We start from the raw sequence: 41421 nt of genomic DNA on the forward strand, positions 1-41421 counted from the left end.
CCTGGTGGTCTCGGGCCTTCCCACCCACCGCTTCACCTTTGAGGGCTTCCTGCCCAAGGGGGGGAAGGAGCGGAGGGCCCGCCTCGAGGCCCTGGCCCGGGAGGGGCGGACCGCGGTGCTCTACGAAAGCCCCCACCGCCTGCGAAAGACCCTGGAGGACCTCCTCGCGGTCTACAGCCCCCATCACCCCGTGGCCGTGGCCCGGGAGCTTACGAAGCTCCACGAGGAGGTCTACCGGGGCACCCTGGAGGGGGCCTTGGCCCATTTCCAAAAGCCCAAGGGGGAGTTCGTCCTGGTCCTGGCCCCCAAGGAGGAGGCGCCCCCGGAGGGGCGGGCCCTCCTGGAGGCCCTAAGGAGGGAGGGGCTTGAGGGGAAGGCGCTGGTGAAGGCTTTGGTGGAGCGGGGCCTTTCCCGGAACGAGGCTTACCGAATGGCCATGGAGGAGGAATGAAGCGAATCGGCGTGTTCACAAGCGGCGGGGATGCCCCGGGGATGAACGCGGCCATCCGGGCTGTGGTGCGCCAGGCCTACGCCTTGGGCGTGGAGGTCATCGGCATCCGGCGGGGCTACGCAGGGATGATCCTGGGGGAGATGCTCCCCTTGGGCGTGCGGGACGTGGCCAACATCCTCCAGCGGGGGGGGACCATCCTCCTCACCGCGAGGAGCCAGGAGTTCATGACGGAGGAGGGCCGGGCCAAGGCGGCAGAGAAGCTGAGGGCCGCGGGGATAGAGGGCCTGGTGGCCATCGGGGGGGACGGGACCTTCCGGGGGGCCATGCGCCTTTTGGAGGAGCACCGCATCCCCGTGGTGGGGGTGCCGGGCACCATAGACAACGATCTCTACGGTACGGACTACACCATCGGCTTTGACACCGCGGTGAACACCGCCCTCGAGGCCATAGACCGCATCCGCGACACCGCAGCAAGCCACGAGCGGGTCTTCTTCATAGAGGTCATGGGGCGCCACGCGGGCTTCATCGCCCTGGAGGTGGGCCTGGCGGGGGGGGCGGAGGTCATCGCCCTGCCTGAGGAGCCCCTGGACCCCAAGACCGTGGCCGAAACCCTGGCCGCCTCCCAGGCCCGGGGCAAGACCAGCTCCATCGTGGTGGTGGCGGAAGGGGCCTACCCTGAAGGGGCTTTGGGGCTTCTAAAGGCCATCCAGGCCCACATGGCCCTGGAGGCCCGGGTCACGGTCCTGGGCCACATCCAACGAGGGGGCTCCCCAACGGCCAAGGACCGGGTGCTGGCGAGCTGCTTGGGGGCCGCGGCGGTGGAGGCCCTCACGGGAGGGGCCAGCGGGGTCATGGTGGGGGAGGTGGAGGGGGAGGTGGAGATCACCCCCCTCAAGGAGGCGGTGGAGCGGAGGAAGGACATCCGCCGGGATCTTCTCGCCCTTTCCCGCGTCCTGGCCCTTTAGGGGTGGCGGTCAAGCCCCAAGGCCTTCCGCGCCCAAGGGGTCTCCCAGGCCCAGCGGAAGGCGGCCCGGGCAAAGGGGCTCTGCCCCACCCCCTCGTACACCGGGGTGGGGAGGCGGAGGCTTGGGTAGCGCACCCCCGCCCCAGGCAGGACCTCAAAGGGGAAGGCGGTCCAGAGCACCAGGGCCAGGAAGAGGCCCAGCACCCCTCCGCCCAGCCCCCCAAGGACCCGCTCCCAGAGAGGGCTTAGGGGGGGAAGGGGGAGGCTTTTGGAAAGCGCCCCCAAGAGGAGGCCAAGCCCCAGGGCCCACCCCCACCCCCCAAGCCCCGCCGTGGCCAGGAGGAGGTAGAGCAAGACCCCAAGCCCCGCCCCCAGGAAGGGGAGGCCAACCCGGACCCCGAGGGCCAGGCCCAGGCTCAGGCTCAGGAGGGCCAGGAGGTCCACCCAGGTGAGCATGCCCTCAGTTTACCCCCGGATGTCCAGTCCCCGGGCCCTTAGGGCGGCTAGGATCCGCCCCATGGCCTCCTCCACCTCCTCGTCCTTCAGGGTGCGCTCGGGGTGGCGGAAGCGGAGGTGGAAGGCCAGGCTCTTGGTGCCCTCCTTGAGGGGCGGGCCCTGGTAGAGGTCAAAGAGGGAAAGCTCTTCCAGGTAGGGCCCCGCGGCCTCCAACAGGATCTTTTCCACCTCGCCGTAGGGGGTCTCCTCCGGGGCCACCACCGCCAGGTCCCGAAAGGCAGGGGGATGGCGGGAGGGGTCTTGGAAGCGGAAGGCCTTTTCGGGAAGGGGGAGGGTGAGCTCAAAAAGGTGCACCGGGGGAAGCTCCAAGGCCTTCTGGATGGCGGGGTGGAGGGTTCCCATGAACCCTACCCCTTGGCCCTCCACCAAGACCCGCCCCGAAACCCCGGGGTGGAGGAAGGGGAAGGGGTGGGGCTCCACCGCAAGCCCCAGGCCCATCCGGGCCAGGAGGGCCTCGAGGTACCCCTTAAGGAGGTAGTACCCCCCAAGGGCCTCCCCCTTCCAGGGAAGCCCCACCCCCTCCCCCAGGAGGAGGCCCGCCAGGTGGGTCCTCTCCTCCTCCTGGAAGACCCGCCCCAGCTCAAAGACCAGCGCCCTCTCCAACCGGTCCAGGTCCAGGTTGGCCTTCAGGGCCCGCACGAGCCCAGGGAAGAGGTGGGTGCGGAGGGCGGCCTTCTCCGGGGCCAGGGGGTTTTTGAGGTGCAAGGGGGGCGGGGGGAGGCGGAAGAGGAGGGCGTCCTTTGGGTCCATGAAGCTATAGGTGTAGACCTCCTGGAAGCCCAGGCCCGCAAGGAGGTCCCTTAGGGCCTCCTCCTTCTGGTAAGGCCTTTCGGCCCCCCGGTTGTCCGGGGCGGGGAAGAAGGCGGGGAGGTCCATTGGGATGGTCTCGTACCCCTGGAGCCGGGCCACCTCCTCTATGAGGTCCTCCTCCCCCCTAAGGTCCAGCCGCCAGCTTGGGGGGGTGACCCTATAGGGGCCTTCCCCTTCCACGAGGCAGCCCAGGCGCCTTAGGGCCTCCAGCTGCTCCCTTTCTGGGTAGGTCGTGCCCAGAAGGCGGTTCGCCCGCTCGGGGCTAAAGGGAATGGGGCCAGGGGCCTCGTCCTCCCCCGCCTCCAGCACCCTTTCCGCCACCCGGGCCCCCGTGAGGGCCTGGAGGAGGGCCAGGGCCCGCCGCTGCGCCGGGATCTGGCCCATGGGGTCCACCCCCCGCTCAAAGCGGTGGCTGGCCTCTGTGCGCAGGCCGTGCCGGCGGGCGGTCTTGCGGATGAAGAGGGGGTGGAAGCGGGCCACCTCCAGGGCGATGGCCTCCGTGTCCGGCCGCACTTCGCTCTCCTCCCCGCCCATGACCCCCGCAAGGCCCACCGGCCAGCTCTCCTCCCCCCGGTAGGCGGCGATGACCAGATCCTCGGGGTGGAGGGTCCGCTCCACCCCGTCCAGGGTCCTTAGCCTTTCCCCCGGCCGGGCCCGCCGCACCAGGATCCCCTCCCCAATGAAGCGCAGGTCAAAGGCGTGCATGGGCTGGGCGAGCTCCAGCATCGCGTAGTTGGTCACGTCCACCGCGTTCAGGAGGGGGCGCATCCCCGCGGCGAAGAGGCGGCGCTGGAGCCAAAGGGGGCTTGGGCCTAGCCTTAGGCCGAAAGCGTAGCCCAAGGTGAAGCGGGGGGCCCCCTCGGGGTCCTCCACCCTTAGGCCGAAGGGAGGGGGGACAGGCTCGGTCTTTAGGGGGAACTCGGGAATGTGGAGGGCGTAGCCTAAGGCGTGGAGGTCCCGGGCGAGGCCGAGAAGCCCTAGGGCATCCGGGCGGTTCGGGGTGACCTCAATCTCCAAAACGGTCTCCTCGGGCCAGGCCTCGGCCAGGGGGGTCCCTGGGGGGAGGGCGTCCGGAGGGAGTTCCAGAAGCCCCCCGCCGTACTCCCCCACCCCAAGCTCCTTGGGGGAGAGGGCCATGCCGTGGGAGCGCACCCCTTGGATGACCCGCTCCCCGATCCGCATCCCCCCCACCTCCGTCCCCGGGAGGACCAGGGCCACCCCTATCCCTTCCCGGGCGTTTTCCGCCCCCGAGACCACCTCCACCGCACGCCCCGCGTCCAGGAGGAGGCGCTTTAGGTGGGTGCCGGGGATGGGGTGGGCCTCGAGGACCCGGGCGAAAACCACCCCGGCCGGCAGGGCGAAGGTCCTTTCCATCCGGTCCGTCTCAAACCCCAAGCCCGCAAGGCGTTCCTCCAAGACCTCGGGGCTTTCCAGCTCGGGCAGATATTCCTTAAGCCAGGAGAAGGGCACCCTCATGAGGGGGGGGGGAAGGCTTCCAGAAACTTAAGCCGGCCCCCGAAGAAGTAGCGGATGTCGGGGATGCCATAGCGGAGCATGGCGAGCCTTTCCACCCCAAGCCCGAAGGCGAAGCCCGTGACCCCCTGGTAGGCGGGGGGAAGGCCCAGCCTTTGCCGGTAGGCGTCCACCGCCTGGAAGACCTTGGGGTGGACCATCCCCGCGCCCCCAAGCTCCAGCCACTTCCCCCCCTCGGGCCACCAGAGGGCGAACTGGGCCCCCGGTTCCACGAAGGGGAAATAGATGGGCTGGAAGCGCACCCGGGACTTTGGGCCATAGAGGGCCTGGGCCAGCTCGTAGATGGCCCCCTTGAGGTGGGCCATGGTGATCCCCTCCCCCACCACCAAGCCTTCCAGCTGGTGGAAGACCGCCTCGTGGGTGGCGTCCGTCTGCTCAAAGCGGAAGACCCGCCCCGGCACCACGATGCGAAAAGGGGGGGTGTGGGCCACCATGTAGCGCACCTGCATGGGGGAGGTGTGGGTGCGAAGGAGAAGCCTCCCTTCCGCTTTCTCCCCCCAGGGGCCCCTTAGGGTGAAGGCCTCCGAGGGCTCCAGCCAGAAGGTGTCCCACATGTCCCGGGCGGGGTGGTGCTCGGGGATGTTCAGGGCATCAAAGTTGAAGAACTCGCTCTCCACCTCGGGGCCTTCCACCGCCTGGTACCCCAGGGCGCGGAAGACGCCAAGGAGCTCCCGGGTGATGAGGGTGATGGGATGGAGCCCCCCCACGAAGAGGCGCGCCCCGGGGAGGGTCACGTCCAGGCGCTCCCCTTTAAGGGCCTCCTCCAGGGCCCTTTCCTCCAGGGCCCTTTCCCGCTCCTCCAGGGCTTTCTCCAGGGCCTCCTTTAGGGCGTTCAGCTCCTGCCCTTTCCGCCTCTTCTCTTCCAGGGGCAGGTGGGCGAGCTCTTTAAGGGCCTGGGTGAGGAGGCCCTTTTTGCCCAGGTAGCGGGCCTTTAGGGCCTTTAGGACCTCGAGGTCCTGGGCGTTTTGTATGGCGGAAAGCGCTTCCTCCAGCATCGTCCCCCTCTTCCCCAAGAGGATACCCAAGCGCCCCTCCCTTGGAAAGCCCAGGGAACCCTCAGAACCGGAGGAGCCGGTGCGGGGTGGCGAGGAGCTGGACCCGCCGCTCGGGCTCCACGGGAAGCCTGGGGTAGACCATCACCGGGTGGGCCAGGGTGGCGAAGGGGGCCTCCACCCTAAGCCAGCTTTGGGGGAAGCCGTAGCCCTTGCCCACCCAACCCCCCTCCTCGTCCACCGCCACCGCCCCGATGAGGACCAGGTCTATGGGCTCCTTCTCCACGTCCACCGCCTCCCCGTACCGGTAGGCCTCCCGCACCCGCTTTAGGCGCCTGGGGTCTAGGTCTTTGAGGCGTAGGAAGGCCCTCGGCCGGTCGGGGTGGGGGAGGAGGAGGACCTTGCCCCCCCTTAGGGCGGCCTCCCGCAAGGGTTTCAGGACGGCGTCCATCCCCGCGAGGATGACCCGCGCCCTTTGGAACTCTGGGGTGTTCAGGAGGAGCTCCGCCGCCCGGCGCGCCCCCTTGAAGTTGGGGTGGTGGCCATGGGGCGGGGTGGGGTGGAGGGCCAGGTCGTGGCGGGCGAGAAGGTTCCAGACCTCTTCCCGGAGCTCGCCTGGGGTCACAAAATCCTCCTCAAGATGAAGCGGCTTTTGCCCACCTTCTTTAGGTTAATCTCAAAGCGAGCCACCACCGGTGGGGGATAGCGTTGAAAAAAGGCCTCCACCTTGCCTTGGGCTTGGTGGAAGGCTGAGGCCAGCTCGTTGGCCCAATTCCCATGCTTGGGCGGGGGCAGCAGGATAACCCGGCTTTGGGTTTGAAGCAGAGTGCTCTTTTCCACGGGGTTGCGGTGCATTCGGTGGTCAAAGGTTAGAAGGATCCAGCCCCGCCCGGCAATCTCTAGAGGAAGAGCTTCGTCGGGATGATCCGGTGGAAAATGCTCATCGTGAAGTTCTACCACAAGGCCTAGGCCCCTTATTTGGCCAAATTGTTTTCCGAGATTTCGGTCACAGAAGAAAACCAGGCTCATGCCACCTGGGGTAAGCCCTCCAGGTTTTCAAAGAGAATGGCTTCCCGAACTTCTTGCAGGCTAAGGCCGTAGTCCTCTGCCAAGCTCTCCGGGCTTTCTCCGGCTTCAAAGCGGGAGGCGATGACCTGGGTACGCACCCCCCGCACCACAGGTTTTCCAAAAGCCACCCTGGGATCCAAAAGCACCCGGTGTGCTTTGCCTCTGGGGTGAAACCGGAGGGGTAGGCCTTTGGGGTCCCTCTCCACGCGGGCCAGGTACTCTTGCAGGATTTCCCGAAGGGCCAGCTGGCTGCCTCGGGAAAGGGCAAGGAGGTTTCCCCCTTCCTCTATGAAGATTTCCCTCAGGCCCGCCTTCAGGTCTAAGAGCAAAGGGCGTTTATACCCCAGTCTCTGTGCATGCTCCAGGGCTGTTCGCACCCGGGCCATAGATACGCCATGAACCTGCCGTGGGGCGGCGAGGACGTTGGCCTCTATAAGGTTGTTGAAGGAAAGGAGTTCCCCCGGTGGGTGGATAAGAGGAGGAGAACGGCGCTCGCCTTCCCGCGTGGGGTAGGACCGCCCGCGCACCCACGAGCGGAGGGTGGCTTCGGAAAGCCCCAAGTGGCGCGCGGCTTCCTTAAGGGTGTAGAGCGGTTGCTCTTCGGGTGGAGCCTTCTCTAGGGTAAAGACTGAGCCCTCCCGCACCCCCATGCCCCACCTCCCAAGGGGGAGTTTACACTAGGGGAGCCATGGGCCAAAAGCTCCGCTTCGCCCACCTCCACCAGCACACCCAGTATTCCCTTCTGGACGGGGCCGCCAAGCTTTCCGACCTCCTCCAGTGGGTGAAGGAGGTCTCCCCTGAGGACCCCGCCCTGGCCATGACGGACCACGGCAACCTTTTCGGGGCCCTGGAGTTTTACAAGAAGGCCACGGCCCTCGGCGTGAAGCCCATCATCGGCTACGAGGCCTACGTGGCCGCGGAAAGCCGCTTTGACCGCAAGCGGGGGAAGGGCCTGGACGGCGGCTACTTCCACCTCACCCTCCTGGCCAAGGACTTCAAGGGCTACCAGAACCTGGTGCGTCTCGCCACCCGGGCTTACCTGGAAGGATTTTACGAAAAGCCCCGCATAGACCGGGAGATCCTCCGCGAGCACGCGGAAGGGCTCATTGCCCTTTCGGGTTGCCTGGGGGCGGAGATTCCCCAGTTCATCCTCCAGGACCGGTTGGACCTGGCGGAGGCCCGCCTAAACGAGTACCTTTCCATCTTCGGGGACCGCTTCTTCATAGAGATCCAGAACCACGGCCTCCCCGAGCAAGGGAAGGTGAACGCGGTCCTCAAGGAGTTTGCCCGCAAGTACGGCCTGGGGATGGTGGCCACCAACGACGGCCACTACGTGCGCAAGGAGGACGCCCGGGCCCACGAGGTGCTCCTCGCCATCCAGTCCAAGAGCACCCTGGACGATGAGGACCGCTGGCGCTTTCCCTGCGACGAGTTCTACGTGAAAACCCCTGAAGAGATGCGGGCCGTGCTCCCGAAGGAGGAGTGGGGGGATGAGCCCTTTGACAACACGGTGGAGATCGCCCGCATGTGCAACGTGGACCTGCCCATCGGGGACAAGATGGTCTACCGCATCCCCCGCTACCCCCTCCCCGAGGGGCGCACGGAGGCCCAGTACCTGATGGAGCTCACCCTGAAGGGCCTCCTCAAGCGCTACCCCGACCGCATCACCGAGGCCTTCTACCGGGAGGTCTTCCGCAGGCTGGGGCTCCTTCCCCCCCACGGGGACGGGGAGGCCATGGCGGAGGCCCTGGCCCAGGTGGGCTGGGGGGTGTGGGAGGGGCTTAGGGCCGAGCTTCCCCCCCTCGAGGGCGTGGAGGAATGGACGGCGGAGGCCATCCTCCACCGGGCCCTGTATGAGCTATCCGTGATTGAGAAGATGGGCTTTCCCGGCTACTTCCTCATCGTGCAGGACTACATCAACTGGGCCCGGGCGAACGGGATCTCCGTGGGGCCTGGCCGGGGAAGCGCCGCGGGGAGCCTGGTGGCCTACGCGGTGGGGATCACCAACATAGACCCCTTGCGCTTTGGCCTCCTCTTTGAGCGCTTCCTGAACCCCGAGCGGGTGTCCATGCCGGATATTGACACCGACTTCTCCGACCGGGAGCGGGACCGGGTCATCCAGTACGTGAAGGCCCGCTACGGGGAGGACAAGGTGGCCCAGATCGGCACCCTGGGGACCTTGGCCTCCAAGGCGGCCCTCAAGGACGTGGCCCGGGTTTACGGGATCCCCCATAAAAGGGCGGAGGAGCTCGCCAAGCTCATCCCCGTGCAGTTTGGCAAGCCCAAACCCTTGCAGGAGGCCATCCAGGTGGTGCCGGAGCTCAGGGCGGAGATGGAAAAAGACCCCAAGGTGCGGGAGGTGCTGGAGGTGGCCATGCGCCTGGAAGGCCTGAACCGCCACGCCTCCGTGCACGCCGCCGGGGTGGTCATCGCCGCGGAGCCCCTCACGGACCTGGTCCCCCTTATGCGGGACACCAGCGGGGAGGCGGTGGTGACCCAGTACGACATGGGGGCGGTGGAGGCCCTGGGCCTTTTGAAGATGGACTTCCTGGGCCTAAGGACCCTCACCTTCCTGGACGAGGCCAAGCGCATCGTGAAGGAGTCCAAAGGGGTGGAGCTGGACTACGACCGCCTCCCCCTGGACGACCCCAAGACCTTCGCCCTCCTGGCCCGGGGGGAGACCAAGGGGGTCTTCCAGCTGGAGTCCGGGGGGATGACGGCCACGGTGCGGGGGCTTAAGCCTAGGCGCCTGGAGGACATCATCGCCCTGGTGTCCCTTTACCGCCCGGGGCCTATGGAGCACATCCCCACCTACATCCGCCGCCACCATGGCCAGGAGCCGGTGAACTACGCGGAGTTCCCCCATGCGGAGAAGTACCTTAGGCCCATCCTGGACGAGACCTACGGCATCCCCGTTTACCAGGAGCAGATCATGCAGATCGCCGCCCAGGTGGCGGGGTACTCCCTGGGGGAGGCGGACCTTCTCCGGAGGGCCATGGGGAAGAAGAAAGTGGAGGAGATGCAGAAGCACCGGGCCCGGTTCGTCCGGGGGGCGGCGGAGCGGGGGGTGCCCGAGGAGGAGGCCAACCGGCTCTTTGACATGCTGGAGGCCTTTGCCAATTATGGCTTTAACAAGAGCCACGCCGCCGCCTACTCCCTCCTTTCCTACCAGACCGCCTACGTGAAGGCCCACTACCCGGTGGAGTTCATGGCCGCCCTCCTCTCCGTGGAGCGGCACGATTCCGACAAGGTGGCGGAGTACATCCGGGACGCCCGGGCCATGGGCATCCCCGTCCTGCCCCCCGACGTGAACCGCTCAGGCTTTGACTTCAAGGTGGTGGGGGGGGAGATCCTCTTCGGGCTTTCCGCGGTGAAGAACGTGGGGGAGGCTGCGGCCCGGGCCATCCTGGAGGAAAGGGAGCGGGGGGGTCCCTATCGGAGCCTTGGGGACTTCCTAAAGCGCCTCCCTGAACAGGTGGTGAACAAGCGGGCCCTAGAGTCCTTGGTGAAGGCCGGGGCCCTGGACGCCTTTGGGGACCGGGCGAGGCTCCTCGCCTCCCTCGAGGCCCTCCTCAAATGGGCGGCACAGGAGCGGGAAAGGGCCCGCTCGGGGATGATGGGCCTCTTCCAGGAGGTGGCGGAGCCCCCCCTTCTTTCCGTCCCCCCCTTGGACGAGATCACCCGCCTGCGCTACGAGAAGGAGGCCCTAGGGATCTACGTCTCCGGCCACCCGGTGCTCCGCTACCCGGGCCTCAGGGAGACCGCCACCTGCACCCTGGAGGAGCTTCAAGAGTTTGCCAAGGGGCCCGGCCGGCCCCGGCTCCTCCTTGCGGGCATGGTGGAGGAGGTGGTGCGCAAGCCCACCCGGAGTGGGGGGATGATGGTCCGCTTCACCCTCTCCGACGAGACGGGGGCCCAGGAGGTGGTGGCCTTCGGCCGCTTCTACGAGTTCGTCTCCCCCAAGCTCAAGGAGGACCTCCCTGTCCTGGTGCTGGCGGAGGTGGAGCGCACCGAGGAAAACCTCCGGGTGGTGGCCCTTTCCGTCTGGCCCTACGAGGAGCTCCAGGAGATGCCGAGGGCCATAGAGGTGGAGGCGGACCACGCCCTTTTGGACGAGCGGGGTATCGCCCACTTGAAAAGCCTCCTGGACGAGCACCCTGGCGACCTTCCCCTTTACCTTAGGGTCCAGGCGCCCTTTGGGGAGGCGGTCTTCGCCTTGAGGGAGGTGCGGGTTTCCGAGGCGGTCCTGCCCCTCCTCGAGGCCGAGGGCTTCCGCGCCTACCTCCTCCCCGACCGGGAACCCCTCCTCCAGGGGCCGAACGGCGGCCCCAAGGAGGAGGTTGTGCCCTTCTGAGGCCTTTCTAGGGGTCTAAAGGGGAGGGCCCCGCCCGCCCTCCGGTCTTGTACTATGGGAAAGTATGCGCGTCATCGTGGTGGGAACCCGGGGGAGTGCCCTGGCCCTGGCCCAGACCCGCTTCGTGGTGGAGCGCCTGAAGGAGAGCTGGCCCGAGGCGGAGTTCAAGGTGAAGACCATCAAGACCCGGGGGGACCAGGGGGCTAGTCCCAGGGAGCAGGCCATCTTCGTCAAGGAGCTGCAGGAAGCCCTCCTCGCCCGGGAGATTGACATCGCCGTCCACTCCCTCAAGGACCTGCCCACGGAGGAACCTCCAGGGCTCAAGATCGCCGCGGTGCCCCGCCGCCAAGACCCCCGGGACGTTTTCCTGGGCAAGACCTACAAGCGCCTGGAGGACCTGCCTACGGGGGCGGTGGTGGGCACGAGCTCCGTGCGCCGCAAGGCCCAGCTCCTCGCCCACCGTCCGGACCTGGAGGTGCGGCCCCTTAGGGGCAACGTGGACACCCGTCTGGCCGCCCTCGGCAACGGGGAGTACGACGGCATCATCCTTGCGGCCGCGGGCCTCATCCGGCTGGACCTCAGGAACCGCATAGACCAGTTCCTAGACCCCGGGGTCATGCTCCCCGCCCCCGGCCAGGGGGCCTTGGCCCTGGAGGTGCGCCAGGGGGACGACCTGGCGGAGGAGTTCGTCTACGCCCTCCACCACCACCCCTCCTACGACCGGGTGCGGGCGGAGCGGGCCTTCCTGAAGGGCCTTGGGGCCGGATGCCTGGCCCCGGTGGGGGCTTTGGCCCAGGTGGAGGAGGACGGGCTTTTGCGCCTGGAGGGCATCCTCCTCTCCCCCGATGGCAAGAGTTTCCTGCGAGCGGAGATTGAGGGTGAGGCCTCCGAGGCGGAGGAGCTTGGCCTGGAACTCGCCCAGGACGTGCTGGAGCAGGGGGGGCGGGAGATCCTGGCCAAGAGCCTTTAACCCCAAAAGGCGAGCGGTTCACTGGAGTTTTGCCCCCCTTTGGGGTATAGTGGCCGGTAGATGGCGCTGAAGCGCTTGACCCGCCAACGCAAGGCCGTCCTGGAGGTGGTGCAGAAGGCCCACCACCACCCCGACGCCGCCTGGATCTACCAGGAGGTGCGCAAGCTGGTGCCCAACGTAAGCCTGGGGACCATCTACCGCACCCTCGAGGCCCTGGTGGAGGAGGGCTACCTGGTCCCCATCACCCGGGCAGGGGAGGCCACCCGGTACGACGCCCGCCTCCACCCGCACCACCACCTGGTCTGCGAGCGGTGCGGGGAGATCGTGGACCTGGAGGTGGACCTCCCCGACCTCCTGCGTCCGGTGCGGGCGGCCTACCCCGGGCTCGAGGTCCAGGGGGCGGAGGTGGTTTATAGGGGCCTCTGCCCCGCCTGCCAGAAGGCCCTCCAGGGCTGATGGGCCCCCTGGCCTGGCTCTACGCCCGGCAGCGCCTCTTTAGCCCGGGTCTGGAGCGGGTTCGGGCCCTTCTCGCCCGCCTGGGGGACCCCCAAGGGGCCTACCCTGTGGCCCTGGTGGGAGGGACCAACGGCAAGGGGAGCGCCGCCCGGGCCCTGGCGGCCATCCTGGAGGAGGCCGGGCTTAAGGTGGGGCTTTACACCAGCCCCCACCTGGTGGACTTCCGCGAGCGGATCGCCGTTCAGGGGGCCTGGATTCCCGAGGGGCACCTTCGCGCCCTCCTGGAGGAGGTCCGCCCCCACGCGGAGGCTCTGGGGGCGAGCTTCTTTGAGATCGCCACCGCCACCGCCCTCCTCCACTTCGCCCGGGAGGGGGTGGGGTTCGCCGTTTTGGAGGTGGGGCTTGGGGGCAGGCTGGATGCCACCAACGCCGCGGAGCCCCAGCTTTCCATCGTCACCAACATCGGCCACGACCACCTGGAGGTCCTGGGCCCCACCCTGAGGGAGGTGGCCCGGGAAAAGGCGGGGATCTTCCGCAAGGGGGTACCCGCCCTCACCGCTGCCCGGGGGGAGGGGCTTCTCGCCCTAAAGGAGGAGGCCCGGGCCCGGGGCACGCCCCTTTCCGTCCTGGGGGAGGACTTCTTCGTGGAGGGGGTGTGCCCCCTTCCCCAGGGCCTGGCCTTCACCCTGCAGGCGGGAGGGGAGCGCCTTAGCCTAAAGACCCCCCTCCTCGGCCCCCACCAGGCGGAGAACCTGGCCCTGGCCGCCCTCGGGGGCCTCCTCCTGGGGGCGGGCCGGGAGGCGGTGGCCCGGGGGGTGGCGCGGGCGGAAAACCCAGGGCGGCTGCAACGCCTTCCCTTGGGGAAGGGCGGGGAGGTGGTCCTGGACGGGGCCCACAACCCGGAAGGGGCCTGGGCCCTAAGGGCGGCCCTTCAGGCCCACGGCCTTCTCCCCTCCGCCTTGGTCCTTGGCTTCTCCCGGGACAAGGACCACCCGGCTCTGGCCGAGGCCTTTAGGGGCCTTGGCCCCGTGGTCCTCACCCGCTACGCTTCCCCAAGAAGCCAAGACCCAAAGGCCCTCCTTCCCCTCTTCCCCGGGGCCCACGTGGAGGATGAGCCCCTTAAGGCCCTGGAAAAGGCCTTGGCCTTGGCCCCCCGGGTGGTGGTGGCGGGAAGCCTCTACCTGGTGGGGGAGGTCCTGAGGGGCCTTAAGGGGCTTCCCCCCGAGGAGCGCTGGCAGTGAGGGTTTTCCGGATGGCCTCCGCCGCCTGCAGAAGCTCCGCCTCGGGCCGCACCAGGGCCAGGCGGACGAACCCCTTTCCCCCGGGCCCAAACCCCCGGCCCGGGGCCACGGCCACCCCCTCTTCCAGAAGCCTTAGGGCGAAGTCCAGGTCGTCCACCCCTTGGGGAAGCCTGCCCCAGAGGTACATGGTGGCCTTAGGGGGAAGGAGGTCCAGGGCACCTCTAAGGGCCTCCGCCAGGGCCAGGGCCCGCCGCCGGTAGGTTTCGGCGTAGGCCCTTAGGGTTTCCTCGGGGGTCTTGAGGGCCTCTACCCCCATGCGCAGGATGCCCGCGTAGGCGTTGAAGTCTATGACCCCTTTCACCCTTTCCAAAAGGGCGATGGCCTCCTGGCTCCCCAGGGCGAAGCCCAAGCGGAAGCCCGCCAGGTTGTAGCTCTTGGAGAGGGAGAAGAGCTCCACCACCCGTGCCCTCCCCCCAGGCAGGGCCAGGGGAGAGGGGGCCTTCCCCTCGTAGACCTGGTCCACGTAGGGGTTGTCGTGGACCAGCCAGAAGCCGTAGCGCTCCGCCAGGGCCAAGGCCTCTTCAAAGTAGCCCCAGTCGGCCACGGCCCCGGTGGGGTTGTTGGGGTAGTTCAGGAGGAGGACCTTGGCCCGCCTCAGGGCCTCCTCGGGGATGGCCTTTAGGTCCGCCAGGCCGTCAGGGCGCAGGGGGATGTGGAAGCAATCCAGGGAGGCCACCTTGGCCGCCCCGAAGTAGCTGGGGTAGGCCACCTCGGGGAGGAGGAGGAGGTCATGGGGTTCGGTGAGGGCCAGGAGGAGGTGGGCCAGGCCTTCTTGGCTGCCGATGAGGGCCAGGGCTTCCCGCCCGGGGTCCAGGGCCACCCCGTAGCGGGCCCGGTACCAAAGGGTGGCGGCCTCGAGGAAGGGGAGGGTGCAGGCCTTGAGGCAGTAGCCGTAGGTGCTCTTGTCCTCCAGGGCCTTCTTTAGGGCCTCCAGGGGGGCCTTGGGCGGGGGGAGGTCGGTGGAGCCGATGGAGAGGTCTATGACCCTTAGCCCCCTTTCCCGCACCTTCCTTTTGGCCTCGTCCACCACCAGGAAGACCGAGGGCTCGGGGACCCTACTCATGGTGCCCCTCCCGCCAGGGCTTGCCCGTGAGGAGGCTCAGGGCGTGGGGCAGGATGGGGAGGAGGGCCTCCAGGGACTCCCGCGCCCCCTTGGGGCTTCCCGGTAGGTTCACGATGAGGGTTTTTCCCCTAACCCCCGCCACCCCCCGGGAGAGGGCGGCCATGGGGGTCTTCTCCAGGCCTTTCAGGCGAATGAGCTCGGAAAGCCCCGGCACCTCCCGCTCCAGGACCTCCCGGGTGGCCTCGGGGGTGCGGTCTCTGGGGGCGAGGCCCGTGCCCCCGTTGGTCAGGATGAGGTCCAGCCCCTCCCGGTCGGCCCATAGCCTCAGGACCTTCTTGATGAGGGGGGGCTCGTCGGGGACGATCTCGTAGGCCACCACCTGGTAGGGCCCCCCCTCCATGGCCTCCCGCAGGGCCAGGTGGGTGGTGTCGACCCGCTCGCCCCGGGAGCCCTTGTCGGAAACGGTGAGGATGCCTACCCGGAACATTTCCCTTAAGCCTACCAAACCCCCACCCCCTTGGGGAGGGGGCAAAATACCCCACCCAAGCCTTCGCTTGGGTGGGGGTCCAGGAGGGACTTACTTCAGCTTGGCCAACTCTTGCCGGGCCCGCTCCTGGTCGTAGCGGTCCGCGGCGGTCTTGGCGGGGAGGGAAAGGGCCACCTCCAGCTGCTTTCTGGCCTCCTCCTTCTTGCCCCAAGCCGCCAGGACCTTGGCGTACTCCACCCGGTGGATGATGACCGCGGGTTCCAGGGCGATGGCCTTTTGCATGAGAGGCTCCACCTGGCCTCGGTCCGCCCCTTGGGTGGCCGCCACCAGCCAGCCCTTCTGCACCAGCTCAAAGTGCCAGAGGGCTAGGGCCACCATGGCTCCCGCGTGGTTGGGGTTGAGCTTCAGGGTCTTTTCCAGGTCGCCCCGGATCCGGGGGGCGAGGCCTTCGGCCAGGGCCTCGAGGATCCCCTTGTACTGGGAAAGCCGCCCCAGGGCCCGGGCCCGCTCAAAGTACCCTTCGGGGTAGTTGGGGTCCTTGGCGATGGCCTGGCTCGCCGCCTTCTCTCCCTTTTCAAACCAGGCCCGCTTTTCCCCTTCGGGGGCCTGGTAGAGGGCGTAGAAGGTGGCCGCTTGGGCCGCCAGGGCCAGGGCCTCCGCGGTGCCCGCACCCAGGCCCGCCTCGTAGGCCTCCCGGTACCTGCCCGCATCCAAAAGGCTACCGATGGAGCCCTGGGCCAAGGCCAGGGCCAGGAAGAGGATAAGCAGGGGCCAACGCTTCATGGGGTTCACCCGGGCGGGATTATACCAGGTCCAAGCCTAAAGGGGCTGTAGACTGGGGGCCATGAGGGCCATTTGGGCGATGGCGGTGGGGTTGGGCTTGGCCCTGGCCCAAACCGCCCAGGAGTATTCCGCGCGCTGCCTGCGTTTTTACCAGACCGGGGCCCTGGAAAGCGCCAGGGCCACCTGCGAGCTGGCCCTGGCGAGCGAGCCTGGGTTCAAGCCGGCCTTAAGGCTTCTCGTGCGCATCCACCTGGAGGAAGGCAACCTGGCGGAGGCCCGGGCTCACCTGGAGCGCCTGGGGGAGGATCCGGAGGCCCCCCTCCTCCGGGGGCGGCTTTACCTCTTGGAGGGGCGGTTTCGGGAGGTCCTGGATCTGCCCCTTCCCGAAACCCCCGAGGGGCGCTTCCTGAGGGCCCGCGCCCTGGAGGGCCTAAAGCGCTACGAGGAGGCCCTGAAGGAGGCGGAGGGGCTTCCGCCCACGGGGGAGGTCCGCCTCCTTTCCGCCCGGCTCCTCCTGGCCCTGGGGCGGCCAGAGGAGGCCCTGGGCCGGCTTGGGATGGGCCTCGAGGAGGAGGTCCTGCGGGGGCGGCTCCTCTTCCTTTTGGGCCGGCCTGGGGAGGCGGCGGCCCTTTTGGAGGAGGTCCTCCCCCGCCTCACCCAAAGCCCGGCCCTCTACCGGGAGGCCCTCGCCACCCTCACCTGGGCCTACCTGGGCCAGGGGGACTGGGGCCGGGGCCTTGCCGCCTTGGGCCAGCTTGCCCGGGTGGTGAACCTGCCCGCCCTCTTCCTGGCCAAGGCCTGGCCCTGGCTCTTGGCCCTGCTCCTCTTTTTGGTCCTGGTCCTTTACGGGGAAAGCCGCATTGAGCCCCTGCGCACGGTGGAGATGGTCCCCGAGGCCTGGCCGGGCCCGGGGACCCTCCTCCTCCAGGCCCTGGCCGTCCTGGCCCTGGCCCTGGCTGTGGCCCTCTTCTGGGGCAAGGGCGTGTACGGGAACCTTTTCGCCCTGGCCACCCCTCACCAGGCGGGGGAGGTGCTCCCCCTTTTCTACTTGACCTACGGCCTTCTTCTCCTGGGGGTGGTGCTCCTTTTCCACCGTCCGCTTCTTCCCCGTCTCCTCGGGCCTTGGTCCGCCTGGACCGAGGGGTTTCCTGTAGGGGTTTTGCTCCTCCTTTTCCTCTTTCTGTTTGGGCTGGTGCGCCCTTTCCTCGGCCTTCCCACCCTGCCCCTCCACCTCCTCACCTTCCTGGGCCTAAGCCTCATGGAGCCCTTCTTCCGGGGGCTCGTGCCCCGGGCCTACGGGGAGCGGTACCGCGAGCTTGGGCCCTACCTTTCCGCCCTCCTTTATCCCCTCCTCCTTCCAGGGCCCACGGTGCTCCTCCTCCTCCTAAGCGCGGGCCTCCTCTGGCTTAGGCCCCGGGTCCAGGGGACCTTGGGCCTGGGCCTGGGGTTTGTGGTGGCGGGGGTGGTCCTCGCCCTTTTCCCCCCTGCCTGGCTCCGGCGCCTTTAGGCCATGCGCCCCGTCTTCTTCCTCTCGGACTTCGGCCTCGAGGACCCCTACGCGGGGGTGGTGCGGGCAGTCCTCCGGGCGCGGGCCCCAGGGGCCAGGGTGGTGGACCTAGCCCACGGCCTCCCCCCAGGCGACCTGCGCCGGGCGGCCTACGCCCTCTTTGAGGCCCTGCCCTACCTGCCGGAAGGGGCGGTGGTCCTGGCGGTGGTGGACCCCGGGGTGGGAACGGAAAGGCGGGCCATCGCCGCCCTAGGCCGGCGCCTCTACGTGGGCCCGGATAACGGCCTCTTCACCCTGGCCTGGCGCCTGGACCCACCCCGAAGGGCCTTCAGCCTGGAAGGGGTAAGGCCCCCTAAGCCCCAAGGGATAGACCCCCTTCTGGGCTGGGCCCCCGGGGGGCACACCTTCCACGGCCGCGACCGCTTCGCCCCCGCCGCGGCCCATCTGGCCTTGGGCCTTGCCCCGGAGGCCTTGGGGCCCGAGGTCCCCGTGGAAGCCCTGGTGCGCCTGCCCCTCGCCCTTGGCCCCGGGCCCCGGGGGGAGGTCCTCACCTTTGACCGCTTCGGGAACGCCATCGCCACCCTCACCCAGGCCCCCCTGGGGGGGTGGGTTAGGGTGGGGAGGCATAGGGTCCCCATCCGCCGCACCTTTGGGGATGTGCCCGTGGGCCAGGCCGTGGCCTACCTGGGAAGTGGGGGGCTTTTGGAGATCGCCCTAAACCGGGGAAACGCCCGGGAGGCCCTCAGGCTAGTGGAGGGGATGGAGGTCCGCTTCGAGGCGCTCCCTCCAGGCGGCGAGCCTCTCTAGGAGGCCGTAGGCGGTGAAGTCCAGGCTCACGGGGGTGAGGGAGATGTACCCCCGCCGCACGGCGAAGAGGTCCGTCCCCTCCTCCTCCTCCCCCACAGGGGTCCCGGCGATCCAGTAGTAGGGCCGGCCTTCGGGGTCCAGCCGCTCCACCACCGTGTCCTCGTAGCGGTGGGTGGAAAGCCGGGTGACCATGACCCCTTTGGGCTTCCCCGGTGGGAAGTTCACGTTGAGGAGCACCCCCTTGGGCAGGCCTTCCTCCGCCACCAGCCGGGCGATGCGCACCGCCCAGCGGGCGGCCTCCGTGAAGTTCAGCTCCTCTCCGGAGGTGTCCAGGCTGAAGGCGATGGAGGGGATGCCCAGGGAGGTTCCCTCCAGGGCTGCGGCCACGGTGCCCGAGTGGGTGAGGTCCAGCCCTAGGTTGACCCCGATGTTGATCCCCGAGACCAAGAGATCGGGCCGGCTCAAAAGGTGCACCCCCAGCACCACGCAGTCCGCGGGGGTGCCGTCCACCCGGTAGGCGGGGATCTCCCCGAAGCCCGCGCTTTGGGTGTGCTTAAAGCGCAAGGGGCGCCGCACGGTGATCCCGTGGCCCACCGCGGACTGCTCCACGTCCGGGGCCACCACGTAGACCTCCCCCAGCGCGGCCATGGCCAGCCCCAAGGCCTTGATGCCTGGGGAGAAGATGCCGTCGTCGTTGGTCACCAGGATGCGCATGCCCTAAGCCTATAACGCAAAACCCGCGGGGGGCTTACCCCCGCGGGCGGAAAGGGCTCCTTTAGATGCGGCGGACCTTCTTGGCCTGGGGGCCCTTGCCGCCCCGGCCAGGCTCCACCTCAAACTCCACCTGCTCGCCCTCGTTCAAGGTGCGAAAGCCTTCGGCTTCAATGGCGCTGAAGTGCACGAACACATCGGGCCCTTCTTCCTGCTGGATGAACCCGTACCCCTTTTCCGCGTTGAACCACTTAACGGTACCCTTCTTCATGCTTCTCCTTCGTCCGCAAAAACCCGTGGGTTTTCCGGGGACTCCTTATCATGGCATGGAAAAGAAAAAAGGTCAAGCCCTTAAGGGGCCTGACCTCGGCCTCGGCTTAGGGTTTAGTGGTGCCCGCCCTCGTGCACGTGCCCGTGGAGGAGTTCCTCGGGGGTGGCCTCCCTAACCTTCACCACCTCCACCTGGAAGTCCAGGTCCTTGCCCGCCAGGGGGTGGTTGAAATCAATGGTGACCTCCTCCCCCTGGACCTCCACCACGGTGAGGGGCATGGGGTTGCCCTCCATGTCCTGGGCGTAGAACTGGGCCCCGGGGACCACCTCTGCGTCCTCGGGGAAGGCGGAAAGGGGGACCACCTGGACCCCTTCGGGGTCGTGGGGGCCGTAGGCCTTCTCCGCAGGCACCCGGACCGAGAGCTTCGCCCCCTCCTCCTGGCCCTCCAGGGCCTCCTCGAGGCCCCGGATCAGGTTGCCGTGGCCGTGGAGGTAGGCCAGCTCCCCCTGGTCCAAAACCTCACCCTCCACCTGGAGGGTGTAGCGAATGGTGATGACCTTGTCCTGTTCAACCTTCATCGCGCTTCCTTTCGCAAGCTTAGGCTTGCTCCTCCCATTTTACCAAACCCGGCCGGTCTATAGTGGGAGGCATGCGGGTGGAGGAGGTCATCGGAAGGACCCCGGTGGTGCGCCTTCTTAAGGTGGTGGAGCCGGACATGGCCGAGGTGTGGGTGAAGCTGGAGGGCTTAAACCCCGGGGGCTCCATCAAGGACCGGCCCGCCTGGTACATGATCAAGGACGCGGAGGAAAGGGGCCTCTTAAGGCCGGGCTCGGGCCAGGTCATCGTGGAGCCCACAAGCGGCAACACGGGCATCGGCCTGGCCATGATCGCCGCAAGCCGCGGCTACCGGCTCATCCTCACCATGCCTGCCCAGATGTCGGAGGAGAGGAAGCGCACCCTTAGGGCCTTCGGGGCGGAGCTTGTCCTCACCGACCCCGAAAGGCGGATGCTGGCGGCGAGGGAGGAGGCCCTGAGGCTCAAGGAGGAGCTTGGGGCCTTCATGCCCGACCAGTTTGCCAATCCCGCCAACGTCCGCGCCCACTACGAGACCACGGGGCTCGAGCTCTACCAGGCCCTGGAGGGGCGGGTGGACGCCTTCGTCTACGGCTCAGGCACGGGGGGGACCATCACGGGGGTGGGGCGCTACCTGAAAGAGCGCATCCCCGGGGTCAAGGTCTACGCGGTGGAGCCCGCCCGCTCCAACGTGCTCTCCGGGGGGAAAATGGGCCAGCACCAATTCCAGGGCATGGGCCCGGGCTTCATCCCCGAGAACCTGGACCTCAGCCTTCTGGACGGGGTCATCCAGGTCTGGGAAGAGGACGCCTTTCCCCTGGCCCGCAGGCTTGCCCGGGAGGAGGGGCTTTTCCTAGGGATGAGCTCGGGGGGGATCGTGTGGGCCGCATTGCAGGTGGCGAGAGAGCTCGGCCCCGGCAAGCGGGTGGCCTGCATCAGCCCAGACGGGGGGTGGAAGTACCTGAGCACCCCCCTCTACGCGGAGGGCTAAGTACCCCACCGAGGCTTTCGCTTCGGTGGAGGCCCCAGAACAAAGGTCAAGGTAGCCTGGCGGCGTCTATGGGGTGCTCAGCGCCGCACCACCTGGGCGTCCTTGGGGTAGCGCTTCAGGTCCTGGGCCCGGAGGGGGGTCTTTTTGAGGGCCACCACCCTTAGATCGGCCAGGGTCTTGCCCCCCTCATCCCGGAAGAGGAAGCGCACGGGACGCGGGTCGGTCTTGAGCACGTAGAGGACGGCCTCCTGGAAACCCAGGCGTTCCTTGGCCTTCCCTCGAAGCCGCCAGACCACCCCCTCGGGGAGGGTTTCCTCCCCCTCCAGGATGAAGGCCACCTTTTCCGAAAGGGCCTTCAGGTCGCCGAAGGCCTGGGGGCTAAAGCCTAGGTTCTGGACCTGGGCCTTCTCCTTGGGAGCGATGATGAGCTGGTTGGTGAGGTAGAGGTAGTTCCAGACCTCTTTCTCCGTGACCACAGTGAAGTTCCCTTCCAGGGCGCCGGGTTCTAGAAACTCTATGCGGAACACCTTCTCCGCAGGCACCGCGTAGACCTTAGCCCTCAGGGTTTCCTCCCCGGAGGGGCCCTGGATCTGGCCCTGGACCTCGGCCTGCCACGGAGTGGAGAGGTTCTTCTCCACCATCTCCAGGATGGCCTCGGGGCTTTGCGCCAGGGCCAGGGCCGAGAGGAAAAGGAGCCACCAAGGGGTTCTCATTCCATCCACCTCCAAACGTAGCGGACCCAGAGGTAGGGGGCCTCCTTGTACCCCGCCTCCACCCCCAGGTCCCCCACCCATGCGGAAAGGCTACCCCGCCAAGGGTAGGCCAGGGTGAGGGCCAGGCTAAGGTCCGTGAGGAAAAGCCGGGCCTCCATCTCTGTGATCCCCCCCAGGCGCAGGGCAAGGTCCAGCACGTCCATCCCCTCCCCCACCTCCCCCTTCCAGCCCAGGAAGAGGTAGGGCCCCTCTGGGGCCAGGCCCGCCCCCAGGGTGTAGGTGGCCTCCCGGCGGAGGGCGTAGCTCCCTTCCAGCCGGTGGGGCTCCCCCCACTCTAAGAGGGCGCTCACGACCCCTTCCCCCGCCCGGTAGCGAAGGGCGGTCTGGCCGAAAAGCCCCCCCTCGGGGAAAAGGGGCGGGTGGCTTTGAGGCCGGTAGCCGAGCCTTAAGGAAAGGGCCAAAGGCCCTGCACCCCCTTCCGCGTAGAGGAGGCCGCCGAGGCCCTCACCCCCCTCCAGCCGGCCCCCGTAGCGCACATACCCCAGGGGCCCCAAGGCCAGGTTCCCTTCCAGGCCCGCCCCCAGCCAGGGCCACTGGGCGAGGAGGCTGAAACGGGCCTCCCCCAGGCCCTCCTCCAGGACCAGGGTGGGGGTGGCCGCCCCCTGGGCCAGGTACCCCCCGGCCTCGAGGCTTCCCGCCAAGGCCACGCCCCATAGGACCATCCCAAGCGCTAACCTCTGCACGGCCACCTCCTACACCGCCACCTGGCGGCGGAACCTCTTGGCCGCCAGGAAGAGCACCAGCCCGGAGAAGAGGAGGAGGGCAAGGAGGTGGGGCCACAAAACCCCAAGCCCCTGGCCCTTAAGGAGCACCCCCCTCAGGGTCTCTATGAGGTACCGGGCGGGCACCAAATAGGAGAGGAGGCGGAAGAAGGCTGGCATCCCCTCAATGGGGAAGACGAAGCCCGAGAGGAAGATGGTGGGGAAGGCGTAGGCGAAGGTGCCGAACACCGCCTGCACCTGGGTGCGGGCCAGGGTGGAGATGAGAACCCCCACCGCCAAGGAGCCCAGGACGAAGAGGAACATCCCAATAAGGAGCACCCCCACGCTCCCTTGCACCGGCACCCCGAAGACCCAGTGCCCAAGGAGGAGGACCAAGAGGGCCACAAAGAAGGCGATGCCCAGGTAGGGGAGGACCTTGCCCAGCACCACCTCGTGGGGGCGCAAGGGGGAGGCCAGGAGGGCTTCCATCATGCGGCTTTCCTCCTCCCGCACGATGGAAAGGGCGGTGAGGAGTACGGTGAACTGGGTGAGGATGAGGCCGATGATCCCGGGGATCATGAACCAGGCCGTCTTGTTCTCGGGGTTATAGAGGGTGTGCAGGGTGGGGCTTAGAGGGGGCAGCGCCGCCTCCCCCGAAAGGGCCCGGCCCAAGAGGATTCGCGCGTTCACCTCCTGGATGGCCCGGCGCAACAGGGCCTGGGCCTGGAAGGCGAAGTTGGGGTCGCTGCCGTCCAGGTAGATCTCCAGCTGGACCGTTTCCCCCGCCCGCACCTTTTCCAGGGCCCCAGGGGGGATGACCACCCCCACCCGGGCCCGGCCTTGGTCCAGGCTCCTCCTCACTTCCTCTGGGGTGGCCGCCTCGAGGACCACCCGGAAGCGCTCTTCCCGGGTGAGCTCCTGGAGAAGGGTTTCGCTGATGCGGTCTTTGGAGCCGTCGTGGACGCTTAGGGGAATCCCCGTGAGGGTGAAGTTGATGGCGTAGCCGAAGAGGAGGAGCATCAGGGTGGGGAGGAGGACGATGAGCCGCGGCAGGACCTTGTCCCGCCGGATCTCCAAGAGTTCTTTTTCCGCCAGGGCTAGGATCCGGTTCATGCCGCCTCCTGGGTGAGGAGGAGGAAGACCTCCTCCAGGCTGGGGAAGGCCCGTTCCCCCCGGGGGATGGGGGTTCCCTTCCTGACCGTGATCCGCACCCCCTCGCCGCTGGGCCAGGCGTCCAGCACCCCGCCCCAGGTCCGGACCTCCTCCAGGGGGGCCTGGACGAAGTAGAAGTCCGCCCGCTCTTGAGCCAGGGCCTTGAGGGCCATGGGGGTGCCCTCGGCCAGAATCCGGCCCCGGTGGAGGAGGGCCAGGCGGTGGCAGCGCTCCGCCTCGTCCATGTAGTGGGTGGTGACCAGGACCGTGGCCCCCCGCTGGGCCTCGAGGTGGACGAGGTCCCATATGGCCCGCCGGGAAAGGGGGTCCAGCCCGGTGGTGGGCTCGTCCAGGAGGAGCACCTCTGGCCGGTGGACCACCGCCTGGGCCAGGGCCAGCCGTTGCCTCCACCCCCCGGAGAGGTGGCCGGCCAGGGTCTGGGCGTAGGGGCGAAGCCCGAACCGCTCCAAGGCCTCCTCTGCCAGGGCCTTGGCCTCCTTCCCCCGGTAGAGGCGGGCCCGGAAGAGGAGGTTTTCCCAGACGGTGAGGGTGCGGTAGAGGCTCTGCTCCTGGGTGGCGTAGCCGATGCGGGCCTTGACCCCTTGGGGGTCTTTCAGCACGTCCAGGCCCGCCACGCGGACCCTTCCCCCATCGGGCTTAAGCACCCCGGTAAGGATGCGCACCAGGGTGGTCTTGCCGGCCCCGTTGGGCCCGAGGAGGCCGAAGACCTCCCCCGGCCGCACGGAGAGGCTCACCCTCTCCAGAGCCTTCACCTGTCCAAAGCTCCGGCTAACCTCTTCGGCGTGGACCATGTCTGCCCTCCAGGTATCCCCGAACATAGGCCTCGGGGTCTAGGGGGAAGCGCACCCCCAAGGCCTCCCCCAGGAGGAAGCGGGCGAAGAGGGGCCCTAAAAAGGCCAGGGCCAGCTCCTCGGGGGGCTCGTCCCTTCGCAGTTCCTCCGTTTCCTGCTTGGCCTGGAAAAAGCCCACCACCTGCCCCAGCGCCTCCACGATTCCCTCCGGGACCCCCTCGCCCCGCAGCTCGGGGTGGCGCAGGAGCTCGGAGAGGAGCTTGGGCAGGAAGGCCCGGTGGGCCTCGAGGAGGCCCAGGTAGCTTTCCAGAAGCCTAAGGAGCCCTTCCTCCACCGGGGTCTGGGGGTCGGGAGGGATGAGGGGCGGGGCCAGGTCCTTCAGGGCTTCCCGCAGGAGGGCCTCCTTGGAGCGGAAGCGGCGGAACAGGGTGACCTCGCTCACCCCCGCCCGCTCCGCGATGGCCCGGGTGGTGGCTCCCTTGTAGCCCCGCTCCGCCAAAAGCTCCAAGGCGGCTTGGAAGAGGCGGCGGCGGGTGGGGTCCCCCTCAGTAAGCAAGTGCATACTTACGGGGCCAGTCTACCCCCGCGCCCCGGCGGGGGTCAACGGTTTAAGGCCCCCGCAAGGCCTTCTTGGTAGGATGGACCCGTGAAACCAGAAGACGCTTATAAGGAGCTTCTCGCTTGGCAGAAGGAGACCGCCTATCTGGCCTCCCTGGGGGCCCTGGCCGCCTGGGACCAGCGGACCATGATCCCCCGGAAAGGGCACGAGCACCGGGCGCGGCAGATGGCCGCCCTGGCCCGCCTCCTGCACCAGCGGGCCACCGACCCCCGCATCGGGGCGTGGCTGGAGAGGGTGGAGGGGAGCCCCCTGGTCCAAGACCCCCTCTCCGACGAGGCGGTGAACGTGCGGGAGTGGCGCCAGGCCTACGAGCGGATGCGGGCCATCCCGGAAAGGCTTGCGGTGGAGCTTGCCGAGGCGGAAAGCGAGGCGGAAAGCTTCTGGGAGGAGGCCCGGCCTAGGGACGACTGGGAGGGCTTTTTGCCCTATCTCCGACGGGTCTTCAGCCTCACGAGGGAGAAGGCGGAGATCCTCTTCGCCCTCCCCCCTGCCCCTGGGGACCCGCCCTATGGGGAGCCTTACGATGCCCTCCTGGACGGGTACGAGCCGGGCATGCGGGCCCGGGACCTGAAGCCCCTTTTCGCCGAGCTCCAAGAGGGGCTAAAGGGGCTTTTGGACCGCATCCTGGGAAGCCCTAGGCGCCCCGATGCCGCCCTCCTCCACCGGACCTACCCCAAGGAGGCCCAGCGGGCTTTCGCCTTGGAGCTCCTAGGGGCCTGCGGCTACGACCTCGAGGCGGGCCGCCTGGACCCCACCGCCCACCCCTTTGAGATCGCCATCGGCCCGGGGGACGTGCGCATCACCACCCGCTACTTTGAGGACTTCTTCAACGCAGGGATCTTCGGCACCCTGCACGAGATGGGCCACGCCCTCTACGAGCAGGGCCTGCCCAAGGAGCACTGGGGCACCCCGAGGGGGGAGGCGGTTTCCTTGGGGATCCACGAGTCCCAAAGCCGTACCTGGGAGAACCTGGTGGGCCGCTCCCGGGGCTTTTGGGAGCGCTTCTTCCCCCGGGCTAAGGAGCTTTTCCCCAGCCTTGGGGATGTTTCCCTGGATCGGTTCCACTTCGCCATCAATGCCGTGGAGCCCTCCCTCATCCGGGTGGAGGCGGACGAGGTGACCTACAACCTCCACATCCTGGTCCGCCTTGAGCTGGAACTGGCCCTCTTCCGGGGGGAGCTTGCCCTGGAGGACCTCCCCGAGGCCTGGGCGGAGAAGTACCGGGCCCACCTGGGCGTGGCCCCCAAGGACTATAGGGACGGGGTCATGCAGGACGTGCACTGGTCCGGGGGGCTTTTCGGCTACTTCCCCACCTATACCCTGGGCAACCTCTACGCCGCCCAGTTTTTCCGGAAGGCTGAGTCTGACCTCGGCCCCCTGGAGCCCATGTTTGCCCGGGGGGCCTTTGCGCCCTTTCTGGACTGGAGCCGGAGGAACATCCACCAGGAAGGAAGCCGCCTCCGCCCCCGGGCCCTGGTGGAAAAGGTCACGGGGGAGCCCCCTTCCGCCCGGGCTTTCCTGGAGTACCTCGAGGCCAAATACCGCGCCCTTTACGGCCTTTAGCCCTTAGGGCACGAAAAACCCCCCCCGGGGCCTCCCCGGGGGGGTTGGCCTTCTGGCCCTTAGAAGTCCATCTCCCCGGCGCCCGCGGGGGCGGGGGTGGACTCCTTCTTCTCGGGCTTCTCCGCCACCACGGCCTCCGTGGTGAGGATGAGGGCGCCGATGGAGGCGGCGTTCTGCAGGGCGGAGCGGGTCACCTTGGCGGGGTCCACGATGCCCGCCTCCACCATGTCCACGAACTCCCCAGTGGCGGCGTTGAAGCCAAAGCGGAGGTTCTTGGTCTCGGAGAGGATCTTCTGCACCATGACGGAGCCCTCGTAGCCGGCGTTCTCCGCGATCTGGCGGGCGGGCTCCTCCAGGGACCGGCGCACGATCTTGGCCCCGGTGGCCTCGTCCCCTTCCAGCTTCTGGATGAGCTCCTCCACCGCGCTGATGGCCCGGAGAAGGGTCACGCCGCCGCCGGGGACGATCCCCTCCTCCACCGCGGCCCGGGTGGCGGAGAGGGCGTCCTCAAAGCGGTGCTTCTTCTCCTTGAGCTCGGTCTCGGTGGCGGCGCCCACCCGGATCACGGCCACGCCGCCCGCCAGCTTGGCCAGGCGCTCCTGGAGCTTCTCCTTGGCGTACTCGCTGTCGGTGGTCTCCAGCTCCTTCTTGATGGCGTTGATCCGGGCCTCGATGTCCTCCTTCTTGCCCTTGCCGCCCACGATGGTGGTCTCGTCCTTGGTGATCCGCACCCGTTCGGCCCGGCCCAGCATGGAGAGGGTGGCGTTCTCCAGCTTGAAGCCAAGCTCCTCGGAGATCACCGTGCCGCCGGTGACCGCGGCGATGTCCTTGAGCATCTCCTTGCGGCGGTCACCGAAGCCGGGGGCCTTCACCGCAGCCACGTTCAGGGTGCCCCGGAGCTTGTTCACCACCAGGGTGGCCAGGGCCTCGCCCTCCACATCCTCGGCGATGAGCAGGAGGGGCTTACCGGTCTGAGCCACCTGCTCCAGGATGGGCAGGAGCTCCCGCACGTTGGAGACCTTCTTCTCCACGATGAGGATGAAGGCGTCCTCCAGGACCGCCTCCATGGCCTCGGGGTTGGTGATGAAGTAGGGGGAGATGTACCCCTTGTCAAACTGGTACCCCTCCACGAACTTCAGCTCGGTCTCCAGGCTCTTGGACTCCTCAACGGTGATGATCCCCTCCTTGCCCACCTTCTCCATGGCGTCGGCTATGAGCTTGCCCACGTCGGGGTCATTGGCGGAGATGGTGGCCACCTCCTCAATCGCCTTCCGGTCCTCCACAGGGATGGCCAAGGAGCGGATCTTTTCCACCGCGGCCTCCACCGCCTTCTCAATGCCCCGCTTGAGGGCCAGGGGGTTGGCCCCGGCGGCCACGTTCTTCAGGCCCTCCCGCACGATGGCCTGGGCCAAGACGGTGGCGGTGGTGGTGCCGTCGCCGGCCACGTCGTTGGTCTTAGAGGCCACCTCCTTGAGGAGCTGGGCCCCGATGTTCTCCAGGTGGTTCTCCAGCTCAATCTCCTTGGCCACCGTCACCCCGTCTTTGGTGATGGTGGGGGAGCCGAACTTCTTCTCCAGGACCACGTTCCGGCCCCTGGGGCCCAGGGTCACCTTCACCGCATCGGCCACCGCGTTGACGCCGCGCTCCAGCGCCCGGCGAGCCGCCTCGTCAAACACCAGGATCTTCGCCATACCTCACCTCCTTAGGAAAGGACCGCCAAGAGGTCCCGCTCGGAGAGGATCACGTACTCCTCACCGTCGATCTCAATCTCCGTGCCGCCGTACTTGGCGAAGACCACGATGTCCCCCTCCTTGACCTCGAGGGGCACCTTCTGGCCGTTCTCCAGGACGCGGCCCGTGCCCACCGCGATCACCTTGCCCTTCTGGGGCTTCTCCTTGGCGGTGTCGGGCAGGACGATGCCGCCTTTGGTCTTCGGCTCCTCCTCAATCCGCTTGACCACCACGCGGTCACCTAGGGGTTTGATCACGGTCTTCACCTCCGCCATACCCACTCCCTCCTTTGACGCTCAAAGGGTGAGAGTGTCAAGCCAAGGGTCATTATTCCGGGCCCCCTCGGCGTTTGTCAAGGGGGTTGAGGCTTCCCTTATAAACCCCGCTGCCTTAGGGCCTCATAGAGGAGGAGGGCCGCGGCCACGGAGACGTTGAGGCTGTCCGCCACCCCGCGCATGGGGATGCGCACCCGGGCCTCCGCCCGCTCCAGCCAGGCCTCGCCCAGGCCCCGGTCCTCCGCCCCCACCAAAAAGGCCACCCCGCTTCGGTAGTCCTCCTCCCAGTAGAGCCGCTCCCCCCTAGGGCTTGCGGCCACGGTCTTCAGGCCCCGCTCCTTGAGGAACTGGGCAAGCTCCGCCTCCGAGACGGGGAGCACAGGGAGGTGGAAGGGCACCCCGGTGGCGTTGTGGACCACCTGGGGGCCGTAGGGGTCCGCTCCCCCGGCCACCAGGACCAGGTGGGCCCCGGCTGCGTCCGCGCTCCTTAAGATAGCCCCCAGGTTCCCGGGCTTCTCCACCCCGATGGCCGCGAGGACCAGGGGGTTTTCCGGCAAGTGGACCTGGGAGAGGCGCCTTTGGGGAATGGGGAAGGCGGCCAGGACCTGGGCGGGGTTTTCCCGGGTGGAGACCTTTTGCAGGGCCCTTTTGGAAAGGAGGAGGACCTCCTCGGCCCTCCCCATGAGGGCCCTTTCCTCCGGCCCCGCCTTGGGCCCGAGAACCAGGACCCTAGGCCTAAGCCCCGCGGAAAGGGCCCTCTCCACCTCCCTTAGGCCCTCCACCAGGAAAAGGCCCTGTTCCTTTCGGCCCCGCCTTTCCTTGAGCTCGGCCAGGGCCTTCACCCGGGGGTTCTTGGGGCTAGCGATTTCCCAAACGGAGGGCATAGCGGACAATCCTCGCGCCTCTAAGCTCCAGCTCCATCTCCTCCACCTCCGGCAACTCCTCCAATAGCCGGGAGAGGCGGAGGAGGATCTCCCGGTAGGGGGCGGGGTCTACCCCTGCGGCCTTGAGGGGGCCTAGGAGCTCCTCCGCGTCCTTCTCCGTGAGGGGGGAGAGGCGCTGGCCCAAGGGCTGGTCCCCTAGGGGCGTGGGGAGGAGGAGGGTGAGGACGGGGCCGAAGAGGGGGTGGGGCTCGGTCTTCAGCTTCAGATGGAGGCCCTCCCCCTCCCCTAAGGGGAGGCCAAAGGCCTTTAGGAGTTCCCCTTCCTCCAAGGGGCCCTCCAGGAGCTTCCGGGCCCGATCCACCTCGAGGTCTTGGAAGTCGGGGAAGTGGAGGGGTTCGGCCCGCCAGCGGGCGTAGCCCCAGGCCCGGGCCAGGGCGATGGCCGCGGACTCGGGGAAGCGGTAGAGGGGGACCTCCCCCTGGAGCCGGGCCCGGATGCCCGCCTCCCCCATGACGCAGGCCATGAGGAGCTTCTCCCCCCCTTGGGCGTTTAGGAGTGGCCTTAGGGCCTCCTCGCTGGAGGCGAAGCCCATGGGCACGTGGAGGAGAAAGACCGTGCTCGCCTCGGAGGAGAGGGCCTCGGCCACCGCCTTCTCGTAGTCCTCCCCCCTGGCGGTGGAGCCCAGGTCCACGGTCTCCACGGCAAGCCCCCCCTCCTTTAGGGCCTCCAGGGCCAGGTTGGAGGGCCCGGAGGCGTTGGCGATGAGCTGGACCCGCTCGTTCTTGGGGAGCTTCCCCGTGGCCAGGAGGGCGGCCACGTCAAAGGCCTCCTCGAGGCTGTTGGCCCGGATGACCCCTGCCTGGGCGAAGAGGGCCCGCACCAGGGGGTCGCGGGAGGGGTGGACCGCCAGGATGGGCTTCTTCTTCCCGATCCTCCGGGCCAAGCGGGAAAAGCGCCGGGGGTTGCCGAAGCTTTCCAGGTAAAGGAGGATGAGGCCCGTGCGCTCGTCCTCCTCCCAGAACTGGAGGAGGTCGTTGGAGGATAGGTCGGCCTTGGCCCCCAAGGAGGCGAAGGCGGAAATCCCCAGGCCCATCCCCTCCGCGTAGGCCATGACCGCCCGTCCCAGGGTGCCGGACTGGCTGGAGATGGCAAGCCCCCCCGCCCTAGGCAGGGGGACGAGCCCCGCGGCCAGGCGCACCTCGGGGTGGGTGTGGACAAGCCCCAAAGAGCCTGGCCCCAAAAGGCGCATGCCCTGCCTTCGGGCAAGCTCGGCCAGCTCCGCCCCCTCCTTGGGGCTGAAGCCGGTGGTGAGGACGATGGCCGCCCGCACCCCCCTCCGCCCCGCCGCCCTCAAGACCGAGGCCACCCGTTCCTTGGGCACCGCGATCACCGCCAGGTCCACGGGAAAGGGGAGGCTTTCCAGGCTGGGGTAGGCGAGAAGGGGCCCCACCGTGCCCCCCGGCTCAATGGCCTCGTTTACCGGGAAGACCGGCCCCTGGAAGCGCCCCAGGACCAGGTGCTCCAGCACCCGGTAGCCGATGCTTTCGGGGTCGCGGCTTGCCCCCACCACCGCCACCCCCCGGGGGAAGAAGAAGGGGTGGAGGCTGGCGATGGTGGAGACCTTCTCCCGCCATTCAAAGCGTTCCGCCGTCTTTTCCTCCATAAGGATGGGGAAGCGCACCTCCACCTCTCCCCCTTCCCGGTGGGCCTCCACCTGGAAGCCGCTTTCCTGGAAGACGGAGAGCATCTTCTGGTTTTCCGAGAGGGTGAAGGCCTGGAAGAGGCGCACCCCCCGCTTGGCGGCGATGAGGGCGAGCCTTTCCAGGAGGAGGGTCCCAAGGCCTTTCCCCTGGTAGGCCTCGTCCACCAGAAAGGCCACCTCCGCCGTGTCTTCTCCTCTTACCCGCACGTACTCCCCCGTGGCCACGATCCTAGGAGGGTCCCCGGCCAGGACGATGAGGGTCACCTTCTCCTCCTCGGGGCGGGCGGAAAGGAGGAGATCTGCGGCCTTCTCGGGGCTGATGGGGGAGAAGAAGCGCATCCTTAAGGTTTCCGGGGAGAGCCGGCTTAGGAACTCCACGAAAAGGGCCTTGTCCTTGGGGGTGGCCCGGCGGAGGAGGGCGGTGCGGCCGTCCTTGAGGAGGACGGGGCCCTCCTCGAGGCCGTGCTGGGGGGTGGGCGGGGGCACGTAGCCCATGCTTCTATTCTCCCCCAAAGCGCAAGGGCTCGTATCCCCGCACCACTTGGAGGCGCAGGCCGTGGACCAGGAGGACCCCTTTGAGCCCTAGGGCCCGCTGGAGCCCCGGGGGGATGCCGAAGGCCCTTTCCGCGGCCTGGGTGACCAGGAGGTAGGTGCTCCCCGGGGGTGCTGGGGGCGGGACTTGGGGTGAAGCGGGCGAGGAGGGTGAGGGCCCTTTGGAGGTGGGCCCGGCCCCGGCCCAGGGGAAGCCGCTCCTTTCCCAGGGAGAGCCCAAAGGCCACCCCCTGCCGCTCGGCCTCCAGGAGGAGCCAGGCGGCCAGGCTCGCCGCGTGGTCCGGGTAGGCTGGGTGGAGGCTTTGGCCGTCCAGGTGGACCCCCCTTTCGGATATTCAGATGCATACTCACTCCACCGCCCTGAGCACCTGACCGATCCCCAAGCCCCGCGCCGAAAGCACCTGCGCCACCAGGGGAAAGGCCAGGACCCACGCCCACACCTGCCTCTCCCCCGTCCGGGGAAGACTGGAAAGGCGGTGAGGGCCTGGAGGGGGGTTTGGAGGGGGAGAAGTAGACTGGGTATGGGGGTCTTGGGTGGGGTCATAAGGACCAAAGACCCCCTTTCCTTTTGTCCTGTCAAGGTCTATGCGGGTGAATAACCGAAAGGGGGGTCATAAGGCCATGATAGCAGGCCATGATAGCCCCGGTCTTTAGGGGTGGGTCAAGCTGGTAACATACCCCCATGTTGCGCCTGGACACCCGCTTCCTCCCGGGCTTTGGGGAGGCCCTCCGCCAAAACGCCCCCCGCCTCCTCAAGGCCCGTTCGGCCCTCCTGGCCCGGAAAGGGGAGCCCCAAGCCATGCTCGGTTGGCTGGATCTCCCCGAGGACACGGAGACCTTAAGGGCCGTTCGCCGTTACCGGGAGGCGAACCCTTGGGTGGAGGACTTTGTCCATATCGGCATCGGAGGAAGCGCACTCGGCCCTAAGGCCCTCGAGGCCGCCTTTGGGGACGGGCGGGTGCGTTTCCACTTCGTGGACCACGTGGAGCCCGAGCCCCTACGGGCCCTCCTCGCCCGGCTGGATCCCAGGAAAACCCTGGTGAACGTGGTCTCCAAGTCCGGGGCCACCGCCGAGACCCTGGCCACCTTCTTCCTTTTCCTCCGCTGGCTGCAGGAGGCCCTGGGAGAGGGGTGGCGCCGCCATGTGGCCGTGACCACCGACCCCCATGGGGGCCCTTTGCGGGCCTTTGCCGAAGGGGAGGGTCTTAAAAGCTTCCCCATCCCCGAGGCCGTGGGGGGGCGGTTTTCCGTCCTTTCCCCGGTGGGCCTCCTCCCCTTGGCCTTCGCCGGGGTGGACCTCGAGGCCCTCCTTGCCGGGGCCAGGAAGGCCAACGCCCAGGCCCAGGGGCCCCTGGAGGAGGCCCTTCCCCTCCACACCGCCCTCCTCCAGGACCTCCACCGGGACCGGCCCGTCAGCGTCTTCATGGTGTACTCGGAAAGGCTCAAACACCTCCCCTTTTGGTTCGTCCAGCTCCACAGCGAGTCCCTGGGCAAGCGGGACCGGGAAGGGAGGAGGGTGGGTACCACCGCCCTCCCTGCCCTGGGCCCCCAGGACCAGCACGCCCAGGTGCAGCTTTTCCGCGAAGGCCCCCCCGACAAGCTCATCGCCCTTCTCATCCCGGAAAACCCGGTGGCGGACCTGGAAATCCCCGAGGTGGAGGGCCTGGAGGCTGTGGCCTACCTCCAGGGTAAGACCTTCCACCGCCTCCTCCGGGCCGAGGCCGAGGCCACCTACCAGGCCTTGGCCGAGGCCGACCAGAAGGCCTACGCCCTTTACCTGGAACGGGTGGACCCCTACGGGGTGGGCTGGCTCCTTCAGCACCTCATGTGGCAGACCGCTCTTCTTGGGGAGCTTTGGGGGGTGAACGCCTTTGACCAGCCGGGAGTGGAGCTGGGCAAGCGGCTCACCCGGGCTTTCTTGGAGGATGGAAGCGTGGAAACCAGCTTGTGATACCCTGAACATGAGGAGGCTGGCATGGAGCGCCTGGAGCCCCTTGGGATATATCCAAAGAAGAAGGTTTTCTGGAACACCACCTCTCCCGCCCTGGTGGAGCACACCCTGGCCCGGGGGGAAGGGATTCTGGCCCACAAGGGGCCTTTGGTGGTGGACACCACCCCTTACACGGGCAGAAGCCCCAAGGACAAGTTCGTGGTCCAAGACCCCGAGGTGGAGGGGGAGATCTGGTGGGGGGAGGTGAACCAGCCCTTTGCCCCCGAGGCCTTTGAGGCCCTCTACGCCCGGGCCACCGCCTACCTATCCGAGCGGGACCTCTACGTCCAGGACCTCTACGCGGGGGCTGAAAAGCGCCACCGCCTGGCGGTGCGGGTGGTGACGGAAAGCCCCTGGCACGCCCTCTTCGCCCGCAACATGTTCATCCTCCCCCGCCGCTTCCCCGAGGACGATGAGGTGGAGCGCTTCACCCCCGGCTTCACCGTGGTCCACGCCCCCTACTTCCTGGCAGAGCCCGAGCGGGACGGCACCAGAAGCGAGGTCTTCGTGGGCATCAGCTTTCGGAAGCGGGTGGTCCTCATCCTGGGCACTCGATATGCGGGAGAGATCAAGAAGAGCATCTTCACCGTGATGAACTACCTCATGCCCAAGAGGGGCGTCTTCCCCATGCACGCCTCCGCCAACGTGGGGAAAGAGGGAGACGTGGCGGTCTTCTTTGGGCTTTCCGGCACCGGCAAGACCACCCTCTCCACCGACCCCGACCGGCCCCTCATCGGGGACGACGAGCACGGCTGGAGCGAGGAGGGGGTCTTCAACTTTGAGGGGGGGTGCTACGCTAAGGTCATCCGCCTTTCCCCCGAGGACGAACCCCTCATCTATAAGGCCTCCAACCAGTTTGAGGCCATCCTGGAAAACGTGGTGCTGAACCCGGAAAGCCGCCGGGTGGAGTGGGACGACGACTCCAAGACAGAAAACACCCGCGCCTCCTACCCCATCGCCCACCTGGAGAACGTAGTGGAGTCCGGGGTGGCGGGCCACCCCAAGGCCATCTTTTTCCTTTCCGCGGATGCCTACGGGGTTCTCCCCCCCATTGCCCGGCTTTCCCCCGAGCAGGCCATGTACTACTTCATCTCCGGCTACACCGCCCGGGTGGCGGGCACCGAGCGGGGGGTGACGGAGCCCAAGGCCACCTTCTCCGCCTGCTTCGGGGCTCCCTTTCTCCCCCTCCATCCTGGGGTTTACGCGGAGATGTTGGGGGAGAAGCTCCGCCGCCACCGTCCCCGGGTCTACTTGGTCAACACGGGCTGGACTGGGGGGCCCTACGGGGTGGGCCGCCGCTTCCCTCTCCCCGTGACCCGGGCCCTCCTGCGGGCCGCTCTCTCCGGGGCGTTGGAAGGGGTGCCCTACCGGAAAGATCCGGTATTTGGCTTTGAGGTGCCCCTCGAGGCCCCCGGGGTGCCGCGGAAGCTTTTGGACCCCCGCGCCACCTGGGCTGACCCCGAGGCTTACGACCGGCAGGCCCTGAGGCTTGCCCGGCTCTTTCAGGAAAACTTCGCCAAGTACGCGGACGGGGTTCCCGAAGCGGTGCGGAAGGCGGGGCCAAGGACGGAGTAGTCTGCGAAACCCCTTGCCAAATAGGGGCAAGGGGTATTAGGCTTCCCCCTGGGTGAAGTAAGTGGTAGGGACAAATGTACTTGGCTGGGGATGTCCTACCCTTGGCATAATAGCAAGCACAACCGTCTTGGGGGACGGAGCCCTATGAACAAGACCCGCCTAGACCGCTACGCCTGGGGTGTCCTCGTGTGGAACGTCCTGGTGGCCCTCTTTGGGGCCTATGTGCGGGCCACGGGGGCGGGAGCTGGGTGCGGAGCTCACTGGCCCACCTGCAACGGGGAGATTATCCCCCGGGCGCCCCAGGTGGAGACCCTCATTGAGTTCACCCACCGAGCCACCTCGGGCCTGGCCTTCCTCTCGGTCCTGGCCCTTCTCCTCCTGGCCTTCCGCTTCCTCCCCAAGGGCCACCCGGCCCGGCTGGGGGCAGGGCTTTCCTTCCTGTTCATGATCACGGAAAGCCTGGTGGGGGCTTCCCTGGTCCTCTTCGGTTGGACCGCCCACAACACGAGTGCGGAAAGGGCCGTGGTCCAGATGGTCCACCTGGCCAACACCTACCTGCTCCTGGCTGCCTTGGCCCTCACCGCCTGGTGGGCCTCCGGGGGAGCCCCTTTGCGCCTCAGGGGACAGGGGGCGGTGGGAGGGGCCCTCCTCCTGGGTTTCCTGGCCCTCCTCTTCCTGGGGATGAGCGGGGCGGTGACCGCCCTGGGGGACCTCCTCTTTCCCGTGCGGAATACCCTCGAGGCTCTGGAGCGCTCCCTTACCCCGGGAGAGCATTTCCTGGTGCGCCTTAGGGTTCTCCACCCCCTGATTGCGGTGAGCGTGGGGCTCTACGTGGTCTTCGCCGGGTACCTGGTGGCCCACCTCCGCCCCTCCCCCCTGGCCCGCCGCCTGGCCCACGCCCTGGCCTACCTCTACGGGGTCCAGCTCCTGGCGGGCCTGGTGAACGTTTGGCTCAAGGCCCCGGTTTGGATGCAGATCCTCCACCTTTTCCTGGCCTACGGGGTCTGGCTCCTCTTTCTCTTCCTGGCTGCGGCTGCCCTGGCCCAGGGGGCCCGGCGGGTGGAGCTGGGGGAAGGGGGCGGGGAGGCCCACCGGGGCACGGGGGGGGCCACCTGGAAGGACTACCTGGCCCTCACCAAGCCCCGGGTCATCAGCCTCCTCCTCCTCACCGCCCTTTTCGCCACCTTTATGGCCGCCCGGGGCTGGCCCGGCCTCAAGCTCTTCCTGGTGGTGGCCCTGGGGGGGTACATGATGGCGGGGGCGGCCAACGCCATCAACATGGTCATAGACCGGGATATTGACGCGAGGATGAAGAGGACCTCGAGGCGGCCCACCGTCACCCAGAAAATCTCCAGTCGGGACGCCCTCCTCTTTGCCTTCCTCCTGGCCCTGCTAGCCTTTTTCATCCTCTGGTGGGGCGCCAACCTCCTTTCGGCCACCCTGGCCCTCATGGGGCTCATCTGGTACGTTCTGGTCTACACCCTCTACCTCAAGCGCCGCACCTGGCACAACATCGTCATCGGGGGGGCGGCGGGGGCTTTTCCGCCCCTGGTGGGCTACGCCGCGGTGACGGGGGAGCTTGGCCTCTTCGCCTGGTACCTCTTTGCCCTCATCTTCTTCTGGACCCCCGTCCACTTCTGGGCCCTGGCCCTCATGATCCAAGACGACTACCGGGCCGTGGGGGTGCCTATGCTTCCCGTGGTCCTGGGCGAGAGGATCACGGTGCTCCAGATCGCCCTCTACGCGGTGCTCACCGCCCTTATCTCCCTTATGCCCCTTCTCTTGGGGGAGCTCGGCCTCACCTACCTGGCCTTCAGCCTCATCCTTAACGGCTTACTTATCCTTAAAAGCCTGGCCCTCTACCGCCAGCCCGAGCGCAGGACGGCGGTTTCCCTGTATAAATACTCCATGCTCTACCTGGCCCTGCTCTTCGTGGCCATGGCGGTGGACCGGGCGCTATAGGGAGGGAAGATGAGAAGAACGCTAACGGCGATTGGTCTTTTGGGGTTCGCGTTGGCCCAGGAGGCCCACCGGGTGGCCATCACCCACCCGGCCTCCCCCGTAAACCGGGAAACCAACGGGCTTCTGATCTGGGTCCTGGCCTTTTCCGTCCTGATCTTTGGGGTGGTGGCGGGGTCTCTCGCCTACATCACCCTCAAGTTCCGGGCCAAACCTGGCCAGACGGGAGAGCCTCCGCAGATTCACGGCAACGACCGCTTGGAGGTCATCTGGACCCTCATTCCCTTGGCCATTATTTTCGTCCTCTTCGGCCTCACGGCCCGGGCCCTGATCCAGGTCAACAAGCCCATTCCAGGGGCCATAAAGGTGGAGGTCACGGGCTACCAGTTCTGGTGGGACTTCCACTACGCCGACCTGGGCCTTAGGAACTCTAACGAGCTCATCCTCCCCGCGGGGGTTCCGGTGACCCTGGAGGTCACCTCCAAGGACGTGATCCACTCTTTCTGGGTGCCGGGCCTTACAGGTAAGCGGGATGCCATTCCGGGACAAAAGACTCTTATCCACCTCACACCTGAAACCCCGGGCAACTACTACGGTTTCTGCGCGGAGCTTTGCGGCCCAAGCCATGCCCGCATGCTCTTCCGGGTCCTGGTGGTGCCCAAGGAGGAGTTTGACCGCTTCGTGGAGGCCGCCAAGGCCTACACCCCTCCAGTGGCCGATGCAAAGGGGCAGCAGGTCTTCCAGCAGAACTGCATGGCCTGCCACGGGGTCCAGGGACAGATGCCCCCTGCGGTCATCGGGCCGGAGCTAGGCTTTGTGGGGAACCGGGTGAGCCTGGCCGCGGGGATCGTGGACAACACCCCGGAAAACCTAAAGGCCTGGATCAAGGACCCGGCCTCCATGAAACCTGGGGTGAAGATGCCCAGCTTCCCCCAGCTTTCCGAGGAGGAGTTGGACGCCCTGGTGCGCTACCTGGAGGGGCTTAAGGTGGAGGGCCTGGACCTGAAGGCCCTACCCAAGTTCTAGGAGGTTAGGCGATGGCGATCACGGCACGTCCAAAGGCAGGGGTGTGGGCGGTCCTCTGGGACCTTCTCACTACGGTAGACCACAAGAAGATCGGCCTCCTCTACACGGCCACGGCCTTCTTCGCTTTTGCCCTGGCGGGGGTCTTCTCCCTCCTCATCCGGGCCCAGCTGGCCGTGCCCAACGCCGGCTTCCTCACCGGCGAGCAGTACAACCAGATCCTCACCCTGCACGGGGCCACCATGCTCTTCTTCTTCATCATCCAGGCCGGGCTCACGGGCTTCGGCAACTTCGTGGTGCCCCTCATGCTGGGGGCCCGGGACGTGGCCCTGCCCCGGGTGAACGCCTTCAGCTACTGGGCCTTCCTGGGGGCCATCCTCCTCGCCCTCATGAGTTTCTTCTTCCCCGGCGGGGCGCCTTCGGTGGGCTGGACCTTCTACTATCCCTTCTCCGTCCAGTCTGGGAGCGGGGTCAGCTTTTACATGGCCGCCATCCTCCTCCTGGGCTTCTCCAGCCTCCTCGGCAACGCCAACTTCATCGCCACCATCTACAACCTCCGGGCCCAGGGGATGGGCATGTGGAAGATGCCCATGTACGTCTGGAGCGTCTTCGCCGCCAGCGTCCTCAACCTCTTTAGCCTGGCGGGGCTCACCTCGGCCACCCTCGTCGTCCTATTGGACCGGAAGATCGGGCTTTCCTGGTTTAACCCCGAGATCGGGGGGGACCCGGTGCTCTTCCAGCAGTTCTTCTGGTTCTATTCCCACCCCACGGTCTACGTGATGCTCCTCCCCTACCTGGGCATCCTGGCGGAGGTGGCCTCCACCTTTGCCCGCAAGCCCCTTTTCGGCTACAAGCAGATGGTCTGGGCCCAGATGGGCATCGTGGTCCTAGGGACCATGGTCTGGGCCCACCACATGTTCTCCGTGGGGGAGTCCAACATCTTCCAGATCGCCTTTGCCTTCTTCACCGCCCTCATCGCCGTGCCCACGGGGGTGAAGCTCTTTAACCTCATCGGGACCCTCTGGGGCGGCCACCTGGAGATGAAGACTCCCCTCTACTGGGTGCTGGGCTTCATCTTCAACTTCCTCCTCGGGGGGATCACCGGGGTCATGCTCTCCATGGTCCCCCTGGACTACCACTTCCAGGACTCCTACTTCGTGGTGGCCCACTTCCACAACGTCCTCATGGCGGGCTCCGCCTTTGGGGCCTTCGCTGGGCTTTACTACTGGTGGCCCAAGATGACCGGGCGCATGTACGACGAGCGCCTGGGCCGCCTCCACTTCTGGCTTTTCCTGGTGGGCTACCTGGTCACCTTCCTCCCCCAGTACGCCTTGGGCTTCTTGGGCATGCCCCGGCGCTACTACACCTACAACGCGGACATCGCCGGCTGGCCTGAGCTGAACTTTATCTCCACCGTGGGCGCCTTCATCCTGGGCCTTGGGGGGCTCGTTTGGGTCTACAACATGTGGAAGAGCCTCCGCTCCGGGGAGAAGGCCCCCGCCAACCCCTGGGGCGGGTACACCCTGGAGTGGCTCACGGACTCCCCCCCCAAGGCCCACAACTTTGACGTGGCCTTGCCCAAAGAGTTCCCCTCTGAGCGCCCCCTCTACGACTGGGCCAAGAAGGGGGTGGAGCTGAAGGCGGAAGACCCCAGCCACATCCACCTGCCCAACAGCTCCTTCTGGCCCTTCTACTCCGCGGCCACCCTCTTCGCCTTCTTCGTTTCCGTGGCGGCCCTACCGGTGCCCAACGTCTGGATGTGGCTTTTCCTTGCCCTCTTCGCCTACGGCCTCATCCGCTGGGCCCTGGAGGACGAGTACAGCCACCCGGTGGAGCACCACACCCTTTCCGGCAAGTCCAACGCTTGGATGGGGATGGCCTGGTTCATCGTCTCGGAGGTGGGCCTCTTCGCCATCCTCATCGCCGGCTACCTCTACCTGCGCCTCACGGGGGCGGCCACGCCTCCTGAGGAGCGGCCTGCCCTGTGGCTTGCCCTCCTCAACACCTTCTTCCTGGTGAGCTCCTCCTTCACCGTGCACTTTGCCCACCACGACCTCCGCCGGGGCCGCTTCAATCCCTTCCGCTTCGGCCTCCTCGTCACCATCATCCTTGGGGTTCTTTTCTTCCTCTTCCAGGCCTACGAGTTCTACCAGTTCCACCACCACTCCAGCTGGCAGGAGAACCTCTGGACCGCCACCTTCTTCACCATCGTGGGCCTCCACGGCCTGCACGTGGTCATCGGGGGCTTTGGCCTGGTGCTGGCCTACCTCCAGGCCCTGAGGGGCAAGGTGACCCAGCACCAGCACGGGACCCTCGAGGCCGCCAGCATGTACTGGCACCTGGTGGACGCGGTCTGGCTGGTCATCGTCACCATCTTCTACATCTGGTAGGGTTCTTTTGCCCAACCGCCCCCGCCTTAGAGCGGGGGTTTGCTATTTCTTGAGGTATGCGCCTCCTGGTGGTGGATTTTGACTACTTCTTCCCCGTGCCCCAAAGGGGGGACGACCCCTTGGCCTCCCTTTTCGCCTGGGCTCACTTTGAAACCCCCTACCACCTGGGGGAGGTGTGGGAAGGAAGGGCCCTGGCCTTTCTCCTCCGGGGGCTCCCCCTTCCGGAGCCCCAAGGGTGGGAGGGGTTCTGGGAAAGGTTTTCCTTTGCCCCGGATGCACGGCTTTACTACGCGGACTCCAACGCCCTGGCCTTCCACCCCGGGGTGCGGGAGGGGGTGGAGGAGGTGATCCTCTTTGATGCCCATCACGACGCGGGCTACCGCCCCTTGGGGGAGGAGCCCGCCTGCGACGACTGGATGGTCTTCTACGCCCGGCAAGGGGCTAGGCTTCGGGTCTTCTACCCCCCCTGGCGGGACCCTGCCCAGGAGCCCGAGCCCCAGGTGCCCCTGGCGCGGGCTCTGGACCCAGGAGGGAAGGTGGAGGGGGTGTTCCACCGGGTCTTCCTCTGCCGCAGCGGGGCCTGGGTTCCCCCCTGGGCGGACGGGGCCTTTTTCCGCTTCCTGGGGGCGGCCCCCCTGCCCAAGGAGGCCCTGGAGTCCCTCCTGCCCCGCCCCTTTGACCTCGAGGCCTTGCGGAGGAGGGTGGGGGAGGAGGCCCTGGGCCTTTGGATCATGGAACGCCTCCTCCGCCCTGGACAAGGGCCCTCCTTTCCCCTATAATCACGAAGGCTTTGGGGCCGTTAGCTCAGCTGGCAGAGCAACCGACTTTTAATCGGTAGGTCGCAGGTTCGAATCCTGCACGGCCCACCAATGGCCCCATCGTCTAGCGGTTAGGACGCGGCCCTCTCAAGGCCGAAACGGGGGTTCGATTCCCCCTGGGGTCACCACGGGCGGCTAGCTCAGCCGGCCAGAGCGCTCGCCTTACAAGCGAGAGGTCGTAGGTTCAAGTCCTACGCCGCCCACCAGCTCCAGGACGCAAAGCTTCCCCCCACGGTAGCGTGGGGGGAAACCCTTTAGCCGGTTTATCAGCCGGTCTATCCGTTCAGGCTTGGGC

General features: G+C 67.4%; 38 protein-coding genes, 3 tRNA genes and 1 pseudogene. 19 read left to right on the top strand and 23 right to left on the bottom strand.

The window, feature by feature from the left end:
- Both WKI94_RS03480 and pfkA read left to right on the top strand, forming a co-directional pair.
- Nucleotides 1–451, top strand: a 451-nt coding sequence (locus WKI94_RS03480) for an SAM-dependent methyltransferase (RefSeq protein WP_337844390.1), incomplete at its 5' end; no start/stop codon positions are given.
- The gene (gene pfkA / locus WKI94_RS03485) at nt 448–1416 is read left to right on the top strand and encodes a 6-phosphofructokinase (RefSeq protein ID WP_337844391.1); all 969 of its coding nucleotides are present in this window, start codon (nt 448–450) and stop codon (nt 1414–1416) included. The genes WKI94_RS03480 and pfkA, both read left to right, overlap by 4 nt.
- Here the strand turns inward: pfkA and WKI94_RS03490 are convergent.
- The 7 genes and pseudogenes from WKI94_RS03490 to WKI94_RS03520 all read right to left on the bottom strand — a co-directional run.
- On the bottom strand, nt 1413–1871 hold the full coding sequence (locus tag WKI94_RS03490) for a hypothetical protein (RefSeq protein WP_337844392.1): 459 nt from the start codon (nt 1869–1871) through the stop codon (nt 1413–1415). The genes pfkA and WKI94_RS03490 overlap by 4 nt on opposite strands.
- 9 nt (nt 1872–1880) lie before the next feature.
- Nucleotides 1881–4217, bottom strand: coding sequence for a phenylalanine--tRNA ligase subunit beta (gene pheT, locus WKI94_RS03495; protein ID WP_337844393.1), 2337 nt, complete (start codon nt 4215–4217; stop codon nt 1881–1883).
- Nucleotides 4214–5269, bottom strand: coding sequence for a phenylalanine--tRNA ligase subunit alpha (pheS, locus tag WKI94_RS03500; protein ID WP_337844394.1), 1056 nt, complete (start codon nt 5267–5269; stop codon nt 4214–4216). The genes pheT and pheS overlap by 4 nt, the downstream gene beginning before the upstream one ends.
- Before the next feature lie 61 nt (nt 5270–5330).
- The gene (locus WKI94_RS03505; protein ID WP_337844395.1) at nt 5331–5891 is read right to left on the bottom strand and encodes a 5-formyltetrahydrofolate cyclo-ligase; all 561 of its coding nucleotides are present in this window, start codon (nt 5889–5891) and stop codon (nt 5331–5333) included.
- Entirely contained in the window at nt 5888–6295 is a 408-nt protein-coding gene (locus WKI94_RS03510) for a hypothetical protein (RefSeq protein WP_337844397.1), read from the bottom strand. The genes WKI94_RS03505 and WKI94_RS03510 overlap by 4 nt, the downstream gene beginning before the upstream one ends.
- The gene (locus WKI94_RS03515) at nt 6292–6663 is read right to left on the bottom strand and encodes a DUF433 domain-containing protein (protein WP_337844426.1); all 372 of its coding nucleotides are present in this window, start codon (nt 6661–6663) and stop codon (nt 6292–6294) included. The genes WKI94_RS03510 and WKI94_RS03515 overlap by 4 nt, the downstream gene beginning before the upstream one ends.
- A gap of 93 nt (nt 6664–6756) precedes the next feature.
- Nucleotides 6757–6984: pseudogene (locus WKI94_RS03520) on the bottom strand (helix-turn-helix domain-containing protein); the annotation flags it as partial.
- A gap of 38 nt (nt 6985–7022) precedes the next feature.
- Here WKI94_RS03520 and dnaE point away from each other — a divergent pair.
- The 4 genes from dnaE (at nt 7023) to WKI94_RS03540 (ending at nt 13355) form a co-directional block, all read left to right on the top strand.
- Nucleotides 7023–10688, top strand: a complete 3666-nt coding sequence (gene dnaE / locus WKI94_RS03525) for a DNA polymerase III subunit alpha (protein ID WP_337844398.1) — start codon at nt 7023–7025, stop codon at nt 10686–10688.
- 64 nt (nt 10689–10752) lie between these two features.
- Nucleotides 10753–11658: a hydroxymethylbilane synthase gene (gene hemC / locus WKI94_RS03530; protein ID WP_337844399.1), complete on the top strand. Its 906-nt coding sequence runs from the start codon at nt 10753–10755 to the stop codon at nt 11656–11658.
- A gap of 60 nt (nt 11659–11718) precedes the next feature.
- Nucleotides 11719–12114: a transcriptional repressor gene (locus tag WKI94_RS03535; protein ID WP_337844400.1), complete on the top strand. Its 396-nt coding sequence runs from the start codon at nt 11719–11721 to the stop codon at nt 12112–12114.
- The gene (locus tag WKI94_RS03540; protein ID WP_337844401.1) at nt 12114–13355 is read left to right on the top strand and encodes a folylpolyglutamate synthase/dihydrofolate synthase family protein; all 1242 of its coding nucleotides are present in this window, start codon (nt 12114–12116) and stop codon (nt 13353–13355) included. Before WKI94_RS03535 ends, WKI94_RS03540 begins: the two co-directional genes overlap by 1 nt.
- On the opposite strand, the gene WKI94_RS03545 is transcribed toward WKI94_RS03540, so the two are convergent.
- From WKI94_RS03545 to WKI94_RS03555, 3 genes are all read right to left on the bottom strand, one after another.
- Nucleotides 13321–14478 (bottom strand): aminotransferase class I/II-fold pyridoxal phosphate-dependent enzyme, encoded by a 1158-nt coding sequence (locus tag WKI94_RS03545; protein WP_337844402.1) that lies wholly within the window; start codon nt 14476–14478, stop codon nt 13321–13323. The two genes, WKI94_RS03540 and WKI94_RS03545, sit on opposite strands and share 35 nt — an antisense overlap.
- Nucleotides 14471–14965 (bottom strand): MogA/MoaB family molybdenum cofactor biosynthesis protein, encoded by a 495-nt coding sequence (locus WKI94_RS03550; protein ID WP_337844403.1) that lies wholly within the window; start codon nt 14963–14965, stop codon nt 14471–14473. The genes WKI94_RS03545 and WKI94_RS03550 overlap by 8 nt, the downstream gene beginning before the upstream one ends.
- A gap of 90 nt (nt 14966–15055) precedes the next feature.
- Nucleotides 15056–15748: a hypothetical protein gene (locus WKI94_RS03555; protein WP_337844427.1), complete on the bottom strand. Its 693-nt coding sequence runs from the start codon at nt 15746–15748 to the stop codon at nt 15056–15058.
- Nucleotides 15749–15809: 61 nt separating this feature from the next.
- Between WKI94_RS03555 and WKI94_RS03560 the strand changes: the two genes are divergently transcribed.
- Together WKI94_RS03560 and WKI94_RS03565 are read left to right on the top strand one after the other, a co-directional pair.
- Nucleotides 15810–17255, top strand: coding sequence for a tetratricopeptide repeat protein (locus tag WKI94_RS03560; protein ID WP_337844404.1), 1446 nt, complete (start codon nt 15810–15812; stop codon nt 17253–17255).
- 3 nt (nt 17256–17258) lie between these two features.
- A complete protein-coding gene (locus WKI94_RS03565; protein WP_337844405.1) occupies nt 17259–18062 on the top strand; it encodes an SAM-dependent chlorinase/fluorinase in 804 nt (267 codons plus the stop codon).
- Here WKI94_RS03565 and surE read toward each other — a convergent pair.
- The 3 genes from surE to WKI94_RS03580 form a co-directional block, all read right to left on the bottom strand.
- On the bottom strand, nt 18003–18776 hold the full coding sequence (gene surE, locus WKI94_RS03570; protein WP_337844406.1) for a 5'/3'-nucleotidase SurE: 774 nt from the start codon (nt 18774–18776) through the stop codon (nt 18003–18005). The genes WKI94_RS03565 and surE overlap by 60 nt on opposite strands.
- A 61-nt stretch (nt 18777–18837) precedes the next feature.
- A complete protein-coding gene (locus tag WKI94_RS03575) occupies nt 18838–19044 on the bottom strand; it encodes a cold-shock protein (RefSeq protein WP_337844407.1) in 207 nt (68 codons plus the stop codon).
- A 113-nt stretch (nt 19045–19157) separates the two neighbouring features.
- The gene (locus tag WKI94_RS03580; RefSeq protein ID WP_337844408.1) at nt 19158–19622 is read right to left on the bottom strand and encodes a peptidylprolyl isomerase; all 465 of its coding nucleotides are present in this window, start codon (nt 19620–19622) and stop codon (nt 19158–19160) included.
- Between the two features lie 71 nt (nt 19623–19693).
- Here WKI94_RS03580 and cysK point away from each other — a divergent pair, with 71 nt between their 5' ends.
- Entirely contained in the window at nt 19694–20608 is a 915-nt protein-coding gene (cysK, locus tag WKI94_RS03585; RefSeq protein ID WP_337844409.1) for a cysteine synthase A, read from the top strand.
- Nucleotides 20609–20685: 77 nt separating this feature from the next.
- Here cysK and WKI94_RS03590 read toward each other — a convergent pair whose 3' ends face one another.
- The 5 genes from WKI94_RS03590 to WKI94_RS03610 are packed head-to-tail and all read right to left on the bottom strand — an operon-like array spanning nt 20686 to nt 24608.
- Complete coding sequence (locus WKI94_RS03590; RefSeq protein ID WP_337844410.1) at nt 20686–21321, bottom strand: outer membrane lipoprotein carrier protein LolA; 636 nt, start codon at nt 21319–21321, stop codon at nt 20686–20688.
- A complete protein-coding gene (locus WKI94_RS03595; protein WP_337844411.1) occupies nt 21318–22064 on the bottom strand; it encodes a hypothetical protein in 747 nt (248 codons plus the stop codon). The genes WKI94_RS03590 and WKI94_RS03595 overlap by 4 nt, the downstream gene beginning before the upstream one ends.
- A gap of 9 nt (nt 22065–22073) precedes the next feature.
- The gene (locus WKI94_RS03600) at nt 22074–23195 is read right to left on the bottom strand and encodes an ABC transporter permease (protein WP_337844412.1); all 1122 of its coding nucleotides are present in this window, start codon (nt 23193–23195) and stop codon (nt 22074–22076) included.
- Nucleotides 23192–24046: a heme ABC exporter ATP-binding protein CcmA gene (ccmA, locus tag WKI94_RS03605; protein WP_337844413.1), complete on the bottom strand. Its 855-nt coding sequence runs from the start codon at nt 24044–24046 to the stop codon at nt 23192–23194. Before ccmA ends, WKI94_RS03600 begins: the two co-directional genes overlap by 4 nt.
- The gene (locus WKI94_RS03610) at nt 24024–24608 is read right to left on the bottom strand and encodes a TetR family transcriptional regulator (RefSeq protein WP_337844414.1); all 585 of its coding nucleotides are present in this window, start codon (nt 24606–24608) and stop codon (nt 24024–24026) included. Before WKI94_RS03610 ends, ccmA begins: the two co-directional genes overlap by 23 nt.
- Nucleotides 24609–24692: 84 nt before the next feature.
- Between WKI94_RS03610 and WKI94_RS03615 the strand changes: the two genes are divergently transcribed.
- The gene (locus tag WKI94_RS03615) at nt 24693–26228 is read left to right on the top strand and encodes a carboxypeptidase M32 (protein ID WP_337844415.1); all 1536 of its coding nucleotides are present in this window, start codon (nt 24693–24695) and stop codon (nt 26226–26228) included.
- Nucleotides 26229–26287: 59 nt separating this feature from the next.
- Here the strand turns inward: WKI94_RS03615 and groL are convergent, their stop codons facing one another.
- The 5 genes from groL to WKI94_RS03640 form a co-directional block, all read right to left on the bottom strand.
- On the bottom strand, nt 26288–27919 hold the full coding sequence (gene groL / locus WKI94_RS03620) for a chaperonin GroEL (RefSeq protein ID WP_337844416.1): 1632 nt from the start codon (nt 27917–27919) through the stop codon (nt 26288–26290).
- Between the two features lie 11 nt (nt 27920–27930).
- On the bottom strand, nt 27931–28233 hold the full coding sequence (gene groES / locus WKI94_RS03625; protein ID WP_016328317.1) for a co-chaperone GroES: 303 nt from the start codon (nt 28231–28233) through the stop codon (nt 27931–27933).
- A gap of 98 nt (nt 28234–28331) precedes the next feature.
- Nucleotides 28332–29117, bottom strand: a complete 786-nt coding sequence (locus WKI94_RS03630) for an RNA methyltransferase (protein WP_337844417.1) — start codon at nt 29115–29117, stop codon at nt 28332–28334.
- Nucleotides 29092–31314 carry a GNAT family N-acetyltransferase gene (locus WKI94_RS03635; protein WP_337844418.1) on the bottom strand — a complete coding sequence of 741 codons (2223 nt, stop codon included), beginning with the start codon at nt 31312–31314 and terminating at the stop codon, nt 29092–29094. Before WKI94_RS03635 ends, WKI94_RS03630 begins: the two co-directional genes overlap by 26 nt.
- 4 nt (nt 31315–31318) lie before the next feature.
- Entirely contained in the window at nt 31319–31591 is a 273-nt protein-coding gene (locus tag WKI94_RS03640) for a hypothetical protein (RefSeq protein ID WP_337844419.1), read from the bottom strand.
- Between the two features lie 462 nt (nt 31592–32053).
- Between WKI94_RS03640 and WKI94_RS03645 the strand changes: the two genes are divergently transcribed.
- The 9 genes from WKI94_RS03645 to WKI94_RS03685 all read left to right on the top strand — a co-directional run bounded on the left by WKI94_RS03645 (nt 32054) and on the right by WKI94_RS03685 (nt 41332).
- Nucleotides 32054–33322 (top strand): glucose-6-phosphate isomerase, encoded by a 1269-nt coding sequence (locus tag WKI94_RS03645; RefSeq protein ID WP_337844420.1) that lies wholly within the window; start codon nt 32054–32056, stop codon nt 33320–33322.
- A 24-nt stretch (nt 33323–33346) separates the two neighbouring features.
- Nucleotides 33347–34936, top strand: coding sequence for a phosphoenolpyruvate carboxykinase (ATP) (gene pckA, locus WKI94_RS03650; protein WP_337844421.1), 1590 nt, complete (start codon nt 33347–33349; stop codon nt 34934–34936).
- 144 nt (nt 34937–35080) lie between these two features.
- Nucleotides 35081–36898, top strand: coding sequence for a heme o synthase (locus WKI94_RS03655; protein ID WP_337844422.1), 1818 nt, complete (start codon nt 35081–35083; stop codon nt 36896–36898).
- Nucleotides 36899–36907: 9 nt separating this feature from the next.
- Complete coding sequence (gene coxB / locus WKI94_RS03660; RefSeq protein ID WP_337844423.1) at nt 36908–37921, top strand: cytochrome c oxidase subunit II; 1014 nt, start codon at nt 36908–36910, stop codon at nt 37919–37921.
- 11 nt (nt 37922–37932) lie between these two features.
- Complete coding sequence (ctaD, locus tag WKI94_RS03665) at nt 37933–40308, top strand: cytochrome c oxidase subunit I (protein ID WP_337844424.1); 2376 nt, start codon at nt 37933–37935, stop codon at nt 40306–40308.
- Nucleotides 40309–40364: 56 nt separating this feature from the next.
- Entirely contained in the window at nt 40365–41087 is a 723-nt protein-coding gene (locus WKI94_RS03670) for a hypothetical protein (RefSeq protein WP_337844425.1), read from the top strand.
- Nucleotides 41088–41101: 14 nt separating this feature from the next.
- Nucleotides 41102–41177: transfer RNA gene (locus WKI94_RS03675), tRNA-Lys, on the top strand.
- Nucleotides 41178–41179: 2 nt separating this feature from the next.
- Nucleotides 41180–41254: transfer RNA gene (locus WKI94_RS03680), tRNA-Glu, on the top strand.
- Nucleotide 41255: 1 nt separating this feature from the next.
- Nucleotides 41256–41332: transfer RNA gene (locus WKI94_RS03685), tRNA-Val, on the top strand.
- The last annotated feature ends 89 nt before the right edge of the window (nt 41333–41421 follow it).

The organism is Thermus sp. (genome assembly GCF_037444525.1).
GTDB lineage: Bacteria > Deinococcota > Deinococci > Deinococcales > Thermaceae > Thermus.

Bases quoted from the DNA above. Each gene is read 5' to 3' on its own strand.
- pfkA (WP_337844391.1), top strand. From the start codon at position 448: ATGAAGCGAATCGGCGTGTTCACAAGCGGCGGGGATGCCCCGGGGATG.
- WKI94_RS03490 (WP_337844392.1), bottom strand. From the start codon at position 1,871: ATGCTCACCTGGGTGGACCTCCTGGCCCTCCTGAGCCTGAGCCTGGGC.
- pheT (WP_337844393.1), bottom strand. From the start codon at position 4,217: ATGAGGGTGCCCTTCTCCTGGCTTAAGGAATATCTGCCCGAGCTGGAA.
- pheS (WP_337844394.1), bottom strand. From the start codon at position 5,269: ATGCTGGAGGAAGCGCTTTCCGCCATACAAAACGCCCAGGACCTCGAG.
- WKI94_RS03510 (WP_337844397.1), bottom strand. From the start codon at position 6,295: ATGAGCCTGGTTTTCTTCTGTGACCGAAATCTCGGAAAACAATTTGGC.
- dnaE (WP_337844398.1), top strand. From the start codon at position 7,023: ATGGGCCAAAAGCTCCGCTTCGCCCACCTCCACCAGCACACCCAGTAT.
- hemC (WP_337844399.1), top strand. From the start codon at position 10,753: ATGCGCGTCATCGTGGTGGGAACCCGGGGGAGTGCCCTGGCCCTGGCC.
- WKI94_RS03535 (WP_337844400.1), top strand. From the start codon at position 11,719: ATGGCGCTGAAGCGCTTGACCCGCCAACGCAAGGCCGTCCTGGAGGTG.
- WKI94_RS03540 (WP_337844401.1), top strand. From the start codon at position 12,114: ATGGGCCCCCTGGCCTGGCTCTACGCCCGGCAGCGCCTCTTTAGCCCG.
- WKI94_RS03545 (WP_337844402.1), bottom strand. From the start codon at position 14,478: ATGAGTAGGGTCCCCGAGCCCTCGGTCTTCCTGGTGGTGGACGAGGCC.
- WKI94_RS03550 (WP_337844403.1), bottom strand. From the start codon at position 14,965: ATGTTCCGGGTAGGCATCCTCACCGTTTCCGACAAGGGCTCCCGGGGC.
- WKI94_RS03555 (WP_337844427.1), bottom strand. From the start codon at position 15,748: ATGAAGCGTTGGCCCCTGCTTATCCTCTTCCTGGCCCTGGCCTTGGCC.
- WKI94_RS03560 (WP_337844404.1), top strand. From the start codon at position 15,810: ATGAGGGCCATTTGGGCGATGGCGGTGGGGTTGGGCTTGGCCCTGGCC.
- WKI94_RS03565 (WP_337844405.1), top strand. From the start codon at position 17,259: ATGCGCCCCGTCTTCTTCCTCTCGGACTTCGGCCTCGAGGACCCCTAC.
- surE (WP_337844406.1), bottom strand. From the start codon at position 18,776: ATGCGCATCCTGGTGACCAACGACGACGGCATCTTCTCCCCAGGCATC.
- WKI94_RS03575 (WP_337844407.1), bottom strand. From the start codon at position 19,044: ATGAAGAAGGGTACCGTTAAGTGGTTCAACGCGGAAAAGGGGTACGGG.
- WKI94_RS03580 (WP_337844408.1), bottom strand. From the start codon at position 19,622: ATGAAGGTTGAACAGGACAAGGTCATCACCATTCGCTACACCCTCCAG.
- cysK (WP_337844409.1), top strand. From the start codon at position 19,694: ATGCGGGTGGAGGAGGTCATCGGAAGGACCCCGGTGGTGCGCCTTCTT.
- WKI94_RS03590 (WP_337844410.1), bottom strand. From the start codon at position 21,321: ATGAGAACCCCTTGGTGGCTCCTTTTCCTCTCGGCCCTGGCCCTGGCG.
- WKI94_RS03600 (WP_337844412.1), bottom strand. From the start codon at position 23,195: ATGAACCGGATCCTAGCCCTGGCGGAAAAAGAACTCTTGGAGATCCGG.
- ccmA (WP_337844413.1), bottom strand. From the start codon at position 24,046: ATGGTCCACGCCGAAGAGGTTAGCCGGAGCTTTGGACAGGTGAAGGCT.
- WKI94_RS03610 (WP_337844414.1), bottom strand. From the start codon at position 24,608: ATGCACTTGCTTACTGAGGGGGACCCCACCCGCCGCCGCCTCTTCCAA.
- groL (WP_337844416.1), bottom strand. From the start codon at position 27,919: ATGGCGAAGATCCTGGTGTTTGACGAGGCGGCTCGCCGGGCGCTGGAG.
- groES (WP_016328317.1), bottom strand. From the start codon at position 28,233: ATGGCGGAGGTGAAGACCGTGATCAAACCCCTAGGTGACCGCGTGGTG.
- WKI94_RS03630 (WP_337844417.1), bottom strand. From the start codon at position 29,117: ATGCCCTCCGTTTGGGAAATCGCTAGCCCCAAGAACCCCCGGGTGAAG.
- WKI94_RS03635 (WP_337844418.1), bottom strand. From the start codon at position 31,314: ATGGGCTACGTGCCCCCGCCCACCCCCCAGCACGGCCTCGAGGAGGGC.
- WKI94_RS03645 (WP_337844420.1), top strand. From the start codon at position 32,054: ATGTTGCGCCTGGACACCCGCTTCCTCCCGGGCTTTGGGGAGGCCCTC.
- pckA (WP_337844421.1), top strand. From the start codon at position 33,347: ATGGAGCGCCTGGAGCCCCTTGGGATATATCCAAAGAAGAAGGTTTTC.
- WKI94_RS03655 (WP_337844422.1), top strand. From the start codon at position 35,081: ATGAACAAGACCCGCCTAGACCGCTACGCCTGGGGTGTCCTCGTGTGG.
- coxB (WP_337844423.1), top strand. From the start codon at position 36,908: ATGAGAAGAACGCTAACGGCGATTGGTCTTTTGGGGTTCGCGTTGGCC.
- ctaD (WP_337844424.1), top strand. From the start codon at position 37,933: ATGGCGATCACGGCACGTCCAAAGGCAGGGGTGTGGGCGGTCCTCTGG.
- WKI94_RS03670 (WP_337844425.1), top strand. From the start codon at position 40,365: ATGCGCCTCCTGGTGGTGGATTTTGACTACTTCTTCCCCGTGCCCCAA.